Origin of the sequence: Bradyrhizobium sp. CW1, assembly GCF_023100665.1 — a bacterium.
GTDB classification, from domain to species: Bacteria; Pseudomonadota; Alphaproteobacteria; order Rhizobiales; family Xanthobacteraceae; genus Bradyrhizobium; species Bradyrhizobium canariense_D.
In genome coordinates, this window is the sequence record NZ_CP064684.1 from 7,340,853 (window position 1) to 7,398,523 (window position 57,671).

42 protein-coding genes (1 of these 42 only partly in view) are annotated in these 57,671 nt (G+C 63.3%); 23 read left to right on the forward strand and 19 right to left on the reverse strand.

Annotation, left to right across the window (positions count from 1 at the left end; all coding sequences use genetic code 11):
• The 7 genes from IVB54_RS35155 to IVB54_RS35185 form a co-directional block, all read left to right on the forward strand.
• Positions 1-1,226, forward strand: the 3' portion of a protein-coding gene (locus IVB54_RS35155) for a TRAP transporter permease (protein ID WP_018458468.1). Its footprint begins 94 nt before the window's first position; 1,226 of the gene's 1,320 nt are visible here — the last part of the coding sequence; its start codon lies beyond the left edge, outside the window; its stop codon occupies positions 1,224-1,226.
• A gap of 210 nt (positions 1,227-1,436) precedes the next feature.
• The gene (locus tag IVB54_RS35160) at positions 1,437-1,898 is read left to right on the forward strand and encodes a DUF3237 domain-containing protein (RefSeq protein WP_018458467.1); all 462 of its coding nucleotides are present in this window, start codon (positions 1,437-1,439) and stop codon (positions 1,896-1,898) included.
• A 254-nt stretch (positions 1,899-2,152) separates the two neighbouring features.
• Positions 2,153-2,962, forward strand: coding sequence for a crotonase/enoyl-CoA hydratase family protein (locus IVB54_RS35165; protein ID WP_018458466.1), 810 nt, complete (start codon positions 2,153-2,155; stop codon positions 2,960-2,962).
• Positions 2,959-4,842, forward strand: coding sequence for a feruloyl-CoA synthase (locus tag IVB54_RS35170; protein ID WP_026233587.1), 1,884 nt, complete (start codon positions 2,959-2,961; stop codon positions 4,840-4,842). The genes IVB54_RS35165 and IVB54_RS35170 overlap by 4 nt, the downstream gene beginning before the upstream one ends.
• 27 nt (positions 4,843-4,869) lie before the next feature.
• Complete coding sequence (locus IVB54_RS35175; protein WP_018458464.1) at positions 4,870-5,631, forward strand: SDR family NAD(P)-dependent oxidoreductase; 762 nt, start codon at positions 4,870-4,872, stop codon at positions 5,629-5,631.
• 10 nt (positions 5,632-5,641) lie between these two features.
• Positions 5,642-6,073: a thioesterase family protein gene (locus IVB54_RS35180; protein ID WP_018458463.1), complete on the forward strand. Its 432-nt coding sequence runs from the start codon at positions 5,642-5,644 to the stop codon at positions 6,071-6,073.
• A 78-nt stretch (positions 6,074-6,151) separates the two neighbouring features.
• Entirely contained in the window at positions 6,152-7,303 is a 1,152-nt protein-coding gene (locus tag IVB54_RS35185; protein WP_018458462.1) for an ABC transporter substrate-binding protein, read from the forward strand.
• A gap of 177 nt (positions 7,304-7,480) precedes the next feature.
• On the opposite strand, the gene IVB54_RS35190 is transcribed toward IVB54_RS35185, so the two are convergent.
• Positions 7,481-8,209 carry a glutathione S-transferase family protein gene (locus IVB54_RS35190; RefSeq protein WP_018458461.1) on the reverse strand — a complete coding sequence of 243 codons (729 nt, stop codon included), beginning with the start codon at positions 8,207-8,209 and terminating at the stop codon, positions 7,481-7,483.
• Between the two features lie 38 nt (positions 8,210-8,247).
• Positions 8,248-8,553 carry a hypothetical protein gene (locus IVB54_RS35195; RefSeq protein ID WP_247294194.1) on the reverse strand — a complete coding sequence of 102 codons (306 nt, stop codon included), beginning with the start codon at positions 8,551-8,553 and terminating at the stop codon, positions 8,248-8,250.
• Positions 8,554-8,665: 112 nt separating this feature from the next.
• Here IVB54_RS35195 and IVB54_RS35200 point away from each other — a divergent pair, with 112 nt between their 5' ends.
• Together IVB54_RS35200 and IVB54_RS35205 are read left to right on the forward strand one after the other, a co-directional pair.
• A complete protein-coding gene (locus IVB54_RS35200; RefSeq protein WP_007599649.1) occupies positions 8,666-9,364 on the forward strand; it encodes a YafY family protein in 699 nt (232 codons plus the stop codon).
• A 2-nt stretch (positions 9,365-9,366) separates the two neighbouring features.
• On the forward strand, positions 9,367-9,696 hold the full coding sequence (locus tag IVB54_RS35205; protein ID WP_018458459.1) for a YkgJ family cysteine cluster protein: 330 nt from the start codon (positions 9,367-9,369) through the stop codon (positions 9,694-9,696).
• A 73-nt stretch (positions 9,697-9,769) separates the two neighbouring features.
• On the opposite strand, the gene IVB54_RS35210 is transcribed toward IVB54_RS35205, so the two are convergent.
• Together IVB54_RS35210 and IVB54_RS35215 are read right to left on the reverse strand one after the other, a co-directional pair.
• Positions 9,770-10,168, reverse strand: coding sequence for a hypothetical protein (locus tag IVB54_RS35210; protein ID WP_018458458.1), 399 nt, complete (start codon positions 10,166-10,168; stop codon positions 9,770-9,772).
• Positions 10,169-10,475: 307 nt separating this feature from the next.
• On the reverse strand, positions 10,476-10,823 hold the full coding sequence (locus tag IVB54_RS35215) for a DUF3307 domain-containing protein (RefSeq protein ID WP_018458457.1): 348 nt from the start codon (positions 10,821-10,823) through the stop codon (positions 10,476-10,478).
• A 401-nt stretch (positions 10,824-11,224) separates the two neighbouring features.
• On the opposite strand from IVB54_RS35215, the gene IVB54_RS35220 reads away from it, so the two are divergent.
• The 4 genes from IVB54_RS35220 to IVB54_RS35235 all read left to right on the forward strand — a co-directional run bounded on the left by IVB54_RS35220 (position 11,225) and on the right by IVB54_RS35235 (position 15,046).
• On the forward strand, positions 11,225-12,670 hold the full coding sequence (locus IVB54_RS35220; protein ID WP_247776950.1) for a TAXI family TRAP transporter solute-binding subunit: 1,446 nt from the start codon (positions 11,225-11,227) through the stop codon (positions 12,668-12,670).
• A 122-nt stretch (positions 12,671-12,792) separates the two neighbouring features.
• Positions 12,793-13,011, forward strand: coding sequence for a hypothetical protein (locus IVB54_RS35225; RefSeq protein WP_018459453.1), 219 nt, complete (start codon positions 12,793-12,795; stop codon positions 13,009-13,011).
• A 108-nt stretch (positions 13,012-13,119) separates the two neighbouring features.
• A complete protein-coding gene (locus IVB54_RS35230; RefSeq protein WP_026233815.1) occupies positions 13,120-14,229 on the forward strand; it encodes a cyclic nucleotide-gated ion channel in 1,110 nt (369 codons plus the stop codon).
• 31 nt (positions 14,230-14,260) lie between these two features.
• Positions 14,261-15,046, forward strand: a complete 786-nt coding sequence (locus IVB54_RS35235) for an enoyl-CoA hydratase/isomerase family protein (protein WP_018459451.1) — start codon at positions 14,261-14,263, stop codon at positions 15,044-15,046.
• On the opposite strand, the gene IVB54_RS35240 is transcribed toward IVB54_RS35235, so the two are convergent.
• The gene (locus IVB54_RS35240) at positions 15,047-15,481 is read right to left on the reverse strand and encodes a DUF6157 family protein (protein WP_018459450.1); all 435 of its coding nucleotides are present in this window, start codon (positions 15,479-15,481) and stop codon (positions 15,047-15,049) included.
• A gap of 17 nt (positions 15,482-15,498) precedes the next feature.
• Positions 15,499-16,143, reverse strand: a complete 645-nt coding sequence (locus IVB54_RS35245) for a glutathione S-transferase family protein (protein ID WP_247777566.1) — start codon at positions 16,141-16,143, stop codon at positions 15,499-15,501.
• Positions 16,144-16,224: 81 nt separating this feature from the next.
• Between IVB54_RS35245 and IVB54_RS35250 the strand changes: the two genes are divergently transcribed.
• Both IVB54_RS35250 and IVB54_RS35255 read left to right on the forward strand, forming a co-directional pair.
• Positions 16,225-17,244 (forward strand): YafY family protein, encoded by a 1,020-nt coding sequence (locus IVB54_RS35250; protein ID WP_085361649.1) that lies wholly within the window; start codon positions 16,225-16,227, stop codon positions 17,242-17,244.
• Between the two features lie 99 nt (positions 17,245-17,343).
• A complete protein-coding gene (locus IVB54_RS35255) occupies positions 17,344-17,577 on the forward strand; it encodes a hypothetical protein (protein ID WP_018459448.1) in 234 nt (77 codons plus the stop codon).
• 68 nt (positions 17,578-17,645) lie between these two features.
• Here IVB54_RS35255 and IVB54_RS35260 read toward each other — a convergent pair whose 3' ends face one another.
• The 3 genes from IVB54_RS35260 to IVB54_RS35270 all read right to left on the reverse strand — a co-directional run bounded on the left by IVB54_RS35260 (position 17,646) and on the right by IVB54_RS35270 (position 20,583).
• The gene (locus IVB54_RS35260; protein ID WP_018459447.1) at positions 17,646-18,593 is read right to left on the reverse strand and encodes a fatty acid desaturase; all 948 of its coding nucleotides are present in this window, start codon (positions 18,591-18,593) and stop codon (positions 17,646-17,648) included.
• A gap of 15 nt (positions 18,594-18,608) precedes the next feature.
• Positions 18,609-19,625, reverse strand: a complete 1,017-nt coding sequence (locus IVB54_RS35265; RefSeq protein ID WP_018459446.1) for an alpha/beta fold hydrolase — start codon at positions 19,623-19,625, stop codon at positions 18,609-18,611.
• Positions 19,626-19,779: 154 nt separating this feature from the next.
• On the reverse strand, positions 19,780-20,583 hold the full coding sequence (locus IVB54_RS35270) for an MBL fold metallo-hydrolase (protein WP_247776951.1): 804 nt from the start codon (positions 20,581-20,583) through the stop codon (positions 19,780-19,782).
• A 190-nt stretch (positions 20,584-20,773) separates the two neighbouring features.
• Between IVB54_RS35270 and IVB54_RS35275 the strand changes: the two genes are divergently transcribed.
• Entirely contained in the window at positions 20,774-21,976 is a 1,203-nt protein-coding gene (locus IVB54_RS35275; protein WP_247776952.1) for an MFS transporter, read from the forward strand.
• A 10-nt stretch (positions 21,977-21,986) separates the two neighbouring features.
• On the opposite strand, the gene IVB54_RS35280 is transcribed toward IVB54_RS35275, so the two are convergent.
• Positions 21,987-23,600: an acyl-CoA synthetase gene (locus IVB54_RS35280; RefSeq protein ID WP_018459443.1), complete on the reverse strand. Its 1,614-nt coding sequence runs from the start codon at positions 23,598-23,600 to the stop codon at positions 21,987-21,989.
• 213 nt (positions 23,601-23,813) lie between these two features.
• Here IVB54_RS35280 and IVB54_RS35285 point away from each other — a divergent pair, with 213 nt between their 5' ends.
• Complete coding sequence (locus IVB54_RS35285; protein WP_026233812.1) at positions 23,814-25,016, forward strand: ABC transporter substrate-binding protein; 1,203 nt, start codon at positions 23,814-23,816, stop codon at positions 25,014-25,016.
• A 49-nt stretch (positions 25,017-25,065) separates the two neighbouring features.
• Here IVB54_RS35285 and IVB54_RS35290 read toward each other — a convergent pair whose 3' ends face one another.
• The 3 genes from IVB54_RS35290 to IVB54_RS35300 all read right to left on the reverse strand — a co-directional run bounded on the left by IVB54_RS35290 (position 25,066) and on the right by IVB54_RS35300 (position 30,187).
• Positions 25,066-25,554: a DUF2059 domain-containing protein gene (locus IVB54_RS35290; protein ID WP_026233811.1), complete on the reverse strand. Its 489-nt coding sequence runs from the start codon at positions 25,552-25,554 to the stop codon at positions 25,066-25,068.
• 46 nt (positions 25,555-25,600) lie between these two features.
• Positions 25,601-26,818, reverse strand: coding sequence for an OpgC domain-containing protein (locus IVB54_RS35295; RefSeq protein WP_026233810.1), 1,218 nt, complete (start codon positions 26,816-26,818; stop codon positions 25,601-25,603).
• A gap of 312 nt (positions 26,819-27,130) precedes the next feature.
• Complete coding sequence (locus tag IVB54_RS35300; RefSeq protein ID WP_247776953.1) at positions 27,131-30,187, reverse strand: adenylate/guanylate cyclase domain-containing protein; 3,057 nt, start codon at positions 30,185-30,187, stop codon at positions 27,131-27,133.
• Positions 30,188-30,450: 263 nt separating this feature from the next.
• On the opposite strand from IVB54_RS35300, the gene IVB54_RS35305 reads away from it, so the two are divergent.
• A complete protein-coding gene (locus tag IVB54_RS35305) occupies positions 30,451-30,942 on the forward strand; it encodes a hypothetical protein (protein ID WP_018459438.1) in 492 nt (163 codons plus the stop codon).
• Positions 30,943-31,091: 149 nt separating this feature from the next.
• Here the strand turns inward: IVB54_RS35305 and IVB54_RS35310 are convergent, their stop codons facing one another.
• Positions 31,092-31,991, reverse strand: a complete 900-nt coding sequence (locus IVB54_RS35310) for an alpha/beta hydrolase (RefSeq protein ID WP_018459437.1) — start codon at positions 31,989-31,991, stop codon at positions 31,092-31,094.
• 281 nt (positions 31,992-32,272) lie between these two features.
• Positions 32,273-33,025 (reverse strand): glucose 1-dehydrogenase, encoded by a 753-nt coding sequence (locus IVB54_RS35315; RefSeq protein WP_026233808.1) that lies wholly within the window; start codon positions 33,023-33,025, stop codon positions 32,273-32,275.
• Positions 33,026-33,118: 93 nt separating this feature from the next.
• Between IVB54_RS35315 and IVB54_RS35320 the strand changes: the two genes are divergently transcribed.
• From IVB54_RS35320 to IVB54_RS35340, 5 genes are all read left to right on the forward strand, one after another.
• Positions 33,119-33,430: a helix-turn-helix domain-containing protein gene (locus IVB54_RS35320; RefSeq protein ID WP_026233807.1), complete on the forward strand. Its 312-nt coding sequence runs from the start codon at positions 33,119-33,121 to the stop codon at positions 33,428-33,430.
• A 454-nt stretch (positions 33,431-33,884) separates the two neighbouring features.
• On the forward strand, positions 33,885-34,043 hold the full coding sequence (locus IVB54_RS35325; protein ID WP_157643104.1) for a hypothetical protein: 159 nt from the start codon (positions 33,885-33,887) through the stop codon (positions 34,041-34,043).
• Positions 34,044-34,082: 39 nt separating this feature from the next.
• Positions 34,083-34,505, forward strand: a complete 423-nt coding sequence (locus IVB54_RS35330; protein ID WP_247383198.1) for a transposase — start codon at positions 34,083-34,085, stop codon at positions 34,503-34,505.
• The gene (tnpB, locus tag IVB54_RS35335) at positions 34,502-34,855 is read left to right on the forward strand and encodes an IS66 family insertion sequence element accessory protein TnpB (protein ID WP_247383196.1); all 354 of its coding nucleotides are present in this window, start codon (positions 34,502-34,504) and stop codon (positions 34,853-34,855) included. The genes IVB54_RS35330 and tnpB overlap by 4 nt, the downstream gene beginning before the upstream one ends.
• 69 nt (positions 34,856-34,924) lie before the next feature.
• A complete protein-coding gene (locus tag IVB54_RS35340; protein ID WP_247776553.1) occupies positions 34,925-36,514 on the forward strand; it encodes an IS66 family transposase in 1,590 nt (529 codons plus the stop codon).
• Between the two features lie 377 nt (positions 36,515-36,891).
• On the opposite strand, the gene IVB54_RS35345 is transcribed toward IVB54_RS35340, so the two are convergent.
• The 4 genes from IVB54_RS35345 to IVB54_RS35360 all read right to left on the reverse strand — a co-directional run bounded on the left by IVB54_RS35345 (position 36,892) and on the right by IVB54_RS35360 (position 57,546).
• Complete coding sequence (locus IVB54_RS35345) at positions 36,892-54,093, reverse strand: non-ribosomal peptide synthetase (RefSeq protein ID WP_247776954.1); 17,202 nt, start codon at positions 54,091-54,093, stop codon at positions 36,892-36,894.
• A gap of 371 nt (positions 54,094-54,464) precedes the next feature.
• On the reverse strand, positions 54,465-55,559 hold the full coding sequence (locus tag IVB54_RS35350) for a PLP-dependent aminotransferase family protein (protein WP_157643152.1): 1,095 nt from the start codon (positions 55,557-55,559) through the stop codon (positions 54,465-54,467).
• Between the two features lie 282 nt (positions 55,560-55,841).
• Positions 55,842-56,390, reverse strand: a complete 549-nt coding sequence (locus tag IVB54_RS35355; protein ID WP_018460239.1) for a VOC family protein — start codon at positions 56,388-56,390, stop codon at positions 55,842-55,844.
• Positions 56,391-57,336: 946 nt separating this feature from the next.
• The gene (locus IVB54_RS35360; protein ID WP_247401223.1) at positions 57,337-57,546 is read right to left on the reverse strand and encodes a DDE-type integrase/transposase/recombinase; all 210 of its coding nucleotides are present in this window, start codon (positions 57,544-57,546) and stop codon (positions 57,337-57,339) included.
• Positions 57,547-57,671: the final 125 nt, after the last annotated feature.

The following is a 57,671-nucleotide window of genomic DNA, read 5'->3' on the forward strand; positions in this document are numbered from 1 at the left end:
GCGTCTCCGGCTTTTCCTATCTCGTCGGCGCCACGCCGGCGCTGAAGCTGGTCGGCCAGACCTCGATGCGCACGGTGACCGACTACACCTTCGGCGTCATTCCGATGTTTCTGCTGATGGGCTCGTTCGTCAGCAATTCCGGCATGAGTCGCGAGCTGTTCCGCGCCGCCAACGGCTTTGTCGGCCATTTGCGCGGCGGACTCGGCATCGCCACCGTCGGCGCCTGCGGCGGCTTTGCCGCGATCTGCGGCTCCTCGGTCGCGACCGCCGCGACCTTCTCCGCGGTCGCTTACCCCGAGATGCGCCGCTTCGGCTATCCGCAGTCGTTTGCCACCGGCGTGATCGCGGCCGGCGGCACGCTGGGTGCGATGCTGCCGCCCTCCACCGTGCTCGCCGTCTACGGCATCATCACCGAGCAGGACATCGGCAAGCTGTTCATCGCCGGCATCATCCCGGGCATCCTCGCGATGACCATGTACATGATCACGATCTTCCTGATCGGTTATTTCCGGCCCGACTTCCTGCCCAAGGGCAAGGAGCTGCCGTGGCGCGAGCGCTTCGCCGGCCTGAAGGACATCTGGGCGCCGGTGCTGCTGTTCGTGTTCGTCATCGGCGGCCTTTACGGCCTGCCCTATTTGCCGCGCTTCACGCCGACCGAAGCGGGCGGCGTCGGCGCCGCCGGCGCCTTCATCATCGGCGTGGCGACCGGCCGGCTCGACCGCGAGAAGATTCTGGCGTCGCTGCTCCAGGCGACGCGCACGGCCGCCGCCGTGTTCACCGTGCTGATCGGCGCCTTGATCTTCGGCTATTTCCTCACGGTGACGCAGACCCCGCAAAAGGTGACGGAATTCCTCACCGGCCTCGGTCTCGGCCCCTACGGCGTGCTGGCGTTGATCATGGTGATGTATCTCGTGCTCGGCTGCCTGATGGACGCCATGGCGATGATCATCCTCACCGTGCCGATCATCTTCCCCGTGATCATGCATCTCGGTTTCGACCCGATCTGGTTCGGCGTCATCATCGTCATGACGGTCGAGCTCGGCCTGATCCATCCGCCGGTGGGCATGAACGTCTTTGTCATCAAGAGCGTGGTGAAGGACGTTTCCTTCTCCACCATCTTCAAGGGCGTGATTCCGTTCGTGGCGACAGACCTGGTGCGCCTGGTGATCCTGATCGCCTTCCCGCTGCTGGCGACATGGCTGCCGACGCGGATGATGGCGCATTGAGGAGGTGGTAAAGCGGCGAGCTGTCTTTTCCCTCTCCCCTTGTGGGAGAGGGTGGCTCGCCGCAAAGCGGCGAGACGGGTGAGGGGTATATTTCCTCAAGCGCTGATCTGAGTTTGGAGAGGCATACCCCTCATCCGGCGCTTCGCGCCACCTTCTCCCACAAGGGAGAAGGAAGGACAGCGGCGCTAGTTCAATACAGAAAGGTGACCGATGACGGCCCCTACCCTCGAGACCAAATACGTCTTTACCGTCACCGCACGCATCGGCGACGTCGTCACCGCCGGCGAGACCGGTATCGGCATTCGCCGCATCATCCCGATCGTCGGCGGCGAGGTGACGGGTGCGATCACCGGCAAGGTGCTGCCGTTCGGCGCGGACTTCCAGACCATCCGCCCGAATGAGCTGATTGATCTCGAAGCGAAGTACGCGTTCGAAACCGACGACGGTGCCACCGTCTATGTCGAGAACAAGGGCATGCGCTTCGGCCCGGTCGAGCTGTTGCAAAAGCTCAAGCGCGGCGAACCGGTGGATCCCAAACTGATCTATTTCCGCACCGTGCCGAGGTTCGAGACCGGGCACGAGAAGTACCGCTGGCTGATGGAGCACATTTTTGTCGGGTCAGCAGCGCGTCATGCGGATCGAGTCGTGATCGACGTGCATCAGGTGATGTGAAGGCTTCAGTGCCCTTCGCCGTCGTCCCGGCGAAGGCTGGGACCCATACCGCGTGATCTGTCGATCGCGAATAGTCGGAGTACCGAACGACTTGGCCAAACTTCTCCCTGTGGTTATGGCTCCCGGCCTCCGCCGGGACGACACCGCATTTGGAGGGCGCCTTTTGCCCGCCTGACTGACCCAAGAGGCACCTAGCCCCTTGTTGACTCCTCCTGAATTCGTTATACAACATAACTATTCTGACAAGGACGCAAATGACACAGGGAAACGCCGAGACCGCTGACGCGGGCGCCGCCGGGCTTTTGAAGATCGAGCGGGCGGACCGGGTTTTGACCGTCGGCCTCAATCGGCCGGCCAAGCGCAATGCGCTCAACGACGGCATCATCCTGGAGATCGGCGAGTGTTTTGCGGCCCTGCCCGAGGATATCGGCGCCGTCGTCATCCACGGCATCGGCGACCATTTTTCCAGCGGTCTCGACCTCTCCGAACTGACCGACCATGATGCCAGTGGCGGCCTTCTCCATTCCCAGATGTGGCACCGGGTGTTCGACCGCATCCAGTACAGCCGCGTGCCTGTGATCGCCGCGCTCAGGGGCGCCGTGATCGGAGGCGGGCTGGAGCTCGCCTGCGCGGCGCATATCCGTGTCGCCGAACCCTCGACCTATTTCGCGCTGCCGGAGGGGCAGCGCGGCATCTTCGTCGGTGGCGGCGGTTCGGTGCGCCTGCCGCGCCTGATCGGCGTCGCCAGGATGATGGACATGATGCTGACCGGCCGCGTCTATTCCGCGACCGAAGGCACCTCCTACGGCTTTGCGCAATATGTCACGGAAGCCGGCAACGGGCTCGGCAAGGCGATGGAGCTTGCGACCAAGGTCGCCTCCAACGCGCCGCTGACCAACTTCGCCGTGCTCCAGGCGCTGCCGATGATCGCGGAGGCCAATCCGCAGACCGGCCTGTTGATGGAATCGCTGATGGCGACGGTGGCGCAGAGCGACAAAGAGGCAAAACGCAGGATCCGCGAGTTCCTCGAACACAAGACCGCAAAGGTGAAGCCGAAATCATGAGCGCGCAGCCGTCCTCTTCCAGCATGGAGCGCGGCGCGAGCACTTCCCCGCTGCGGCCCATTTCGTTCGGCGATCCCGTCGTCAATATCGAGCGGCGCGACGACGGCACGATTTATCTGCGGCCCAAACAGCCGCTCGGCGATTATCCGGCCCGCATCACCGACCGCCTGCATCACTGGGCGAGCGCGACGCCCGATCGCGTCTTCATGGCCGAGCGCGAAGGTGGCCGCGGCTGGCGCAAGATCAGCTACGCCGAGCTGCTCGCCGCGAGCCGGCACATCGCCTCAGGGCTCATTGCGCGCGGGCTGTCGGCGGAGCGGCCGGTCGTCATCCTCTCCGGCAATTCGATCGACCACGCATTGCTCGCGTTCGGCGCGTTCTATGCCGGCATTCCGTTCTGCCCGGTGTCGCCGGCCTATTCGCTGGTATCGAAGGATTACGGCAAGCTCTCCTACCTGATGAAGCTGCTGACGCCCGGCCTTGTCTTCGCCGAGGACGCCGACAAGTTCGCCGACGCGCTCGCGGCCAACGTCTCGCTCGGCACCGAGATCGCCGCGTCCTACGGCCACGTGCCGGGCCGCGACGTCACCTTGCTCGCCGACCTCATGGCAACCCCGATCCGCGGCGATCTGGACGAGGTCCACGGCAAGATCGGCCCCGACACCATCGCGAAATTCCTGCTGACCTCGGGCTCGACCGGCAACCCCAAGGCGGTCATCAACACCCAGCGCATGATCTGCGCCAACCAGGTGATGCTGCGCGAGACACTCGCCTTCCTCAGGGACGAGCCGCCCGTCATCATCGACTGGCTGCCCTGGAATCACACTTTTGGCGGCAACCACAATATCGGGCTGACGCTCTACAATGGCGGCTCGATGTATCTCGATGCCGGCAAGCCGGTGCCTGGAGGCATCGAGGAAACCGTGCGCAATCTCCAGGAGATTTCGCCGACGGTCTATTTCAACGTCCCCAAGGGCTACGAGTCGCTGCTGCCTTATCTGCGCGACGACCAGCGCCTCCGCGCAAAATTCTTCGACCGGCTGCACGCGATGTTCTTCTCGGGCGCGGCGCTGTCGCCGTTCGTCTGGAACAGCCTCGACGAGCTGGCGGTGAAGGAAAAAGGCTACCGCGTACCGATGCTGACCGGCCTCGGTGCAACCGAGACCGCGCCGTTCTTCATGTCGGTCAACCCGCGCACCAGCCGCTCCGGCCATGTCGGGCTTCCCGTATCCGGCAATGACGCCAAGCTGGTGCCGAACAACGGCAAGATGGAAGTTCGTTGCAAGGGGCCGAACGTGATGCCCGGCTACTGGCGCCAGCCCGACATCACCGCAAATTCGTTCGACGAAGAAGGCTTCTACAAGCTCGGCGATGCCCTCAAGCCCGTCGATCCCGATGATCTCAATGCCGGCTTCGATTTCGACGGCCGCATCGGTGAGGATTTCAAGCTCGGCAGCGGCACCTGGGTCAGCGTCGGCCCATTGCGCGCGCGCTTCGTCGCGGCTTGCGCGCCGCTGGTGCGCGACGTCGTCATCGCCGGCATCAACCGAGACGAGATCTCCGCGCTCGTCGTGCTCGATCTCGACGGCTGCCGGCTGATCAACCCGACGCTGCCGACCGACGATCTCGTCGTCGCGACCCGCGACCGGCTGGTGCGCGAGGCATTTCGCGAACGGCTGACCCGCTTTCTCAGCGCGGCCACGGGATCCTCGACGCGGATCACGCGCGCGATCCTCATGGACACGCCACTCTCGATCGACAAGGGCGAAGTCACCGACAAGGGCTCGATCAACCAGCGCGCGGTGCTCGAGCATCGCAGCCTGCTGATCGAGGAGCTCTACGCTGCCAATCCATCGGACCGTGTGATATCGGTCGGGTAAGAGGACGTCGCACCTAGGGAGAACGCCATGTTGTTGAAGGATCAGGCTGTCATCGTCACGGGCGGCGCGTCGGGACTGGGCGCGGCGACCGCGCGTAAGCTGGCGGCGCAGGGCGCCAGGGTCGCGGTGTGCGACCTCAATGCCAAGCTCGCCGAAACTGTCGCCGCCGAGATCAAGGGCGTGGCTGTGGCTTGCGACGTCTCCGATGCGGCTTCCGCTGAGGCTGCGATCGCCCAAGCGACCAAGTCCCATGGACCCGCGCGCGTGCTGGTCAATTGCGCCGGCATCGGCGTTGCCAAGCGCGTCGTCGGCCGCGACGGCCCGATGGCGCTCGCCGATTTCGACAAGGTGATCAAGGTCAATTTGATCGGCACCTTCAACATGCTCCGCCTTGCCGCGAACGAGATGTCCAAGCTCGAGCCGCAGGCAACCGGCGAGCGCGGCGTCATCATCAACACGGCATCCGTTGCCGCTTATGACGGCCAGATCGGGCAATCGGCCTATTCGGCCTCCAAGGGCGGCATCGTCGGCATGACGCTGCCGATCGCGCGCGAGCTGGCGCAGTTCGGCGTCCGCGTGCTGACGATCGCGCCCGGCCTGTTCCTCACGCCGCTGCTCGCCAACCTGCCGCAGGAAGCCCAGGACTCGCTCGCCGCCGCGATCCCGTTCCCGCGCCGGCTCGGCCACGCCGACGAGTTCGCGGCGCTCGCCCTGCACATGGTCGAGAATTCCTACCTCAACGGCGAAGTGGTGCGCCTCGACGGCTCGCTGCGCATGGCGCCGAAATAGGGCGCGGCATATGTTCGTGAACCGGCGCGACGTCCAGATCCAGTGGGGTGACTGCGACCCCGCCAACATCGTCTATTACCCGCGTTATTTCGCGATGTTCGACGATTCGACGTCGACCCTGTTCGAAGTCGCCGGCTTCTCCAAGCAGGACCTGGTCAAGAAATACGGCCTGGTGGGCATTCCCATGGTCGATACACGCGCCAAGTTCTACATCCCCTCGACTTATGGCGACTGGATCACCATCGAAACCAAGATCGAGAGCATCAAGCGCTCGAGTTTCGAGGTGAAGCACAGCGTCTTCAAGGGCGAGGCGCTGGCTATCGAGGGTTTCGAGACCCGTGTCCTGGTCGGGCGCGACCCCGTTAACCCCGACAAACTGAAATCGGCACCGTTTCCTGCGGAAATGGTAGCCAAATTCACGGGGAGCGAGGCCCGGAGCTAAATCGCCACATCACCAAAAGAGGGGGCTGAATTACCCCCCGATTTCTGCTTTCAAAGAAACACATAAAGGGAGGAATAGATGAAACGCTTTTACCTGACCGCCGCCGTCACCGCGGCTGCGCTTGCGCTGCCGGCCGTGCCCGCGCGGGCTCAGACCGCCGAGGTCACCATCGGCATCACCACCACCACGACCGGCCCGGGCGCAGCGCTGGGCATTCCCGAGCGCAATGCGCTGGAGTTCGTGCCGAAGGAGATCGGCGGCGTGCCGCTTAAGGTGATCGTACTCGACGACGGCGGCGATCCGACCACCGCGACCACCAACGCCCGCCGCTTCGTGACCGAATCCAAGGCCGACATCATCATGGGCTCGGCGCTGACGCCGCCGACCATCGCGGTGTCCAACGTCGCCAACGAAGCCGGCATTCCGCATTTCGGCCTGGCGCCGTTCCCGATTACGCCGGAGCGCATGAAGTGGTCGGTGGCGATGCCGCAGCCGATCCCGATCGTGGGCAAGGTGCTGTACGACCACATGAAGTCGAAGGGTGTGAAGACCGTCGGTTATATCGGCTATTCCGACTCCTATGGCGACCTCTGGTTCAACGATTTGAAGGCGCAGGCCGTGCCGATGGGCATAACCATCGCCGACGAGGAGCGCTTCGCTCGCCCCGACACGTCGGTGACCGGACAGGTGCTGAAGCTCGTGGCGGCGAATCCCGATGCCATTCTGGTCGGCGCTTCCGGCACCGCGGCCGCGCTGCCGCAGACCGAGCTACGCGAGCGTGGCTATCAGGGCCTGATCTACCAGACCCATGGCGCCGCCAGTATGGACTTCATCCGTATCGCCGGCAAAGCTGCGGAAGGCGTGCTGATGGCCTCTGGTCCCGTCATGGATCCCGAGGACCAGCCGGACGAAGCCGCCACCAAGAAGCCGGGCCTCGCGCTCAACTCGGCCTATGAAGCCAAGTACGGCCCGAACAGCCGCAGCCAGTTCGCCGGTCACTCTTACGACGCCTTCGAGATTCTCAAGCGCATCATCCCGGCGGCACTCAAGACGGCGAAGCCAGGCACGCCGGAATTCCGCGAGGCGATTCGCCAGGCGCTGCTGTCGGAGAAGGAGCTTGCGGCGAGCCAAGGCGTCTACAATTTCACCGAAAAGGATCGCTACGGCCTCGACGAGCGCTCGCGCATCCTGCTCACGGTGAAGAACGGCAAGTACACGCTGGTGAAATAGACGCAGCGGCAGGATTGAGACGACGAGAGCCGGCCCGATGGGCCGGCTCTTTTTGTTTGCAGCGAGCGTAATGCCGGATCGCGTTTGAACAACAGCACCGCTCTCTGAGTTCCCTCCTCCCTTGTGGGGGAGGGGACACACCTTTCTCGGGGCGCTAGATGAGTCTCATTCCAGGCCTCAAGCCGCCTGCCGCAGCGGGGTCCAGGCGAACTCCGGATAGTAACTGTCCATCATCCGGTCGACATAAGCGGTGAGGTTCGGAAATCCTTCGGCGCGACGGCGCAGTGCGGATTCGAAGAACGGCGTCAGGATCCCGGCGAGTGCACCGAAGGCGGTGGCATCGACGCCGCAGGGCTTGTTGCCCATCAGATAGGACTTGTCGCCGAGCTGCACCGAGAGCGCAAACAGCGAGCGCACGGCGAGATCGACGTCGTCATCGGGCGCGTGGCGGCCGAGTCCGGAGAGCAGGTAGTTCTCGGCGACACGGAATTGCGCGTCCTCGCGCAACTTCTCGCGATTGTGCTCCGGCGCGCCGTCGAAGAAATGCGCAGGCCCCTTGGCGAAGTTGACCGGATCGACCCAGCGCGCCCCGACCAGCGCAAAATAAACGTGATGCTCGATCATGCGTTCGAATGCCCAGGCCTGCGCGCGCTCGACGAGCGACAGACCGGCGTCGAAATCGAAGCCGTAGCGGCGCTCGATATGGGCGCGGATGAAAGTGGAATCGGCCACCGCCTCGCCGCCATCGTCGATGAAGGGCAGCTGCCCCTTGGGTGATGCGGGTGGCATCGCCCGCTCCTTCCGGTAGGGCAATCCCGCCATCTTGAGCTGCACCTCCGTCTTGGTGACGAAGGGGCTGATTTCCGGCAGGCCGAAGCCGGCGCCAAAGCCGTAAAGCGTGATCATGAAGGCTCTCCTGAAACGACCGAAAGAGTTGAGGGAACTTAACCGCGGGCTGCTGCCACCATGGTGGCAGCAGCCGTGATATCTTCTGCGAAACGGGCCCCCCGCCAGGCGCGGGCCATGACATGACGGACCAGCGCGTCCGCGGCCTGCACCAGGAAGCGAGCCACCATGGTCGCGAGCGCAAGGCGGAGGTCGAGGACCATGAGATCAAGGGATACGAGGCGGCCGAACGCCCATGCGTACCAAGCTCGGGCTTGCAAACGCGGGACTTGCAAAGGCTGGACCTGTAAAGGCGGGGTCCGCCATAGCGCAGCGGCCGGGCCGAAATGAGTTGGAATGATCATGGACAAATCCTCTTCAGTCGACGTGTTGTCCCGGTATAGAACTCCCCTGCTGCCAACATCCTGTCAGCAGCCGCGCGCCGCCTTCTGAAAAACCACCGACAAGAGATCCGTCATGAGACGCGCCGACCGGCTGTTTCAAATCATCCAGGTGCTGAGGCGCACGCGTAAGCCGCTGACGGCGGACGCCATCGCGGCCGAGCTCGAGACCTCGAAGCGCACGATCTATCGCGACATCGCCACGCTGATCGGCCAGCGCGTGCCGATCCGTGGTGAAGCCGGCATGGGCTACATCCTGGAAAAGGGTTTTGACCTGCCGCCTTTGATGCTGACACCCGACGAAATCGAGGCGGCGGTGCTGGGCGCGCAATGGGTCGCCGGCCATGCCGATCCCGCGCTGGCGCGTGCGGCTGAAGATCTGATGGCCAAGATCGCCGACACTGTCCCTGAGCGCCTGCGTCCGTTCGTGCTGGAGCCGGCAAGCCGGGCCCGACCGAGCTGGAACAGGGAGCCGGACCGCTTGGACATGGCTCGCACGCGCACCCAGATCCACGAAGGCAAGAAGATCATGCTGCGCTATCGCGACGAGCAGGGCCGCGCCAGCGAGCGCATGATCTGGCCGATTTCGATCGGCTATCTCGAAGCCGTGCGCCTGCTCGCGGCCTGGTGCGAGCTGCGCGGCGACTTCCGCAGCTTCCGCACCGACCGCGTGGTCGACGCGAGCTATCCCGACGAGAGATATCCTGAAAGGCGCGACGTGCTGCGCGCGAAATGGCGCCAGAGCCTGGTCTGGGGCCCGCCAAAGGACACGTGACGATGGATGAGAACGCCCCGATCGACCTGTCGAGCTGTTGCCAGAGTTGCGGCGCCTGCTGCGGCTATTCGGCGAACTGGCCGCGCTTCTCGATCGAGAGCGACGAGGAGCTTGCCGCGATTCCCGAAGCGCTCGTCAACGACCGTCAATCCGGCATGCGCTGCGAAGGCGATCGCTGTTCGGCGTTGCAGGGGAACATTGGAAAAGCGACCGCGTGCGGCATCTATGCAGTGCGGCCGGACGTGTGCCGCACCTGCATGCCGGGCGATGCCGAATGCGCGATGGCGCGACGGAAATTCGGGCTGCCGGTGATAGAGGCCGCCGGCGCATGATCCGGAAAAGTGTGCAGCGGTTTTCCGCCGAGATCATACGCCAATAGAGAGCTAGAGCGCGATCGATCGTGCTTTAGGCCGGGACGGCTTCGCCGATCTCGTCGTCGATCTCGTCGTCCAGCGGCGCGAGCACCGAGAGCGGCTTGGTCGACAGCGTGATCGGCTTGCGGCCACCCGACAGCGACGGCGAGGATTTCGCCGCGCCTTCGCGCGCAAGCGCGTAGAGCGTCGAACCGACACGGCCGCCGTTCTCGATCAGGTCGCGCTCGTTACAGCTGCCAGCGATCGCGACCGCCAGCGAGTGCAGATGGCTGCGCCGATAGCAGAACAGCGCCAGCCTGGCGCGCGCGTCAGGGGAAACACTTTCAACCAGCCTCGGCAGGCCACTCTCGCTGGCGCGGTACATCTCGCCAAGGAGTTCGTCGCGGACCGGGCAGGAATCGCCTTCAAAGGTATCGCGGCTTGAAAACATTGCAGTTCTCCCTCGTCTGGGAAGATGCAGTGCAATTCTCTAATGAAAGGTTAACCACGCTGCCCGGTAGTCACCCGGGGGTCCTTGCGCGTGGGCCGCGAATCAATGGGCTGGGCGGGGATCCAGCCGCGCTATCTGAGCCGATGAGTCAGGCGCGAACGCCTCCACGCGTCATGGCCGGGCTTGTCCCGGCCATCCACGGAAAGCCGAGAGGCGCGAAGAACGTGGATGCCCGGGACAAGCCCGGGCATGACGACCTCTTGTGGATGCCGATGGACGACCACCTACGCGCCGAGGCCGCCAGCGGTCAGTTCGCCGCCATGAAGATGGAGAGGCCGAAGCCAGTCAGATGGTGCAGGGCCTGGTCGACACCGATCAGGGTCCAGAACCAGGGATGCGCAAGATCGACACCGAAATTGGCTGAGACGAGGCCCTTGGCGCGGTCGATCGTGATGTGGATGACGAAGTCGATCAGCGCCACAAACCAGAATTTCGGCGCCACGATCAGGATCAGCGGCAGCGCAACCGCAAGGTGAACCAGGCAGTGCACCAGGAGCGGCAGGGCCCAGCCGTGCTTCTGGTCCTTGCCGTGCGCCATCCAGGCGGTCTGGAGGACGAAATCGGCGATGATGTGCTTGAACGTCAGCAGCAACATCCAACCAATGAGGGCTTCGACCGGAACCGCCGATGACAGAGGTGGAAACGACAAGGCGCCCTCGTTGACGTGACAAGAAGAATTGGAGCGTTCAGCGCAATCTCTTCCTGGACCGGTCAAATCGCCGGGACTTGCGATTTATGACACCTCCCGCGGCGGAATGCAGCCGGGGGGAACCGGAAAATCGCCAACTGTGGCTAACTGGTGATAGGATGACCAATCGCCGGAGCCGAGTTGAGTAAGGTTACCTTCGGCTCGGAATTTGCATTCCGCGGCCTGCGCGCTACCATCGTCAGTAGAGAATATCGTTCTTTTTTCAGACGTTTACGAATTACAGGGCGACCGCAGCGATCACATCCGCAAGCCGCCCGCCACCGGAAGCATAAGGCCAGAGTGCTGCCATGAGTACTGAGGGCCCGACCTCATCGCCGATCGAGCCACCGCCCCGGCGACCCAAGGTGATCAAGACCAATCAGCAGCAGGTCTTCCTCTACGTCGTGCTGACCCTGCTGTTGTCGCTTGCCACCGTCTGGGGCGGCCGCATGCTGGTGCACAATTCGGAGACGCTGACCTTTGCGGTCGGCGCCCCCAACAGCGACGAGGCGCTGTTCGCAGCCAAGCTCGCCGCCGTCCTGAAGAACAACGCCTCGCGCTTCCGGATCAAGATCGTCAACAACGCCGACAACGCCAAGGCGATCGCCCAGTTCGATCGCAAGCAGGCCGACCTCGCGGTGCTGCGCACCGACGCCAAGGTGCCGCTGCGGGCACGCACGCTCGCGATCCTCGAGCACGATATCGTGCTGCTGCTCGGGCCCGGAAACAAGAAGATCAAGTCGCTCGCCGAGCTGAAGAAGAAGAAGGTCGCCGTCGTCGCCGACAACGACTCCGCGCTCGTCTTCGTCCGCGGTATCCTCGACGTTCCGGAGGGTGCGGACGCGGGGAGGATCCGGATGGCGCCACAGGGCGCTACACTCGACAAGCTGTTCGCGCCGGCGAGCGGCTTTGGCGCAGTCGTCGCCATCGTCCACGCCTCGCGGGCGGTGCGGGACAAGGCGTATGAGCAGGTCGCCAGGCGCGGCGGCTTCACGCTGAACGCGATCGACGAGGCGAAAGCGCTGGCGCGCAAGATCCCCGGCATTTCCAGCGAGACGCTGACGGCGGGCACGCTGTCTGCATCGCCGGAAATTCCCGGCGACGATCTCGACACGATCGGGCTCGAATGGTTGCTGGTCGCCCAATCCAGGATGTCGCCGACGGCGGCCGGGGAGCTCGCGCGCACCGTCTACGAGAACAAGTCCGCGCTCGGGCTCGACAGCGGCTTTGCCACTAGGATCAAGCCCGCCTCCGTCGAGAAGGACGCCTTCGTGATGGCGCATCAAGGGGCGGCCGACTACATCAACGACGACACCAAGTCGTTCATGGATAAGTACAGCGACCTGATGTATCTCGGCGCTGCCGCGCTCAGCGTCATCGGCTCGATCTTCGCCGCGATCTACGCCAAGATCACCCGGATCGCGCCGGAGAAGGCCAGCGAGCTGGCCACCGCCATCCTCGACATCGGCGAGCGGATCGAACATGCGCATTCGCTCGACCAGCTCGAATGTCTCCAGGACGAGCTGGAAGGCATTTTACGCGGCGCCGTCATCGGCCTCAGAGACGGCACGATCAGTACCGACGGGCTCGACACCTTCAAGCTCGGCTACGAATTCGTCCGCGACGAGATCGGCATGCGCCGCGACTATCTCAAGCGCCATGCGGGCGCGGGCGAGAAGGCCGCTCAGGATGTGGCCCCTTCCCAGCACGACGAGAGCAATGTCGTGGTGGTGAAGACAGCTCAGAGTGCCTGACCCATCAATTTGAGGACCTACGGCGACGCCTTGCCGGCACGTCTTCGAGCGACCGGGGGCCCTAGGCCGGGAACCGTCCCTGTCCACAACCGTTTGTTCTCGGATCAACCGGAGACCGCGCCATGCGTGCACTCCTCATCATCTTCCTGCTGGGAATGTTGGCCGCGGTTGGCTATTTCGTTTATTCCGCGATGGCGGTCGAGGGCGAGCCGATCCCGACGGAAGGCTACGTGGCGCTGGCGTTGGGGGCCGGTTTTTCCGTTCTTGTCGGCATCGGCTTGATGGTGCTGCTGTTCTTCAGCAGCCGTCGCGGCTACGACGAACCGCCGCATTTCAAGTAGCGGCGCGTGGTCCGGCGGACCGTCGTTGACGGCCTCGAGCCGGGCAGGCACTTTGGCAGCGAGGTTCCAGCCGGGGACCGCAAAGACGAAACTGAGCCGCCTGCTCGCATGTCCAAGCCGCTGATCTCCGCTCTGGCCCAGTTCGCGGCCGCCACGGCCGGCCGCAACATGACCAGGGCGGCCTATGTGGCCGTCGCCGTCGGCGTGCTTGCCATGGTGCTCCTGACGGTCAACCCGGCCTATGAGACGGCACATCGCTGGGTCGACGCCCTGCTTTGGACCTGTCTCGTGTACTTCGTATACGAATGGGTGGTCCGGCTGCGCCATATGACGCGACAGGGGCGCCTTGCACTCTACATGTCCTCCTCCGCCGGGCTGGTCGACGCGGTCGGTGCGTTGGCCGTGCCGGCCGCGCTGATTCTCGGGATCGAGCCCAGGACGGCGTGGCTGCTCAGCGTGCTCTGGGTGCTGAAGGTGGTGCCGGGCATTCCCGGCCTGCGGCAGCTCCGCCGCGTGCTGGTGCTGGAATCGGGGCCGCTGGTCAGCGTGCTCGTGATCTTCCTGATGGTGGTCTTCCTGGCCTCGGTTGCCGAATATTTCCTGGAGCGGGACGTGCAGCCGCAGACGTTCGGCAGCGTGCCGGCCGCGCTGTGGTGGGCCGTCGCAACCCTGACGACGACGGGCTATGGCGACGTGGTGCCGGTGACGCCGCTGGGCCGCATGGTGGCGGCGCTGGTGATGATCTCCGGCCTCGGTGTGTTCGGCCTCTGGACCGGCATTTTGGCGACCGGCTTTGCCGCGGAGACCCGGCGCGACAATTTCCTCAAGACCTGGGAATCCGTCAGCAAGGTGCCGTTCTTTGCAGCGCTTGGACCGGCCGCCATCGCCGACGTCACCCACATGCTGCGCACCATGGAGCTGCCGGCGCGCACCATGATCATCCGCAAGGGTGCGCAGGGCGACTGCATGTATTTCATCGCCGCCGGCGAGGTCGAGGTCGACCTGCCCGGCAAGAAGGTGCGGCTCGGCGATGGCGCCTTCTTCGGCGAGATGGCCTTGCTCGGCAACAATTTGCGCGGCGCCAACGTCTCGACCACCAAGGTGTCGCGGCTTCTTGTGCTCGACCTCGTCGACTTCCGCGTGCTGATGGCGCGGCATCCCGATCTCGCCGAGACCATCGATGCCGAGGCGAAGCGGCGCACGCTCGAAAACAAATAAATGGCGACAAGCAAAATAAATGGAGACAAGAATGTCGGACACAGCCGACGCAGCCACTGGCCCGGTGCTCGAACTCGTTGGCGCACGCGCCACCATCCGCCTCAACCGGCCCAAACATCTCAACCGGCTCCAGGCCGAGGATCTCGGCGAACTGGTCAAACTGTTCGACCGGGTCGAGGCCGATCCTGCTATCCGCGTGCTGGTGCTGACCGGCACGGGGCGCGCCTTCTCCGCCGGCTATGACCTCAATTCCGTTGCCGAGCGCGCGGTCAGTGCGAACGAGCAGCAGAGCGCGGGATCGGCGTTCGAGGTGGTCGTCAACCGGCTGGAGGATCTCGGCGTCCCCACGATCTGCCGGCTCAACGGCGGCGTCTATGGCGGCGCGACCGACCTCGCGCTTGCCTGCGACTTCCGCATCGGCGTCGATACCGCCGAGATGTTCATGCCCGCGGCACGGCTCGGGCTGCATTACTACAGCAGCGGCATCAAGCGTTACGTGACGCGGCTCGGCGTCGACAATGCAAAAAAACTGTTCCTGACCGCGCAAAAGATCAGCGCGCCGGAGATGCTGCGGATCGGCTATCTCACCGACATGGTGGCGTTGGAGTTTCTGGACGAGGAGGTCGACAGGCTCGCTGCGATCCTCGCCGGCAACGCGCCGCAGGCGATGCGCGGCATGAAGCGCGCCATCAACGAATTCGCCCGCGGCGAATTGGACGCGCAAGCCGCCGATCAGCGTCACCGCGACAGCATGCGCGGCGACGAGATCAAGGAAGGCATCAAGGCGTTCGCGGAGAAGCGACCGCCGAAATTCTGATCAAGCCCGCTTCGACCGCATCGCGCGCACCTGCGTGAGCCTGGGATCGCGGGCAAGCGCCTTGTAGTGTTTGCTCTCGATGGGATAGATCGCGATCCGGCCCTTGCTATCGGCATGAACGCCCCAGCCGAAGCGCTTGCCCAGGCTCGACGCCCTCATGCACGCCTGCCCTCGGGAGAAGAACGCTTCGCGGGCCGCCTGCTTCTCCGTTTTCGTCGCCTTCACGGCGAGTTCGCGTCCCGACGCAGAGGTCGCGAAGATCACGTCGTCGGACGTGTATTTGTAAGGCGCCTTGGCGATCATCCCGTATTGCAGGCACGCCACCGTCGGCTTTCCCGCGCGCAGCGGCGGCTCTTCGCCGGTACGCGCAGGACAATCTTCAGCAACCTGGATGAAGGTGTTGAAGCAGTTGGTCGTGTGCACCGGCTTCGTCATCTGCAACCCCGGTTCATTCAACCGCCAGCCGCCGCAGCATGCTGCGCCGCCATCTCAGCGTCCGCTGCGTTGATGCGCTGGAACGCGGGCCGCGAGGTCATGCGTTCGGCATAGCGGACGAACACGTCCTTTTTCGGCACAATGCCGAACATCATGGTCCAGCTGAACGCGACGCCCCACAGCACGTCGGCGCCCGTCATGCGCTCGCCGAGCAGATACGGGCCCTTCGACAGCTGCGCCTCGAGCGCGCCGAGCATGATGTCATAGTCGGCATACGGCGATTGCGTGATCGGTGCCGGCTCGCGCTGCATGAACTTGTCGATCGGGGCCGGCTCGAACGAGGCGCCGTAATAGGCGATCCAGCGCAGATACGGGCCGCGCAGCGGATCGTTCAGCGCGGGTGTCAGCCCCGCCTGCGGAAACAAATCGGCTAGATAGATGGTGATCGCGACCTGCTCGGTCACCAGCGCGTTGCGGTGGTGGATCGCCGGCACCTTGCCGAGCGGGTTGATGGCGAGATAGGCCGGCTGGCGCTGCTCGCCGGCCTTCATGTTGAGGACACGAAGATCATAAGGCGCTCCCAGTTCCTCCAGCAGCACCCGCGTGCCGGTGGCCCGGGTTTGCGGCGAATAATACAGCGTGATGCGGTTCGGATCAGTCATGGCGGTCTCCATCTGCCGGCTGGCGATGGCGTTGTAGCGGACCATACCTGACATCCTGTGTCAGGTATGGTTTAAGGAATCATGCGCGCGAGCCGGATGCTGTCGATCCTCACCACCCTCCAGGCCAAGGGGCAGGTCACCGCGCCCGAGCTCGCGCAGGCCTGCGAAGTCTCGGTGCGCACGATCTACCGCGACATCGACGCGCTCGCGGCGTCCGGCGTCCCCGTCTATGCCGACCGCGGGGCGGAGGGCGGCTATCGCCTGCTCGACGGCTATCGCGTGCGGCTGAACGGTCTGTCGCAGAGCGAGGCGGAAGCGCTGTTTCTGGGGGGATTGCCGGGCCCAGCGGCGGCGTTCGGGCTGGATGCGGCGATGATCGCCGCACAGAACAAGCTGATGGCCGCGCTGCCCGCCAATTTGCGCGAAGACGCCGGACGGATGCAGGAGCGCTTTCACCTCGACGCGCCGGGCTGGTTCGGCGAGGCGGAAGAACCGAAGCATCTGCGCACGATCGCCGCCGCGACCCTGCGCGGGACACTGATCAAGATCCGCTACCAGAGCTGGCGCGCCGAGAAGCAGCGTCGCGTCGCGCCGCTCGGTCTCGTGCTGAAAGGGGGCAGCTGGTATCTCGCAGGTCTGGTCGACGGCAGCGTGCGGACCTATCGCGTCGCGCGCGTGCTCGACTGCACCGCGCTCGACGATCGGTGTGAGCGGCCCGCCGGTTTCGATCTCGCCGGCTATTGGCGGGATGCAACGCTGCGTCTTGAGGCCGAGATGCATCCCAATGTCGCGATCGTTCGGCTGTCGCCCTTCGGCGTGAAACTGCTCGATGCCCTGAGCCAGCCTTACGTCAGGGCGCGTACGCAGCTCGAAGAGACCGCGGATGCGGACGGCTGGCGCATTGCCAGAGTGCCGACCGGCAAGACGTCATGGCATGCCGCCGCCGAATTGTTGCGGCTCGGGCCCGAGGCCGAAGTGCTGGAGCCGGCCGACCTGCGCGAGAAGATGGCCGAGCTGACAGAGGCGATGGCTGTGCGCTATCGCGCGGCGCGGAAAACAGGACGGCGGCGCGACGCGCCGCGACCGACGAAACACTCCTGAAACACGATTCTCCCCGCGCTGCATGAACGCATTCGCGTTTCGGCTCGACCGAGATGCAGGGACACAACAACGGCCCTTACGCCAAACTGGAGAATGAAAATGTTTCGTAAGCTTGCACTTGGTCTGATCGCCGCCGGCTCGCTCGGCGTTGCCGCTCTCGCCCCCACCGCCGCGTCGGCCCACGGCTTCCACCATCACTGGGGTCACGGCTGGGGCTTTGGCGGGGTCTACGTCAACAGCGGCGTCAACAATTGCTATCAGGAGCGCGTCGTCCAGACCCGCCACGGCCTGCGCGTCCGCGTCGTGAACGTCTGCGCATACGGGATCTACTGATATCCCGCATTCACGACAAAGCCCCGATCGCACCGCGATCGGGGCTTTGCGCGTCGATTTTTCTTCCGCTAGCCGGCCTGTCTATGTCGCCGAAACCAGGCCCAGGTCTCGCGCGTCGTCCGGATGTAGCCGCGGCCACGATGGACGATTTCGCCGTCGACGATCCCGTTCAGCTTCGGCAGTGCGTGGAACGGGATCGAGGGATAGGCGTGATGCTCGACATGGTAGGGCATGTTCCACGCGATCCATTTGACGATCGCGCCGGTGTAGGTGGTGCGGGTGTTCTGGAATGCGCTGCGGGTACGCTCGCAGCCGGTGTGCTCGGCGTAGAGATAGGGACGCAGGAAGAACTGCCCAATGATCAACGGCACGATCCAGACCCAGAGCAGCAGCGCCGACGAGAACCACAACGACAGCACGAGCAGCAGCGCATAGAGCGCGACATAGGCGCGCGCCTCGGTGACGATGATGGCGCGCCTGTTCTCGGGGATCCATGGCACGACGACCTTGCCGGTGACGGCATGGCCGAGCATCAGCCACAGGCGGCCGGCGACCTGAAGCACGCCGCTATAGGCGAGCGCGAGCTGCGTGTCGGATTTCGGCTTCACGCCGACGACGAGCTCCGGGTCCCTCTCGGGGTCTTGGGTGTAGCGGTGATGGTCCCAGTGAAACAGGCAATAATATTCGTAGGGCAAGCCGATGATGAAGCCCGAGAGATAGCCGACCACGAGGTTGAGACCGCGACTTTTGAACGCGGTCTTGTGCGCGGTCTCGTGCACGGCCATGAACAGGAAGGCGACGAGATAGCCCTGCACCGCCATCAGCGGCAACGCCCAAAGGATACCCCAGGTCGTCGAGACCCGCCAGATCAGCGCGCCGACCAGTACGACCATGCCGTAATGGCCGAGGCTCTGCACGGCGCCCCTGAGGTTGGACCGCACCGACAGTTCACGCAGCATCGCCGGCGCCAACGGCTTCAGCCGATGGCCGGAGTCTGAAACGGTTGCGTCGCTCATGATCGGATGCCTGCCCTACTTGCCGAGAAGCTCCGCGATCTCGGCCTTGATGAAGGCCCGATCGCGCGGATTGTTGATGGGGTTGCCGGCGCGATGGCCGTGCAGCGACGGGATCGGATGCAGCACCGCAGAGCGCGCATTGACCAGCCGGCCGAGTTCGTCCTCGTTGTCGCGGACGTCGAAATAGCGGTCGGTCGCACCGGGCATCAGCAGCATGTGGGCCGTGATCGCACCGAGCGCGCGATCGAAATCGCCGTTGAATGTGGCGCAGCGACTGATATCTCCGTTCTGCCAGATCCCGATCTGAGCCAGGAGATCGTTGGCATCGCGCCGGGCAAACGCCGCGTCCCATGTGCGGACGAGATAGTCGTCCAACGAGGTGAAGCCTGCTTCGCGCCAGATCTCGTCGCGATAGAAACCGTGCGACATCGCCCAACCCGCGTAGACTCGCCCCATGGCGCGATAGCCTGCGACGGGCTTCTCGGCGAAGCGGCCGTCACGGAAGGCGGGATCGGCGGTCAGCGCGGCCTTCACACTTTCCAGGAAGACGTAATTATAGGGCGCACAACGGGCACTGCCGCAGACGACGGCCGCCCGTTCGACCATATCGGGATGCAGCGCCGCCCAGTGATAGGCCTGCATGCCGCCCATCGACCAGCCATAGACCAAGGCTAGCTTCGAGATGCCGAACCGCTCGGTGAGCAGCCGATGCTGGACCGCGATGGCATCGTGATAGCTCACGATCGGGAACGGCGCGGCGGTATTCGACGGCGAGGACGACAGGCCGTTGCCGAACAGGTTCGGAATCACGATGAAGTAGCGCGTGGGGTCGAGCACGCCGTCGGGGCCGATCAGCCACTCGGTGTCGGTGTGCTGCGCGCTGAACGAGGTCGGATAGAGAATGACATTGTCCTTGTCCGGACCGAGCGTGCCGTAGGTCTTGTAGGCGAGCTTGAGCGAAGGGACGACGGCCCCGGACCGGAGCGTGACGTCGCCGGCCTCGAAGATCTCGTAGTCGCGCCCTGCCGTCATGGACCGAACTCCCGCTCACGCGGCGAGCGCGCCGCGGAAACAGCGATGCATCGATCATGCCGGTCCCGCAGACGCATCGTCGCGTAACGCTTAATAACTGTACTTATAGTCCATTTATTGTGGATCAGCAAGATAAATCCCGTCGCGAGCCGGCTCAGGCGATGGCGGCCAGGTAGCGCGCGACAGAGGCCGCGAAGGCGGCCTTGGCGCCTGCGGCGATGTTGCGGTCCCACCAGGCGCCGTAGATGCGATCGAAGGCCAGCGGCTCGACGGCAGCCGCAATCCGTCGCACTGCGGCGGCATTGAGTGGCATGTAGTTCGGATATGAGTACATGAAGCTGACGAAGCGGCGATCCATCGTGACCTGCGCGATATCGCCGGTGAGCAGCGCGCCCCTGCCGTCCGCACCCCTCGCATGGTGCAGCATGGTGGCGCCGGCGAAGTGACCACCGGTGCGCAGGAGCAGCACATCGTCGGAGATGCGAAGGTTTTCGCCGGTCCAGTGCACGATCGACGCATGCGGACGCGTCACCCATTGGCGATCATCGGCGTGCAAATAGACCGGCACCCCGCCGAACGCCTCGCTCCAGTCGGCGAGCGCGCCATAGTAATGCGGATGCGAGATCGCGATCGCCTTCAACCCGCCGAGCGACCGCATATGCGCGATCGCCTCCGGCGTCGCCAGCGGTACGCAGTCCCACATCAGCCAGCCGTCCGCGAGCGGCACCAGCAGCGCCCGCTGGCCGATCGCAAAACTTGGCTCGAGCGCGATGCCGGTCAAGCCGAGATCGTCGCGCCAGGCCAGGCAGTGACGTTCCGAGAGCGCCTCGCGCGTGAGGAAAGTCTGGCCCTTCCAACCGACGTATTGCCGCTCGTCCTCGCAAATCTGACAGGCCGCGGGCGGATTTTCGCCATCCGGGAATTGCGCGCCGCAGGTTTCGCAGGTCCAGAGAGGCATGCCGTACTCCCAACAGAGACAATCCAACGTCAATAAGGAATTGCTGGCCGTAACTGCAAGGCCCGCCTCCGGGCAAGGGCTGGAACCAACCCGATCAGCACTCGTTAATGCCTCGTCCGCGCCAGAACGATTGGCTGAAAGGATTATGTCCCACCCGCCGTATTCCGGCTGAGACGACGTTTTGGTATCGATGACATCGCGGTCCCCCTCCTCGTCTCGTATCTGGCCCCTGTTCGCTCTCAACTTCTTCATGGCCGACATGCAGTCGGGCATCGGCCCTTTCGTCGGCGTCTTCCTCCAGGAGCGCGGCTGGGCGAGCGGGTTGATCGGTACCGCGATGACGATCGGCAATGTCGCGGGCATGCTGATCACCACGCCGATCGGCGGCTTCATCGACGCCAGCCGCAACAAGCGCATGTGGGTCGTGATTCCCGGCATCTGCGTGGTGCTCGCCTCCGCGATCATCCTGATCTCGCAAAATTTCTGGGCGGTGACGTTCTCGCAGATCGCACAATCGCTGGCGAGCGCCGCGATCGTGCCCGCGGTCACCGGCATCACGCTCGGCATCGCCAAGCAGAAGGGCTTCAACGCGCTCAACGGCCGCAACCAGGCCTTCAACCACGCCGGCAACATGGTCGGCGCCGCGCTGTCGGGCTATCTCGGTTACAAGTTCGGCTATGTCTCGGTGTTCGTGCTGGCGGCGGTGTTCGGCGCCATCGCGATCGCCTGTGTGATGATGATTCCGGCCAAGACGATCGATGATCGCGCCGCGCGCGGCAGCAAGGAGGACGATCCCGACAGCGCGCCGGACGCGTTCACGATGCTGCTCAAGCACCGCGCGCTGCTGGTGCTGGCACTGGCGCTCGCGCTGTTTCATCTCGGCAATGCCGCCATCGTTCCGCTCTATGGCCTGGCGGCGGTCGCCGAGGGCCAGGCCAACGGCCCGAGCTTCGTCGCGACCATCGTGGTGATCGCACAAGGCGTCATGGTCATCACGTCGCTGATCGCAATGAAGGCGGCGAGCAAGCGCAACTACTGGCCCATCATTCTTGTCTCCTTCATGTTCCTGCCCATCCGCGGCGTGCTCGCCTTCTTCGTCACGGGATGGTGGGGCGTCGTACCGATGCAGGTGCTCGACGGCCTGGGCACCGGACTCCAGACGGTTGCCGTCCCCGGCATGGTCGCGCGCTCGCTCAACGGCACCGGCCGCATCAATCTCGGCCAGGGTGCCGTGATCACCGTGCAGGGTGTCGGCGCGAGCCTCAGCCCCGCGCTTGGCGGCTGGATCGCGCAATGGATCGGCTACGGCCCGACATTCCTGCTGCTCGGCGGTTTCGGCCTCGCGTCCATGGCGCTGTGGTTCGCGTTCGGCGCCCACGTGAAGAAGTATTGAGGCGCGAGCTTCACGTGCCAAAATTCTTCTGGATCGCCTTGTCGAGCGTCTCGCCGCCGACGAAGCGCTGGCGTAGCTCGCGCTTGAGCAGCTTGCCGCTCGGGTTCTTGGGCAGGGCATCGACGAAGATGACGCGCTTGGGCACCTTGAAATGCGCCATCTGGCCGGCGCAATGCTTGATGACGGACTCCTCGTCGAGCTTCTCCCCGCTCTTGACCACGACGATCGCAGTCACTGCCTCGATCCAGCGCGGATCGGGCAGGCCTACCACAGCAACCTCCGACACGGCAGGGATGCGGTAGACCATCTCCTCGACCTCGCGGCTCGCGACGTTCTCGCCACCGGTCTTGATCATGTCCTTGACGCGATCGACCACGGTGATGTGGCCCTCGTCATCGACGGTGGCGAGATCGCCGGAGTGAAACCAGCCGCCGGAGAACGCCGCCGCCGTCTTGACCGGATCGTTGTAATAGCCGGAGAGCAGATGCGGCGAGCGGTGCACGATCTCGCCGACTTCGCCGACCTTCACATCCTCCATCGAAGTGTTGACCACGCGGGTCTCGACATTGAGCACGGGCTTGCCCGCCGAGCCGGCCTTGCGCAGTTGGTCCGCAGGACCCAGCACGGTCGCGAGCGGCGCGATCTCGGTCTGGCCGTAGAAATTCCAGAACTTCACGCTGGGCAGGCGGCGCTGGAGCTCGAGCAGCACCTCCACCGGCATGATCGAGGCGCCGTAATAGCCCTTCTGCAAGGTCGACAAATCCGTCTTGTCGAAATTGGGCGAGCGCAGCATCGCGATCCAGATCGTCGGCGGCGCAAAGAACGATGTGATCCTGTGCGCCTGGATCAATGTCAGAATATTGTCGGCCGCAGGCTTGCCCGTGATCACACCGGAGGCGCCGAGATAGATTTGCGGCCCCAGGAACACGTCGAGCTGCGCGCAGTGATAGAGCGGAAGCGCGTGCAGGAATTTGTCGTCCACGCTCATGCCGCCGTCGATGATGCAGCTGACATACTGCCACATCACCGCGTCATGGGTCAGCATCGCGCCTTTGGGCAGCGACTCCGTGCCGCTGGTATAGACGATCTGCGCGAGATCGCGGCTGTCGACGGACGCATCGAGATACGAGCCGTCGGAGCTGAGGAGATCGTCGAAGGTGGTGAGGCTAGCGGGCGCGGTGGCGGGATCCTCACCCGGCAGCCAGATCATCTTCTCGACCGCGCAATCCCTGGCGCTGGCCGCGCGCGCGGGCTCGACGAAATCAGGGCCGGCCGCGAGCAGCTTTGCGCCGGAGCTCTTCAGGATGAAATTGATCTCGTCCGGATTGAGCATGAAGTTGATCGGCACCAGCACCGCACCGATCCGGGCCACCGCGAACCGGAGCGCCGCAAAGGCATGCGAATTGCGCGAGAGCACGGCGAGGCGGTCCCCCTTTTTCACGCCGAGGCCAACCAGGCCACGGCCGAGCCGATTGCAGATCGCGTCCATCTCGGCAAAAGTCCAGCTCACATTGCCGCAGCTCACCCCGAGCTTGCCCGGATCGCGACCCGCCGCACGGCGCAGGAGGTCGCCGATGGAATGCTCGCGGGCCTTCGAGATGGTCGCTGCGGTGTCGCCGGTCATTTCCGTTCCCCTGAATTTTCTCATTGCGTGAGTGCCGCCCTGAGCACAGGTCAGGCCATTGCATTCACGCGCGTCTTGTTCTTTGCAAAAGCGTAGTCGGGGCAACCGGCCGCGTCAAATCAGCCAGCGAGCGCGGCGCCGTTACGCAAGAGTTGACGCTTGAGGGAGGCAAATCTAGCCTCGTGCGCCAACGATAGAGTTTGGGGAAATGCCATGTGCCGGATTATGCGTGCCGCCCTAGCGGCCGGATTGACTGCGTTTGTGATCAGCCCGTCTCTCGCCCAGCAGGCGCCGCTCAAGATCGGCGTGCTCTCCGACTTCTCCTCGGTCTATTCCGACATCGGAGGCCAGGGGAATGTCGAGGCCACCAAAATGGCGATCGAGGATTTCGGCGGGCAGATGTTCGGCAAGCCGATCGACATGGTCAGCGCCGACGTGCTGAACAAGCCCGATGTCGCCTCCACCATCGCGCGAAAGTGGTGGGAGACCGAGGGCGTCGACATGATCATCGACCTGCCGACCTCGGCCACTGCGCTTGCAGTGATGGAGCTGTCGAAGCAGTATGAGAAGATCATGATCGTGACGGATGCGGCAAGCTCCGACATTACCGGAAAGTCCTGCTCGCCCTACACCGCGCACTGGACCTACGACACCTACGCCAACGCGCACACGGTCGGCAGCGCCATCGTCAAGAACGGCGGCGATAGCTGGTTCTTCCTCACGGCGGACTACGTGTTCGGTCATTCAGTCGAGCGCGACACCTCCGACGTGGTGAAGGCGGCCGGCGGAAAGGTGCTCGGCAGCGTCAAGCATCCGCTCAACACCGCGGACTTCTCCTCATTCCTGCTGCAGGCCCAGGCCTCGAAGTCCAAGATCATCGGGCTGGCGAACGGCGGTGGCGACACCATCAATGCGATCAAGCAGGCCGGTGAGTTCGGCATCGTCGCCGGCGGCCAGAACCTGGCTGCGATCGTGATGTTCATCTCCGACGTGCACAGCTTAGGGCTGAAGCTCGCGCAGGGACTGATCATCACCGAGGCCTATTACTGGGACCTCAACGAGAAGACCCGCGCTTTCGGCAAGCGTTTCATGGAGCGCGTCAAGCGCATGCCGACGATGAACCAGGCGGCGACCTACAGCGCGACGCTGCACTACCTGAAGGCGGTGCAGGCCGCTGGCACAAAGGACACCAAGACCGTGATGGCCAAGATGCGCGAGCTGCCGGTGAAGGATGCCTTCACCGACAACGGCAGCTTACGCGAAGACGGCCGCATGGTGCACAGCATGTATCTGTTCCAGGTGAAGAAGCCCGAGGAGTCCAAAGGCCCGTGGGACTATTACAAGCTGCTCGCCGAAGTCCCTGCCGACCAGGCCTTCCGGCCCCTGAAGGACGGCGGCTGCCCTCTTGTGAAGTGAGCCAACAGGACGGACAAGGCGCAGGTTCGCTAGCGCTGTCGGTACAGGCTCAGAGCTTGTGCCCCTTCTGTCGCAGCGCCTCGATGAGGCGCTGCTTCAACTCGTCGGCCGTCTTCTGACCGACGTCCTGACCGATCTGCGCGCTGGCCTGCGCCAGCGCATCCGACTTCTCCAGAAGCTTCTTCCCGGCTGGCTGGACATAGAAAGCCTCGATCTGGCGCAGCTCGTCAATGCTGAAGCTCTGCGCATAGAGAGCGGCGACCTGGTCGATCATTGAGGTGAGGGCCGGGGTGTAGATCTCGGAGCCGGGTGCCGTCACCGCGTCATAATCGCGCTCGATCTCCGGCCTGTCCTGCGCGACCCAGGGCCTCAGCTTGAGCAGGAGCTGCGGCAACAGCGCGCGATACTGATCCGCGATCTTCAAGGTGACCACGAGCTTGCGCGCCGCGCTCATCGCCTCCGGCGAGGGCGCTTGCGCCGATGCACCCGAGATCAGGAGCAGGAGTGTGCCGGCGATCGTCAACACAAGTCTGGACATAAACCCCTCCGTTGGATCTCTCCGCGAAAATGCAGGCCGGCGATACTCAACGACCCGCGGGCGCCACGGCAGACCTGTCCGCAGGCGCGCTTTCCAGGACGGTGTCGGCCTCCTCGATCTCCGTCACCTTCACGAACAGGTTCGGCACCCGTTCGGTCCGGTCGAGCAGCCAGGCGGCTGCGATCATGATGACGATGCCGACGACGGAGACCGCGAGCTGCTCCCAGACGCCCTTGGTGTATTGCGTCAGGATCCAGTGCGCCGAGAACGACAGGAAGACGCCAAGGCAGAAGATCGGCAGCGAATGCTGGCCGCAGAGGATCACAGGGCGCAGCCAGGCCCCGTGCAGGGTCCGCCATTTGCGCGAGATGAGGTGAGTCACCCAGATCGCCAGCGCCAGGAAATGCGTGAAGCGCAGCATGTCGAGGTCGGTCTTGTCGATCGGGTAGATCGCCTTGATCATCCATTTCGGGGTCAGGGCATCGAGCGCGGGGACGTGCCAGGTCATCACGATCAGCAGCGCGAAGGCGAGCCAGGCCGCGGCCAGCGCCATCGCCGCCCTGGACCACACCCATCTCGCGATCTTGTCGATCTGGCCGATGCCGCACCAGGCTGCGAACACGAACATCAGCTGCCAGCAGAACGGGTTGAAGTACCAGTGCGTGCCGGGCGGATAGGAGGCGACGTTCCAGTCGAACCAGCGCGCCAGCACGTAGAGCACCACGGATGCGGCGAGCGTCAGGTTCGGCCGGCGCACCAGGCACCACACGATGAAAGGCGAGGCGAAAACGAGCGTGATGTAGAGCGGCAGCACGTCGAGATTGACCGGCTTGTACTTCAGGAGGATCGCCTGCCCGATCAGCTCGTCCGGATGCGACAGGAAATTGAACACGTTGAACTCGTGCTCGTACATCGGATTGTCGAAGCGGCGCGCGGTGCGGGCGATCTGCGCCGTGAACAGCAGGAACAGCATGATGTGGGCGACGTACATCTCGACCGCGCGCCGCCACAGCCGCTTCAGCGCGGCGAGAAACCAGCCGCCAGCGACGATCGGCCCGTAGATCCAGCCGACTAGATAACCGGAGATGAAGACGAAGAATTCGGCGGCGTCGCTGAAGCCGTAATTGCGCAAGGTCAGCCAAGCCACGACGTCGTGCGGAATGTGGTCGAGGAAGATCATCCACAGACCGATGCCGCGGAAGAGATCGAGTCGCAAATCCCGCTCGACCGGCGCGAGCAGCGCTGACTGGTCCCGTGTGATCATGGCCCCGCCTCGTTCGGTGGGCGTCGCGCCGTCGCGGCGCCGCAAAATCGGATGCTAAAAAATTGAAATCAAAAGTCGCCTGGCCGTGTGGCCAGGGCCGACGGTAGCCGACCTTGCTGCGCGCGCAAGGGCATAGTCATCGGAGCGGGCGGCACAAGCGTGCCGTCCTCCGCGCTGCACCATGAAGGGCCCTTCAAGATAAAGGGCGAAAACAACCCCATGCACAGTAGCTAACTCCTTGCGGCGCCTGCTTAATTTATTTGACGCGTCGGGCAGATTTCGGCCCCGATAGCGGCCCGGCCGCCGCTGCCGTCAGCTGAGCTCGTCACCCGTCGCCTGCATCTCGTTGAGCATCGCCTCGGCCTTGTGGCGCAGCGGCAGCGCGCCGCTCTCGGCGGCGATCGCGATGGTCGCGCGCAGGGCGCTCAGGATCGCCGCCCTGGCCTCCGGATCCGACGGCGGCGTCACCACGGCCTCGCCGAACAGCGCCTCCGCCTCCAGGCCGGAGAACCCCTGTTGCCGCGCGGTGTTGCGCGCTTCGCGCAGCATGTTCTGCGCGGCCTGGACGTCGCCGAGACGGTGGGTGGCGAGCGCCAGGTAGATCGAGCTGCGAAGCACCGCCGAGGTATAGCCGACCGCCTTCGCTTCCTCACGCGCTTCCGTCAGCATGCCGCGCGCCCGGTCAAACAGCCCCTGCTCCAGATAGGCCATGCCGAGATGGCAGGCGAGCACCGGCACGAACAGCCGGATGCCGTGCTTCTGCGCCAGGACAAAACCATTCTCGAGAATGGCCGCGGCCGCCGCCGGCTCGCCGCGGCCGAGCATCAGCCAGCCGCCGCTATAGGCCGCGGCGACGCGGTCGTAGGGGCGGCCGGTCTCCTCCGCGATCGCTGCGGCTTGCTGCTGGAGCTGCTCGGCGGCATCGATCTGGCCCATCACCGTGTGAGTGACGCTGTTCATCATGCAGCAAAGCAGGAGCAAAGATCGTGGGGTCGTGCCGATCGGAGCACTCGCGGTCAGACCCGCAAGGTGGACGCGGGCGGTGGCCAGCATCTTCTCGGCGCGATCGTAGCGGCCGGAAAGAAAATAGGCCTGCCCGAGACTGTATTGCGCGAGATTACGCCAAGCGGGATTTCCCGAGCTTTCCGCCAGATGCACCACATCTTCCCCGATCGTGACAGCTTCAACCGGCGTTCCATAGAAATTCTGGGCACCCGCTCTCATGGTCATGGCCGCGACCTTGCGTTCAATATCGCCAATCGCATCGGCTCGCCGTTCGGCCTCGCTCCCCAAATCCAGGGCTTCGGCGACACGCCCCGACCCGGCAAAGGCCAATCGCGCCTCCATCCGCAGGTCGATGGCGTCCGTTTCGCGCGCGTGCGTCACCGGGATCTTGTCGAGAGAACCCATCGCGATCTCGAAATAATCGACCGCTTCGGCAAAGGCCGAGCGCACCAGACATTTTCGAGCCGCGCTCCTGCCATGCTGAAAAGCCTTCCGCCAATCCTTCGCTCGGGTCGCGTGATAGCAGAGCGTATCCGGACCGTCGGTCCACGCCTCGTCGGTCTCGAGAGCCGCCAGAATGCTGGCATGGATGCTTTCCCGCACCTTCTCGACCATCGAATCGTAGGTCACCTGCTTGACCATCTCGTGCCGGAACTCGAGCGAATCCTCCAACTCACTGTCGATCCTGACGAGCAACTCGGCCCGGTCGAGCGCGGTGAGGCAATCCTGCAGGACGTCTTCCGGCACGGCCGCTACTCTTCGCAGTGTGGCCTGGTCGGCCCGGGGTCCAAGCGCCGCGGCGATCTGGAGAAGCGATCGTTCCTGTCGTGACACACGATCCAGCCGCGCCGCGATCACACCCTGAATGCTGCTGGGGATGCCGAGTTCGTCCACAGGACGCGCAAGGGAAAGGTCGCCCCACTGGCCAAGAAGCATGCCGCTGTCCTTCAAACTGCGGCAGACCTCCTCAATGAACAGCGGAACGTTGGCCGTATGAGAGATGATCCGATTCTTCAGGTCTTCGTTGGTCGTGGCGGGACCAAGCATGTCCGCGAGCATGGCCAGCCCCGAATTGTCATCGAGAGGCCGCATCGCCACGATTTCCGCGCGGCAGCTCGCGATCCACACCGGCATTCCATTGGGCCGCGTCGTCAGCAGCACAAGCAAATCAGGGCATTGCAGCCCCGAAAGGGTCGCGACGACCGCATCGCTGGCCCGATCCATCCAGTGCAGGTCCTCAATCAAAAGGATCGTACGCTGACGACGGGCGACGCTCTCGATGATCGCACAGCTTGCGTCTGAAATCGCACGACCGCGCGCGTGAGGCTCCAATTCATCCCATTGCGGATCGGAAACCGGCAAATCCAGGATCGCGTCGAGAGCCCGCTGTTGCACCACCGGCAATTCGTCTCTGGGATCATCCGTCTTGGTCTGATCTCTTGCTGACGTATCGAGGATCGAGAGCAACAGGCGCTTGAGCGCGCTGTACGGCGCACCCTGGAGATTTGGGCTGCACTCGACATCGATCAGCCGCCAGCCGCCAGCCCGGAGGTCCTGCGCGAATTCATGCGCAAGCCGAGACTTGCCAATGCCGGCGTCACCCATCAGCAGAACCGTCTGCCGGCCGGCAGCAACCCTATCCGCAGCGCGCCACAACAACGCCCGCTCCGTCGTGCGGTCGACGAATCTGGAAACGCTCCGCGCACGTCGGACCCGCCAGCTCGACAGATCACTCGCACCCATCACCCGGTAGACAGGCAGGGGCTCGCCGAAACCACGGAGCGCCTTGCGGCCAAGGAATTCAAAGCGGACGTGTCCGTCCGCCAGCTCCTGGCAGGCTTCGGAGACATAGATCTGGTTCGCCTCGGCTGCCGTCTCCAGCCGAGCCGCGAGGTGCTGGGCTGCGCCGCCGATCTCGTAGACCTTGGAAAATTCGCTCGCGACCATGTAGGCCACCACATGACCCGAGTGCAGGCCGACCCGGACTTGAAGTCCTGGATCGCCCAGACTGCCAACACGCCGGACCAGCTCGATGGCCGCGTGGCAGGCTAAGGGCGCGTGGTTGTCGTCGGCGATCGGGGCGCCGAAGACGGCGGCCAACCCGTCACCCAACTCCTTGCTGACGATGCCGCCGAACTGGCGCACCGCGCCTCTCATCGCCGCAAGAGCAGGCTCGAGGCGCGACACCGCCGCCTCCGGCTCCAGTTCGGCAACAAGACCTGTGGAATCGACGACGTCGGCACGCAGAATCGTCACAAAGCGTCGTTCGCTGTCGGGGTCGACGGGCTGGCGCACCGCCGCTCCGCATTTGGAGCACCAGCGGTCGCCCGGACCAATCGCCGACTGACAAGCGAAGCAATGCATTCCAGCGCCTTCAACCACTGCCTCGGCAGCCTCACCCCAATCCCCGCGAGGCGTTCGACCCAACAATACCTATAGGAAAGTGCATGGCAATTGGGCTTGCGACATAGGCGACGTTACGGGATGGAGGCTCTCTGGACGAAATACATTCCTGAGTGGTAGCGTTGAGGGCGCACAACAAACAGCGTGATCGGCCGTAGCGTGACGCGTATTTTCGGCCACCGCACCAGAGATTTTGACAAACAGACATATGAAGGAAAGAGGCGATGGCCGGACTGGTATATAGCGGCAAGGCATTTCGAGACTTGATGAATAGCAATTACTATCCTTTGGCGAACATGAAGAAGAGCGTCGCGAAGCTCAAGGAGTCCGAGGACATCGACCTGCCGACCTTGGAATACGGCCAGTACCATTTGATTCTGAACCCGGCATCGAACTGGCCGCAGGGCAGCGCCAAGTACTGGCACAAGGAAAAGGGCCGGGCCCGCGTCGACCTCAGCACCCAGCCGAACACAGTCCCCCTGTCCAGGGATGAGCCGGGCGTCATTCCGCTGACGCGATGCGATCTGCTCGATGCCTGCGTCCGGAAATGCTTCAACTCCGAGCCGCCAATCCCGATGAAGACGAAGATCATCACCCACGAAGCCAGCGACGCTTTCGCGCACCGGCACGAGATCCGGCTGGAGTGGGACTACAAGAAGGGCTCGGACAAGCCGACGCTGCTCAATCTGACGATGGTCTGTCCGCACAGATCCTGACGCATTCTGTAGTACGCAAGACGCATCACGCCCGCGCGACTGGCGCGGGCGTAATGTTTGCTTCCGATCGCCGTTCGCCCCAAGGGGGCAGCCCTCGCGCTTGCCAAGACCGTGCTGTCGAAGGAAGCAGCACTGCCAAGACGCTGGTCCTATCCACCGCCTCCAAAAAACCGGTTCAGCTCGTACGCAGTCTGCTGCGGAAGCTCCTCCGGGAAGAAGTGCCCGCCATCAAGCGGCTTTCCGTCGATGTCATCTGCCCACGCCCGCCAGAGCCCCAAGGGGCCGCCCTCGCTCGCATACCACGCGTTGAGGGGGCCGCGACCGCTCCAGAGCACGAGCACAGGGCAGTCAATTCGGCGGCCGGAACGACGGTCCGCCACATCGTGCGCGTGATCGAGTGTCGCGGCCGCACGATATTCCTCGCAGATCGCGTGAACATGCGCCTCATCGCTCAACGCGTCGATATAGGCTGCTCGCACCGCCGGACTGAAGCTGCCGGCCGAAGACCCCCAGCCATGCAGCGCATTGTCGATGATGGCGTCGGGGGCTGCCGACAATAACCGCTCGGGAAGAGGTTCAGGCTGCGCAAGCAACGACCACGGCCAATAGCCGACCGTCAGGTTCTTGTCGGCGCGCTCCCAGGCGTCGGCAATAGGAACGACATCCAGGACGGCAAGCCGCTGCACGCGTTCGCGGTGATCAAGCGCGAGCCGAAAGGCGACACGGCCGCCACGATCATGGCCCGCGACCGAGAAACGGTCGAAGCCGAGTTTCGTCATGACGGACACCATGTCGTTTGCCATTGCTCGTTTTGCATATGGCGCATGGTCCGGACTGGAGGGAGGACAATCGCTCCGGCCATATCCGCGAAGATCGGCGCAGACCACGGTGAAGTTTTGCGCGAGCAACGGCGCAACGTCTCGCCACATCAGATGCGTCTGCGGAAATCCGTGCAACAGGAGAACGGCCGGCCCCGAACCGGCCCGACGGATGAAGATCCGGGCCTCGTCCGCCTGAACATCGGCGGCGTCGAAATCCTCGAACTGCATTGGCCCTCTCCTTCCGAACGACGGCAAGCCAACAAGCGAGCACCGGACGGGCCCGGTGTCCTCGTGTTGACGCCCGGCGCCATCCTGGGTTCCTTACCGGATGGCATGCTCTGGGCTGATCGCGCTTACGCTTGGCAGCTCCACCGACGGCGACGGGACGCGCTTCGGCATGGTCCGAACGAACCCAAGCTCAGCCAAGCAGGACATGCATGATCGAGGACGCCCCAAAACAAAAAATGGCGCGCGCAAGGCGTGCCATTTCCTTCTGTAAACCAACAAATTCAGCGAAGGCCGCCGGCGACGTGAAGCGTCTCGCCCGTGACGTAGGATGCGTCGTCCGAAGCGAAGAAGGCCACCGCGGCAGCGATCTCCTCGACCTTGCCGACTCGGCCAAGCGGAGTGGTGGATTCGATCCAGTTTCGCATGTCGCCCTCGTGCAGGCCGGCGGACACGACCCCCTCGGTGACGATCATGCCGGGATTGACGGCGTTGACGCGGATCTTGCGCGGCGCCAGTTCCTTGGCCAGCACGGCGGAGATCGCATCCACCGATGCTTTGGTGGCGGAGTAGACGGCGCCGTTCGGCGGCGCGAGAGTCGACGCCGCGGAGCTGATGTTGATGATGCTTCCGCCATTGGCGTTGAAGTGCCGCGCCGCCTCTCCTGAGACCAGGAGGAGGCCCAGCACATTGAGATCGAACTGCTTGTGGAAATGCTCCGGCGTGATGGCCTCGAGCGGCGCGAACTCGTAAACGCCCGCGTTGTTGACGAGGATGTCGATCGCACCGAGCGCCTTCACGGTTTCCGCGACTACACTTTTCACGTCCTTGGCATCGGCCAGATTGCCGTGGACCGCGACGGCTTTGCCACCCTTGGCGACAATGGCGGCGACGACGCGGTCGGCGGCCTGCTTGCTGGAGCTGTAGTTGACGGCGACCGCCGCGCCCTCGGCCGCGAGCCGCGCGGCGATTTCGGCACCGATGCCTTTGGATGCGCCGGTCACGAGCGCAACTTTTCCTTCGAGTCTCTTGGTCATCACATTCTCCATCATCCGGCGCGACGCCGATATTCAATAGTTCAATATTAGTGAACTATTGAATGAGTTCAAGGGAGGTGCTATATTTTGTGCATGGTGCAGTTCGTTCACCCATCGCGGAGCGAGATTTCACTGGCTGGGGTGCTGGGAGCGCTCGCGGACCCTATGCGGCTGCGGATCGTCAAAAGCCTGGCCGCACAGAGTGATTGCATGTCGTGCACCGAGGCGGCGCCCTGCCCTGACATGGCGAAGTCGACTCTGTCGAACCATTTTCGCATCCTGCGCGAGGCCGGCCTGATCCGGACCTCAAAGCAAGGCGTCCAGCACCGCAATGTCCTACGCGAGGAGGACATCAATGCGCGGTTTCCGAAGCTGCTGAAAATGATCCTTAGCTATCCGGAGTGAGCCGTTCCCCACTCTTGCGCAAGGTGCGACCGACGTTTCCACCGGAGCGCGGCCAAAACAAAAATGGCCCGCGTGAAGCGGGCCATTTTCGGATCGGGACCGGTAAGGTCCGAACTTGGTTGCGGGGAGGCGCAACACCCGATCGCTGCGAAATGGGGCCCAAAATGCGAACGGCGCCCCTTCGGGAGCGCCGTCGCTGGTAGCTCAAGAATCGATGGTTGTAGGGGCTCGCCGTACTCATTTCTTGCGATTGATCGAGCACGAAATCCCGAAGCTTGTCGCATGAATTCCGAGGACCCGCTGATTAAGAGACAGCGCCGGGTTGAGAAAAAATCAATGACTTAGCGGTCGCACCCCTGGACTTATCCGACCGAAAATGGGCATTCGTCGCACGATTATAGCGCTTCGTTCGCGCCGCGTATTAGTCTCGCTATCCAAACGGGAGTGCGGCTTCATGGACCGTGACCAAGGCGCCTCGCGTCGCGAGGACAGCCGTGTTGAAAGTCGGGGTTCGAGTCAGGGGGCCGTTTTGATGATCCCCCCGGAAAAGGCGGTGCGATTCGAGATCATTCGTAAGCGCGAAGCCGATACCCTTGCTTCAGAATTCGAATGAACGTGCGAAAGAAGCCTCCGGCTTGGACGGAGGTTTGGGATGGGATTGGACAGCAAAAAGGACGTCCATTTGGACGGCTCAACGAGGGGGTCGGTGAGCCGGCTGGAGGTTCTTGAAGGACCATCGGGGCGCCGCGTACGTTCGGAAGCCGAGAGAGCTCGGATCGTCGCCGAGAGTCTGTTACCCGGTGCCCAGGTGTCCGAGGTGGCGCGCAAGCACGGAGCGACGCGCTGGCAGATCTACGATTGGCGGCGGCGGTTTCGACAGCGAGGCATGTTGCCGCCGCGCGAGGCATCGCAGCCGACATTCGCGCCGCTGGTCGTGGAAGGTGCGTTGGAGGAGCGTCAGGTTCCGGCGATCAAGCTCGAGATCGCGATCGGCGATGTCGTGCTGCGGACGGACACAGCCATAGATGGCGAGCAGCTGTCCCGTGTGATCCGCGCGATGCGAGCGTCACGATGATCGCGGCCGGTGCCGATCTGAAGATTTACATCGCGACGCGGCCGATCGACTTCCGCTGTGGCCACGATGGGCTTGCGGCGAAGGTGCAGGAGATGCTTCGTCTCGACCCGTTCAGCGGCGCAGCCTTCGTGTTCCGATCGAAACGAGCGGACCGGATCAAGATTTTGGTCTGGGATCGAACGGGTCTGGTGTTGGTGCACAAGCGTCTTGAAGGTTGCAAGTTCGTTTGGCCAACGATCGCAGACGGCGTGATGCGAATGTCGCCCGCGATGTTCGCTGCCTTGTTCGAAGGGCTGGATTGGAGGTTGGTCCGCCCGGAAGAAGCGCGGCGTCCCCAGGCGGCTGGATAACTGCGGCAGAATGACTCGGAAGCTATTTTGAATGTGGCACGCGCGGCGGCGATGTGCTCGAAATAGCGCATGAGCATCGCGGCGCTGCGCGACGAAAATGAACAATTGAAAGCGCTTTTGGCGCAAACGCAGGCGGCCTTGAGCGAACATCAGGCGGCGCTGGCGACGTCGGAAGAGGCGCGGCGTCGGTTGGAGGTCATTCTCGGCGAATTGCGACGCGAGAAGTTCGGCGCGACGTCCGAGAAGCTGCGGCCAGATCAGTATCACTTGCCGCTGGAAGACGTGGAGATCGCGCAAGGCATCCTGGACGCGGCGCAGGAGAGAGCCGAGGCTGTGATCAAGGGCCGATCGCGGAGCGCGCCGGATCAAGGTTCTCATCGCAATCGCGGCTGCCTGCCTGCCCATTTGCCGCGGGTGGAACGGATCATCGAGCCTGCGAGTACGCTTTGCCCGTGCGGTTGCGGCGCCATGACGAAGATCGGCGAGGACGTCAGCCAGCGCCTCGACGTGATCCCGGCGCAATGGCGCGTGCTGATCACACGCCGCCCAAAATACATCTGTCGCCGCTGCTCCGGCCCCGTCGTGCAGGCGCACGCACCGGAGCACGTCGTGCCCGGCGGGCTGCCGACCGAAGCGGCCATCGCGCATGTGATCGTCTCCAAATTTGGCGACCATACGCCATTTTACCGTCAGGCCGAGATCTATGCGCGCCAGGGCATCCGACTTGATCGGGCGACACTGGGCAACTGGTCCGGCCGCGCCTGCTTCCATCTTCAGCCCATCGCCGACCACATGCGCCACCACCTGGCCATGGCGGATCGGCTGTTCATGGACGAGACCAAGGCGCCGGTACTCGATCCCGGGCGCGGCCAAACGAAGAAAGGCTACTTCTGGGCGATTGCCTCAGACGACCGCGGCCACAGCGGCCCAAGTCCGCCGATCGTGCTGTTCCGATATGCCCCCAGTCGCAGCGGTGCCTTCGCTGAGCAGTTCCTGGATGGCTTTGGCGGACGCTTCCTGCAATGCGATGCCTATGACGGTTATGATCGACTGACCGAAGTCGCTCGACTGCAAGGGCCTTGGACGCTCGTGCATTGCTGGAGCCACTTGCGCCGACGCTTCGTCAAATTGGCCCGCAATAGCAAATCGCCGATCGCCGAGGCCGCCATTCGGCACATCGCACAGCTTTACGCCATTGAAGCCATGGTGCGCGGTGCATCGCCGGACATCCGGCTCGCCGCACGAAAGGAGCATTCGTTGGCTCTCGTCGCCGCTTTGAAAATGTGGTTCGAGAAGCAGCTGTCGATGATCTCCAGCGGTTCGACGCTCGCCGAGGACATCCGCTACGCGCTCAATCACTGGCAAGGTCTGACCCGCTTCCTCGAAGACGGGCGCCTCGAGCTCGACACGAACCCTGTCGAGAACGCCATCCGGCCAGTCTGCCTGACCAGAAAAAATGCGCTCTTCGCCGGTCATGAGGTCGGAGCCGAAAACTGGGCCTTGCTCGCCTCGATCGTCGCCACCTGCAAGCTCAACGACGTCAACCCGGCCGCCTACATCGCCGAAACACTCGAGACGATCATCGACGGCCATCCCCATAGCCGCATCGAAGACCTCATGCCGTGGCGATTCCGCAAAACGTCAAGCCAGCCTCAATAGGGTTGCGGCTAAGCGCTTACGATCGTTCGGATGGCCGCCTAAGTCCACTTAAATCCCGTCGCGCGTCATCTTTGGCCGTCCGCCGCTAGCTTGCGCAGGCTTCCTCCATCGGACGCTCAGACCTGTCCCGGCCGGCCCTACCCGGCCGCTCCCCCCGTCAAAGTACGGGCGCGGATCGAGTTAGACGTGGAAAACGGCGCCGGGAGCATGCCCGGTCGGCGGCGGCGCGTGCAACATCGAGCGGAATCAGCAGCTCAGGTCGGTTACAGGCGAAATTCGTGCGAAGAGTGATCTTGCCCGCGACCTCGAAAGCCTGATCTCCTCCGGCACAGGGGCCCAGGACCCGATCCGGCTCGTGACTGAGTCCGCCACGGCTTTTATTCAATGGCGGACGAATGGAGAACAGCGTCGGCGAACAGGCGATTTGAGAGGTCGTCCGCGAGGACAACTACGTTTGGATGCTTCAGAAGCGAGCGATGGTCGCCAGGAAGAGGCGGCGCTTCAATGACGCTATCGAAGACAGCGCGCCATGAAGTTGCTGTGTTGGCGGAGTTCTGATTGTAAGAGACGCCGAGCGCCGAAACCTTCTTGGGTACGTAGAGTCTGCCCGCGCGAATATGGCGAACGAACACTTGGAAGATTTCCTCAAGCGCGGGTGCACCAATTTTCCATGCACCCGAGAGGGCGAGAGCAAGCGCTGCGAAGTCAGCTGGCCGAATTTCGGTCGTTGCACCGTGTTGAGGCGACAATCCACCCTCCTCCGCAAGGAATATAAGGAATTCAGACCATTCCTGGTCCATGGAGAGACTGAGAGGCGCTTCTAGGACCGACGGATAGGCACTATCGATCATAGCCACAAAATCGACCCTCACGTGTGCGGAAATAAGTACCCCAGCGACGGCGTGGGCGAGCACACCACCAAAAGACCATCCGGCGAGCGTACAAGCCATGTCCGGTAGCACTGGAAGAATGGCCCGAGCATAGACTTCAGCTATCTCGTCAATCGAACGCACCCTCGCGAGTTCGTGACCGAAGTTTAGGGCATGAATACCATAGATGTTTTGCGTAGGTGGCAACGCCCGCACGAGGTCATCATAGATGCTCAGGCCTCCGCCACGCGCGTGACAGAGGATAAGCGGCCGACTCTTGGCGACTCGAAGAGAAATGAGTTGGCCCGCAGATTTTCGACCGTCCTTTGATCGCGAGCGCACTTTCTCGGCGCACTGGTCGAGGCGGGGACTCGCGATATGCGCGGAAAGTTCGAGGGTAAGACCCCGCCGCCGGAGTTGCTCAAGCACTTGCAGTGCCAGCAGTGAGTGCCCGCCCAGCTCGAAGAAGTTGTCGTGCCGGCCGACACGTTCCAGGCCCAGAAGCTCGGCCCAGATCTGCGCCAGCGCGATCTCGATCTCGCCCCGCGGCGCCTCATAGGCTGCCCGCGCATACGCATCATCCTCTGGCGGGGGCAGCGCCTTGCGGTCCAGCTTGCCGTTCGGCGTCAACGGCAGCGCCGCAAGCCGCACAAACGCGCTCGGCACCATGTACTCGGGCAGCCGCGCACCAAGATGGGTGCGCAACGTGCCGGCAAGTTCAGTCCCCTCGGCTTCGCCGGCATGCTCCGCAGCCGTAACCACATAGGCGACCAGACGCTTCTCGCCGCTGCGATCCTCGCACGCAACCACCGCCGCGTCGCGCACCGACGCGTGCTCAACCAGCCGCGCCGCGATCTCGCCAGGCTCGATCCGGAAGCCGCGGATCTTCATCTGGTCGTCGATGCGGCCCAGAAACTCCAGATTGCCGTCCGGCAGGTACCGCGCGAGATCCCCGGTCCGGTACATCCGTGCGCCGACCTCACCACTGAACGGATCGGCCAAGAACCTCTCCGCCGTCAGTTCGGGCCGGTTCAGATAGCCACGCGCGACCCCCGCCCCGCCAATGTAGAGCTCTCCCACCGCTCCCAACGGAACGGGCGCGCCATGACCATCGAGCAGATACACACGCGTGTTCGCAATCGGACGGCCGATGGGGAGCCGCTGCAATGTCTCATCAATCGCGGTAATCTCGCAGACTGTCGCAAAAGTCGTCGTCTCGGTCGGACCGTAGCAATGCAGGAGATGTTGCGGTCGGCTCTGGCTCAAAATCCGTGCGACTGCCGCCACATCAACCGCATCACCGCCAACCAATAGCAACCGCAAACTCGCCGGCACCGGGCCCAAATCAGCAGCGCTCTGGTTGAACAACCCGGCCGTCAAATGCAGGACGCTAATGCGGTGCTGCTGAACCAGGCCGCGCAGCACCCCTGGTTGCAGCGCATCAGTGTATGGAATCACGATCAGGCTAGAGCCGTGTAGCAGCGGTGCCCAGACTTCCAGTGTACTGATATCAAACGCGGGGTTGCCCACCCACGCCACACGATCACTCGCATTGAACTGCGCATATCCGTTGTTGATGACCAGTCGGTTTACGGCACGATGAGGAACAACAACCCCCTTCGGAAGGCCGGTCGAGCCGGAGGTGTACATGACGTAGGCGGCAGCCTCGGCGGTCAATGCCAAGCCAGGATCGGTGCTAAGGCCTGCTCCAGTCATGAGCGGCTCAATAGGCAGAACAGGAATCGTCACCTCGACCAGATCATCATCACTGTTGGTGAGCACCAGGCGCGCAGCACAGTCGGCCATCATCCAGCTCTGTCGCGCTGGTGGAAGACTGCGATCGATCGGCACATAAACTCCGCCCGCCTTCAGGATCGCCAGCTGTGCCACCACCAGGACGACGGAGCGATCCAGCATTGTCGCAAGGCGATCCCCGGGCGTGACCCCGAGTGCGATCAGATGATGCGCCAGGCGGTTGGCCCGCGCATTGAGCTCGCCATAGCTCAAGCGTTCGTCCGCACAGACCACCGCCACCGCATCCGGCGTCTTGGCGACCTGCGCCTCGAACAGCTCATGGATGCACCGCTCTGACGGATACGCCGCCGCCGTGCGGTTCAGTTCCTCCAGCAGGTACGCCCGCTCGTCAGCCGGGAGGATGTCCAGCTCTCGCACCGGCTTGTTGGGGGCATGCTCCAGCGCCTCAGCCAGTTGCTCAAGCGCCCGCTGCATGTAGCCGCAGACCCGGTCCGCAGATATGGGCGCCGCCACCTGCGCCGTCAGGCCGAGCGCCTCGCCAAAATCCTCCACCGACAAGGTCAGCGGATAGTTGGTGCGTTCTTCCGCACCCAACCATTCCACGCCGGATAGCACATCGTCCGGTCCGGAGCTTGGCGCTGGCGTGTTATGACGGTAGTTCAACAGTGCGCTGAACAGCGGCGCCGGCGCCGCAACGCTGCTGCAGCGTTGCGCCAAGGCCAGCGAGGCATGCTCGTGCGCCAGCAGCTCGGCCAGCCGGCGATGCGTGATCCGGACACTCGCCTCGACCCCGGTGCCATCCAGATCAAGCCGCAGCGGCAGGGTATTGATGAACAGGCCCATGGCGCGGTCGGCGCCGGCGCCTCCATGCATGCGGCCGAACAGCACCGTGCCGAACACCACCTGCTCACGCCCGCTGCTGCGCGCCACCACCTGCCCCCAGGCCAGATGGCACAGGCTCGCCAGGCTCACCCCGAGCCGCCGCGCCTGCACTCGCAGCCGCTCGTTGAGCTCGCGCGGCAGCATCCGCCGCGCCTCGCCGGCTCCACTGCCGTCGCCGCGCACCTCGCTCAGCCCAAACGGCAGCGTCGGCTCATCGATGTCTGCCAGCAGTCTCCGGAAGAACTGCTCATGCTCTTGCGCTCCAACTCCCAGTCGTGCCTGCGCCACCAGATTGCGGAACGGCTGTGGTGCTGCCAGCGCGTGATCGCGACCGCCGAGCACGGCCCGAACCTCGGCATGCATCACTTCCAGCGTGGAATGATCCCCGATCAGATGGTGCAGCAGCTCCAGGAGCAGCCAGCGCGCACTGCCGGGCTCGCGCGCAATCACAAACCGCAACAAGGGCGCCCGGCCAAGATCGATCCGGTGCTGACGCGGATCAAACTGTTGCCTGAGCTGCTCAGCACCATCAGATCCATCCAGCGCGACCTCGGTGACCTCGAGTGGTGTTCGCCGCCAAACCACCTGGGCCGGGCTCGACAGGCCCTCCCAGACAAACGACGTTCTTAAGATATCGTGCCGGTCCACCACCCGCTGGACCGCGGCAAGGTAGCGCTCCAACAGAGCCCGGTCGGCAAATGCCATCTGCGAGACCAGCAGGTATGGATCGCCTCGCCTCGCCAACAGATGATGGAACAGGATGCCGTCCTGCAGCGGCGACAGGGCATAAATGTCCTGGATGTTGCCGAGACCGCCAGGCACCGTGGCGACAATCCGGTCGATCTCCGGCTGCGCCAGCTCGATGAGCGGCAGCAGCTCTGGTGTAATCGCTGCACTCTGCTCCGTGATCAGGTTGGCGGGGATCGCCACCTCATGATGGCTGCCCAGGCTTGCGGCAAGATCGGCCAGCACCGGCTTGGCGAACAGGGTGCGCACCTCGACCCCAAGCGACAGCCGCCGCAAACGCTCCATCAGTTGAACCGCCAGCAGTGAGTGCCCGCCCAGCTCGAAGAAGTTGTCGTGCCGGCCGACACGTTCCAGGCCCAGAAGCTCGGCCCAGATCTGCGCCAGCGCGATCTCGATCTCGCCCCGCGGCGCCTCATAGGCTGCCCGCGCATACGCATCATCCTCTGGCGGGGGCAGCGCCTTGCGGTCCAGCTTGCCGTTCGGCGTCAACGGCAGCGCCGCAAGCCGCACAAACGCGCTCGGCACCATGTACTCGGGCAGCCGCGCACCAAGATGGGTGCGCAACGTGCCGGCAAGTTCAGTCCCCTCGGCTTCGCCGGCATGCTCCGCAGCCGTAACCACATAGGCGACCAGACGCTTCTCGCCGCTGCGATCCTCGCACGCAACCACCGCCGCGTCGCGCACCGACGCGTGCTCAACCAGCCGCGCCGCGATCTCGCCAGGCTCGATCCGGAAGCCGCGGATCTTCATCTGGTCGTCGATGCGGCCCAGAAACTCCAGATTGCCGTCCGGCAGGTACCGCGCGAGATCCCCGGTCCGGTACATCCGTGCGCCGACCTCACCACTGAACGGATCGGCCAAGAACCTCTCCGCCGTCAGTTCGGGCCGGTTCAGATAGCCACGCGCGACCCCCGCCCCGCCAATGTAGAGCTCTCCCACCGCTCCCAACGGAACGGGCGCGCCATGACCATCGAGCAGATACACACGCGTGTTCGCAATCGGACGGCCGATGGGGAGCCGCTGCAATGTCTCATCAATCGCGGTAATCTCGCAGACTGTCGCAAAAGTCGTCGTCTCGGTCGGACCGTAGCAATGCAGGAGATGTTGCGGTCGGCTCTGGCTCAAAATCCGTGCGACTGCCGCCACATCAACCGCATCACCGCCAACCAATAGCAACCGCAAACTCGCCGGCACCGGGCCCAAATCAGCAGCGCTCTGGTTGAACAACCCGGCCGTCAAATGCAGGACGCTAATGCGGTGCTGCTGAACCAGGCCGCGCAGCACCCCTGGTTGCAGCGCATCAGTGTATGGAATCACGATCAGGCTAGAGCCGTGTAGCAGCGGTGCCCAGACTTCCAGTGTACTGATATCAAACGCGGGGTTGCCCACCCACGCCACACGATCACTCGCATTGAACTGCGCATATCCGTTGTTGATGACCAGTCGGTTTACGGCACGATGAGGAACAACAACCCCCTTCGGAAGGCCGGTCGAGCCGGAGGTGTACATGACGTAGGCGGCAGCCTCGGCGGTCAATGCCAAGCCAGGATCGGTGCTAAGGCCTGCTCCAGTCATGAGCGGCTCAATAGGCAGAACAGGAATCGTCACCTCGACCAGATCATCATCACTGTTGGTGAGCACCAGGCGCGCAGCACAGTCGGCCATCATCCAGCTCTGTCGCGCTGGTGGAAGACTGCGATCGATCGGCACATAAACTCCGCCCGCCTTCAGGATCGCCAGCTGTGCCACCACCAGGACGACGGAGCGATCCAGCATTGTCGCAAGGCGATCCCCGGGCGTGACCCCGAGTGCGATCAGATGATGCGCCAGGCGGTTGGCCCGCGCATTGAGCTCGCCATAGCTCAAGCGTTCGTCCGCACAGACCACCGCCACCGCATCCGGCGTCTTGGCGACCTGCGCCTCGAACAGCTCATGGATGCACCGCTCTGACGGATACGCCGCCGCCGTGCGGTTCAGTTCCTCCAGCAGGTACGCCCGCTCGTCAGCCGGGAGGATGTCCAGCTCTCGCACCGGCTTGTTGGGGGCATGCTCCAGCGCCTCAGCCAGTTGCTCAAGCGCCCGCTGCATGTAGCCGCAGACCCGGTCCGCAGATATGGGCGCCGCCACCTGCGCCGTCAGGCCGAGCGCCTCGCCAAAATCCTCCACCGACAAGGTCAGCGGATAGTTGGTGCGTTCTTCCGCACCCAACCATTCCACGCCGGATAGCACATCGTCCGGTCCGGAGCTTGGCGCTGGCGTGTTATGACGGTAGTTCAACAGTGCGCTGAACAGCGGCGCCGGCGCCGCAACGCTGCTGCAGCGTTGCGCCAAGGCCAGCGAGGCATGCTCGTGCGCCAGCAGCTCGGCCAGCCGGCGATGCGTGATCCGGACACTCGCCTCGACCCCGGTGCCATCCAGATCAAGCCGCAGCGGCAGGGTATTGATGAACAGGCCCATGGCGCGGTCGGCGCCGGCGCCTCCATGCATGCGGCCGAACAGCACCGTGCCGAACACCACCTGCTCACGCCCGCTGCTGCGCGCCACCACCTGCCCCCAGGCCAGATGGCACAGGCTCGCCAGGCTCACCCCGAGCCGCCGCGCCTGCACTCGCAGCCGCTCGTTGAGCTCGCGCGGCAGCATCCGCCGCGCCTCGCCGGCTCCACTGCCGTCGCCGCGCACCTCGCTCAGCCCAAACGGCAGCGTCGGCTCATCGATGTCTGCCAGCAGTCTCCGGAAGAACTGCTCATGCTCTTGCGCTCCAACTCCCAGTCGTGCCTGCGCCACCAGATTGCGGAACGGCTGTGGTGCTGCCAGCGCGTGATCGCGACCGCCGAGCACGGCCCGAACCTCGGCATGCATCACTTCCAGCGTGGAATGATCCCCGATCAGATGGTGCAGCAGCTCCAGGAGCAGCCAGCGCGCACTGCCGGGCTCGCGCGCAATCACAAACCGCAACAAGGGCGCCCGGCCAAGATCGATCCGGTGCTGACGCGGATCAAACTGTTGCCTGAGCTGCTCAGCACCATCAGATCCATCCAGCGCGACCTCGGTGACCTCGAGTGGTGTTCGCCGCCAAACCACCTGGGCCGGGCTCGACAGGCCCTCCCAGACAAACGACGTTCTTAAGATATCGTGCCGGTCCACCACCCGCTGGACCGCGGCAAGGTAGCGCTCCAACAGAGCCCGGTCGGCAAATGCCATCTGCGAGACCAGCAGGTATGGATCGCCTCGCCTCGCCAACAGATGATGGAACAGGATGCCGTCCTGCAGCGGCGACAGGGCATAAATGTCCTGGATGTTGCCGAGACCGCCAGGCACCGTGGCGACAATCCGGTCGATCTCCGGCTGCGCCAGCTCGATGAGCGGCAGCAGCTCTGGTGTAATCGCTGCACTCTGCTCCGTGATCAGGTTGGCGGGGATCGCCACCTCATGATGGCTGCCCAGGCTTGCGGCAAGATCGGCCAGCACCGGCTTGGCGAACAGGGTGCGCACCTCGACCCCAAGCGACAGCCGCCGCAAACGCTCCATCAGTTGAACCGCCAGCAGTGAGTGCCCGCCCAGCTCGAAGAAGTTGTCGTGCCGGCCGACACGTTCCAGGCCCAGAAGCTCGGCCCAGATCTGCGCCAGCGCGATCTCGATCTCGCCCCGCGGCGCCTCATAGGCTGCCCGCGCATACGCATCATCCTCTGGCGGGGGCAGCGCCTTGCGGTCCAGCTTGCCGTTCGGCGTCAACGGCAGCGCCGCAAGCCGCACAAACGCGCTCGGCACCATGTACTCGGGCAGCCGCGCACCAAGATGGGTGCGCAACGTGCCGGCAAGTTCAGTCCCCTCGGCTTCGCCGGCATGCTCCGCAGCCGTAACCACATAGGCGACCAGACGCTTCTCGCCGCTGCGATCCTCGCACGCAACCACCGCCGCGTCGCGCACCGACGCGTGCTCAACCAGCCGCGCCGCGATCTCGCCAGGCTCGATCCGGAAGCCGCGGATCTTCATCTGGTCGTCGATGCGGCCCAGAAACTCCAGATTGCCGTCCGGCAGGTACCGCGCGAGATCCCCGGTCCGGTACATCCGTGCGCCGACCTCACCACTGAACGGATCGGCCAAGAACCTCTCCGCCGTCAGTTCGGGCCGGTTCAGATAGCCACGCGCGACCCCCGCCCCGCCAATGTAGAGCTCTCCCACCGCTCCCAACGGAACGGGCGCGCCATGACCATCGAGCAGATACACACGCGTGTTCGCAATCGGACGGCCGATATGCGGCACTGCGTTTTCGATGGAGAGCCGTCCCGAGGTCGCCACGACCGTAGCTTCAGTAGGGCCATAGTTGTTTATCAGCTTTAAAGGCGGTGTTAGAGACGCGGGCATACGGTGGAGACGATCACCGCCAACAAGCAAGTACTCCAATGTGGGATTTACCAGCTTGTCTTCCAACGCGATTGTGGCCAGCGGCGTGATCAGAAAGGCGACTTCGAGCGATTGATCACGCCACCATTCTAGCAGGCGGAGCGAATCTCCCGCTGCCGCTCTGGGAGGTAGAAGCAATGTGCTGCCGTTGTATAACGCAGTCCATAGCTCCCAAGTGCTGGCATCGAATGCTAGTCCGGCAGTGAGTGCGCAACAGGTTTCTGGTTGAAGACAAAACGTTTGCACATGCCAAGCTATCAGATTGACTAATCCGCGATGCTCGATCATGACTCCCTTTGGGGTGCCGGTAGATCCCGAGGTGTAGATCACATAGGCGAGATGGCGCGAGGTCAGGCCAAGCGCGCGCGGGTCGGGATCCGAGGCCGGCAGCTTCGCCCAGGCCGATGTCGCCGTCTCGAGATCGACCACCGTCAGATCGGCCAGCGCATCGGCGCCCAGCGCGGATCGTCCCGCAGCATCGGCCAGCAACAGTTGCGGCTGCGCATCCTCAAGAACCTGCTTGAGCCGTGCGCACGGATAGGCCGGATCCAACGGCAGATAGGCGCCACCCGCCTTGAGGATTGCAAGCAGCCCCACCACCATCGCCACGCCGCGCTCAAGGCAGATCGCCACAGGCTGGTCCGGCTTCACCCCGAGCCCGATCAGATGATGCGCCAGCCGGTTCGCCCGTGCATTGAGCTCGCCATAGCTCAAGCGCTCGTCCTCATGGACCACCGCCACCGCGTCCGGCGCCTTGGCGACCTGTGCCTCGAACAGCTCATGGATGCACTGCTGCTCGGGATACGGCACCGCCGTCCGGTTCAGCTCCTCCAATAGATATGCGCGCTCGTCGGCCGCCAGCAGCTCAATCCGCCCGACCGCTTGCCGCGCATCGGCCACCATCGCCCGCAGCAGCGCCAACAGATAGCCACGCTGCCGTTCGATCGTCGTGTGATCGAACAGCGCCGCCGCATACCCCAGCGTGCCGGCGATGACCTCGCCATGCTCGCCCAAGCTCAGCTCCAGATCGAACTTGACCTGATCGTACCCATCCCCCACAGCCTCCACACTCAACCCGGGAAGATCGAAGGATTGAGCGGCGTTGTTCTGCCAGGCCAACATCACCTGGAACAACGGCGTGTGATCAAGACGCCGCGGCGGTTGCACGATCTCCACCACCTGCTCAAACGGCAGGTCCTGATGCTCCTGCGCCGCCAAGGCCGTGCGCCGCGTCCGTTTGAGCAGCTCCGCCACGCTCGGCGCGCCCGACAGGTCGAGCCGCAGCGCCAGGGTGTTGACGAAGCAGCCGATCAGCTCCTCGACCTCGCGCCGACCGCGATTGGCGCTCGGCACCCCGATCACAAGGTCGTCCTGCCCCGACAGACGCGACAGCACCGCAGCCCACGCCGCCAGCACCGTCATGAACAAGGTCGTGCCATGCTGCTGGCTCAGCCGCCGCAAGCCCCGCGTCAGATCCGCATCGATCACGACCGCCACACCGGCCCCGGCAAACGACTGCTGTGCCGGCCGCGGCCGGTCGGTCCGCAAGGCCAGACGGGCCGGCGCGCCAGACAGGGCGTTGCGCCAATACTGCGCCTGGTTCGAGAGCCGTTCCCCTGTTAGCCACCGCCGTTGCCAGGCGGCATAGTCCGGATACTGGATCACAAGCGGCGGCAGCGGATCGTCGTCTCCGGCCACGAACGCCCGGTACAGCTGACTGAGCTCACGCGCCAATACGCCGATCGACCAACCGTCGGAGACAATGTGATGCTGGGTCAGCAGGAAGACGTGCTCATCATCCGAGATCCGGATCAAGCGGCCGCGGATCAGCGGGCCGCGCGCCAGATCGAACGGCGTGCGCGCCTCTTCCCTGCACAGGTCCAATAGCGCCTCGTCCGCATCCGGCCTGTCCCGCAGATCGTGCTCCACAACCGGCAGCCCCGCATCCTGCGGCAGCAGCTCCACCCAGGGCTTGCCCTCCGGCGCGACAAAGACGCTGCGCAGCGCCTCCTGGCGCGCCAACACACGGTCCAGGCTGCGCTGCCAGGCGCTGCGGTCGAGCCCACCCTTGAGCCGCCACGCCAGTGGAATGTGATAGTTCGTGCCGCTCTGATCCAGCTGCGCCAAAAACCACAGCCGCTGCTGCGCAAACGACAGCACAAGCGCCGCATCACGCGGCACGGCCACAATGGCCGGCAGGTCTTGCGCGCCGGAGCGGCTCAACTCATCCACGAGGCTCGCGGCCAGATCGGCCAGCACCGGTTTCGCAAACAGCGTGCTCAGCGGCAGTGCGACGCCAACAACCTGCGAGACCCGGCTCAACAGCCGCACCGCGAGCAGCGAGTGGCCGCCGAGCGCAAAGAAGTGGTCGTGGCGTCCGACCCGCTCAGCACCCAGAAGCTCGGCCCAGATCGTTGCCAGCGCGGTCTCGATCTCGCCTTGCGGTGCCTCATAGACGGCGCGTGCATACGCCTCATCTTGCGGCGCCGGCAGCGCCTTGCGGTCGAGCTTGCCGTTCGGCGTCAGCGGCAGCGCCGCCAGCTGCACAAACGCCGATGGCACCATGTACTCGGGCAACCGCTCACTTAAGTGCGCGCGCAAGGTGCCGGCAAGATCGCCCCCCTCAGCGTCGGCCGCATGCTCGGCCGCCGCGACGAGATACGCAACGAGTCGCGGCTCGCCCGTCCCATCCTGGTGCGCCACCACCACCGCCTCGCGCACCCAGGCGTGCTCGGCAAGCCGCGCCGCGATCTCACCGGGCTCGATCCGGAACCCGCGGATCTTCACCTGGTCGTCATTGCGCCCCAAAAATTCCAGATTGCCGTCCGGCAGATAGCGCGCCAGATCGCCAGTGCGGTACAGCCGGTCGGCTTCGACAAAGGGACTGGCGATGAACCGCTCCGCCGTCAGCTCGGGACGGTTCAGATAGCCGCGCGCCACTCCCGCCCCGCCGATGTAAAGCTCGCCCAGCGCCCCAGACGGAACAGGCGCACCATCACCGTCAAGCAGATACACCCGCGTGTTCGCAATCGGACGGCCAATCGTCTCAACGACAGCCTCTCCCCTTCGCAAGCAGATCCAGGTTGAGTACGTGGTGGTTTCAGACGGCGCGTAAAGGTTATAAATCTTCTCTACGCGACTGCTCTCGAAGGCCTTCTCTATGAGGCCTACCTTCAGCCGCTCGCCGCACGAATTGATCACGCTTGCGGAAACCGGCACGGCTTTCTTGTCGACCAGAGCGGCGATCGCCGAGGGCACTGTGTTGATCAAGGAGATATCCAAAGACCTCTCGGCCAACGCCAGCGCATTCTCAACAACGTAAAGCGTGCTTCCTTGCGAAAGCGGAACGAAGCACTCGTAGACGGACAGATCAAAACTGATCGAGGTGGAAAACAGGGTGCGGCTGATCTCTGATTCCGCAAACACCTCGCTGCTCCAATGCAGCAGGTTCACCGTGCTCGCATGCTCGATCATGACGCCCTTGGGCGTGCCTGTGGATCCGGAGGTGTAGATCACGTAGGCGAGATGGCGCGAGGTCAGGCCGAGCGCGCGCGGGTCGAGATTACAAGCGGGCAGCTCGGCCCAGGCGGGTGTGGCTGCCATAAGATCGACAACGCTCACATCGGCCAGCGCCTCAGGGCCAAGCGCGGCACGGCCGGCTTCGTCGGCCAGCAGCAGACGCGGCGCCGCATCCTTGAGCACCTGGTGCAGCCGCGCACTCGGATAGGCCGCATCCAGCGGCAGATAGGCGCCACCCGCCTTCAGGATCGCCAAAAGCCCCACCACCATCGCAACGCTGCGCGCAAGGCAGATCGCCACCGGCTGGTCCGGCTTCACCCCGAGTGCGATCAGATGATGCGCCAGGCGGTTGGCCCGCGCATTGAGCTCGCCATAGCTCAAGCGTTCGTCCGCACAGACCACCGCCACCGCATCCGGCGTCTTGGCGACCTGCGCCTCGAACAGCTCATGGATGCACCGCTCTGACGGATACGCCGCCGCCGTGCGGTTCAGTTCCTCCAGCAGGTACGCCCGCTCGTCAGCCGGGAGGATGTCCAGCTCTCGCACCGGCTTGTTGGGGGCATGCTCCAGCGCCTTAGCCAGTTGCTCAAGCGCCCGCTGCATGTAGCCGCAGACCCGGTCCGCAGATATGGGCGTCGCCACCTGCGCCGTCAGGCCGAGCGCCTCGCCAAAATCCTCCACCGACAATGCAAGGGGATAATTGGTGCGCTCCTCCGCGCCCAGCCATTCCACTCCGGACCAAATATTATCCATTCCAGAAGTAACCACCGACATGGTGTGATGATAGTTCAACAGCGCGCTGAACAGTGGCGCCGGGGCCGCAACGCCGCTGCAGCGTTGCGCCAAGGCCAGCGAGGCATGCTCGTGCGCCAGCAGCTCGGCCAGCCGGCGATGCGTGATCCGGACACTCGCCTCGACCCCGGTGCCATCCAGATCAAGCCGCAGCGGCAGGGTGTTCATGAACAGGCCCATGCCGCGGTCGGCGCCGGCGCCTCCATGCATGCGGCCGAACAGCACCGTGCCGAACACCACCTGCTCACGCCCGCTGCTGCGCGCCACCACCTGCCCCCAGGCCAGATGGCACAGGCTCGCCAGGCTCACCCCGAGCCGCCGCGCCTGCACTCGCAGCCGCTCGTTGAGCTCGCGCGGCAGCATCCGCCGCGCCTCGCCGGCTCCACTGCCGTCGCCGCGCACCTCGCTCAGCCCAAACGGCAGCGTCGGCTCATCGATGTCTGCCAGCAGTCTCCGGAAGAACTGCTCATGCTCTTGCGCTCCAACTCCCAGTCGTGCCTGCGCCACCAGATTGCGGAACGGCTGTGGTGCTGCCAGCGCGTGATCGCGACCGCCGAGCACGGCCCGAACCTCGGCATGCATCACTTCCAGCGTGGAATGATCCCCGATCAGATGGTGCAGCAGCTCCAGGAGCAGCCAGCGCGCACTGCCGGGCTCGCGCGCAATCACAAACCGCAACAAGGGCGCCCGGCCAAGATCGATCCGGTGCTGACGCGGATCAAACTGTTGCCTGAGCTGCTCAGCACCATCAGATCCATCCAGCGCGACCTCGGTGACCTCGAGTGGTGTTCGCCGCCAAACCACCTGGGCCGGGCTCGACAGGCCCTCCCAGACAAACGACGTTCTTAAGATATCGTGCCGGTCCACCACCCGCTGGACCGCGGCAAGGTAGCGCTCCAACAGAGCCCGGTCGGCAAATGCCATCTGCGAGACCAGCAGGTATGGATCGCCTCGCCTCGCCAACAGATGATGGAACAGGATGCCGTCCTGCAGCGGCGACAGGGCATAAATGTCCTGGATGTTGCCGAGACCGCCAGGCACCGTGGCGACAATCCGGTCGATCTCCGGCTGCGCCAGCTCGATGAGCGGCAGCAGCTCTGGTGTAATCGCTGCACTCTGCTCCGTGATCAGGTTGGCGGGGATCGCCACCTCATGATGGCTGCCCAGGCTTGCGGCAAGATCGGCCAGCACCGGCTTGGCGAACAGGGTGCGCACCTCGACCCCAAGCGACAGCCGCCGCAAACGCTCCATCAGTTGAACCGCCAGCAGTGAGTGCCCGCCCAGCTCGAAGAAGTTGTCGTGCCGGCCGACACGTTCCAGGCCCAGAAGCTCGGCCCAGATCTGCGCCAGCGCGATCTCGATCTCGCCCCGCGGCGCCTCATAGGCTGCCCGCGCATACGCATCATCCTCTGGCGGGGGCAGCGCCTTGCGGTCCAGCTTGCCGTTCGGCGTCAACGGCAGCGCCGCAAGCCGCACAAACGCGCTCGGCACCATGTACTCGGGCAGCCGCGCACCAAGATGGGTGCGCAACGTGCCGGCAAGTTCAGTCCCCTCGGCTTCGCCGGCATGCTCCGCAGCCGTAACCACATAGGCGACCAGACGCTTCTCGCCGCTGCGATCCTCGCACGCAACCACCGCCGCGTCGCGCACCGACGCGTGCTCAACCAGCCGCGCCGCGATCTCGCCAGGCTCGATCCGGAAGCCGCGGATCTTCATCTGGTCGTCGATGCGGCCCAGAAACTCCAGATTGCCGTCCGGCAGGTACCGCGCGAGATCCCCGGTCCGGTACATCCGTGCGCCGACCTCACCACTGAACGGATCGGCCAAGAACCGCTCCGCCGTCAGTTCGGGCCGGTTCAGATAGCCACGCGCGACCCCCGCCCCGCCAATGTAAAGCTCTCCGATCGCCCCAAACGGAACAAGTTCGCCATGACCGTCCAGCAGATAAATCCGCGTGTTCGCAATCGGTCGGCCGATCGGGACAACTGACCTATTAAATCCAGCGGAATAATGCCAAGCAGCCGCGTCAATCGTCGCCTCAGTTGGTCCATAGAGATTGACAAGCGGCTGAGATGTCAATTGCAACCATCTGCTCGCTAATTCTTTTCTAAGAAGCTCTCCACCACAGAATGTGAAACGCAAAGAACCGATATACTTTTGCTCAACGTCGGTAAGCGCAAGCAATGCTGCAAGAAGCGACGGGACCAATTGCAGAACAGTGACACCATACTTATCCAGTAGCTCTAAAAGTTTTCGAACATCTAATTGCAGGTCGCGAGGAAGAAGAATTGAACGCGCCCCAATCGACAAGGCTGTCCATAGCTCCCATACGGCGGCATCAAACGCGGGGGAGGTTCGCTGCAAGAAAACGTCGTGGGTAGTGAAATGGAATTTATCCGCCTGCCAAATCGTGTGGTTGACCAAGCTTCGATGCTCGACCATGACGCCCTTTGGAGTGCCGGTAGATCCCGAGGTGTAGATCACATAGGCGAGATGGCGCGAGGTCAGGCCAAGCGCACGCGGGTCGGGATCCGAGGCCGGCAGCTTCGCCCAGGCCGATGTCGCCGTCTCGAGATCGACCACCGTCAGATCGGCCAGCGCATCGGCGCCCAGCGCGGATCGTCCCGCAGCATCGGCCAGCAACAGTTGCGGCTGCGCATCCTCAAGAACCTGCTTGAGCCGTGCGCACGGATAGGCCGGATCCAACGGCAGATAGGCGCCACCCGCCTTGAGGATTGCAAGCAGCCCCACCACCATCGCCACGCCGCGCTCAAGGCAGATCGCCACAGGCTGGTCCGGCTTCACCCCGAGCCCGATCAGATGATGCGCCAGCCGGTTCGCCCGCGCATTGAGCTCGCCATAGCTCAAGCGCTCGTCCTCATGGACCACCGCCACCGCGTCCGCCGCCTTGGCTACCTGTGCCTCGAACAGCTCGTGGATGCACCGATCCGACGGATAGGCCGTCGCCGTCCGGTTCAGCTCCTCTAGCAAGTACACCCGTTCGTCGAACGGCAACAGTCCAATCCGTTGCACCGGCCGATGCGCATCGGCAGCCACCTCAAACAAAAGGCTTTGCAGATGCTGCGTGATGCGGTCGATCTGGTCGGCCACCAAGCGACTTGCATCAAAGTGCAATCGAAAGCGCCCGTCTAGAGCACAAACCTCAAACGTCAATAAATCACCGGATAGGATTGCCTCTGAACTCAGGCTAACACCGGTAGCAGAACAGCTATTTGCCACAACCGTGATGCCAATCGGCCATGGTCTGCGCGATCGTAGCAGCTCAATACCCCCCAACGACGGACAACGTGCGATAAGATCCCGCGCAAAGCTATCGTACTCCCTCAGCTGAGCGCACTCGGCCGCCACCACTTTGCGCACCGCAGCAAAACCATGACCGAGGTCAATGGTAATTTCCATTGGCACGACAGAAGCGACAAGCGCGTCTATGATCTTCAACCCGGCTCGCGAACTTTTCGGTGCGGGAGTCCATCCCAACTGAAGCTCTGATTGGCCGGTGACGCGGGCGAGATAGATGAGCCACGCGCTTATCAGGTATTCCGCACGATCGGTCGGCGACAGCTCGGCCAAACCACTTGGAACGAACCACGAGCTCGACTGCCATTTGTAGCGAGCTCCAGCTTCTCGAGACGACAAAAAAGGAAACTGCAATGTCTTGAACCGCTCAAACCGCTGTCGCCAAAAACGCTCTTGAGGCGCCAACATTTCGTGGGCGACAGTTATGCTCCGCGCCTGATCATCGCCTAAAACTGGCAGACAATCCCCCACATCCAGATCGAAATCCCTCGCAAGCACACGCGCGTCCAACGCGTTACCATCCGCGCTGCCAAACGAGACATCAACATCCTCCGTATCTGTTGCCACACGCCAGTGGCTGGGGTGGATTTCGACTAACGTACCTGCCGGACAACCCGTGCGTCGAGCCGACACCTCCAAGCTCCTAACTACGACAACGTCGTCGCCTACCAGAGCCTTGGACAGACATAGCGGATTTGAATGATACGGCCCAAAGTCTAAGGCTCGCATCATCGCTGACAAATTTTCCGCAGCACGATTCCACCGCATGCAGCCTGCGGCATCTGGTGGTCGAGACCTCGGAAAATCGCTTCTCTCCACTACCGCCTGAGGACGAACACTGAGCTCTCCGTTCGCCAAGCCAGTTAAGAGCTCGCGGAAGCCCACGATGGCGGCTTGATCACATTTACGGTTGAGAGTTAGCGCAGTATCGTTGGGCGCGATCGATACCTGACGTTCAATCACCAGGTCATCGGTATTCACACCATGATCGATCCGATGCCAGCTAATTGCGTATTCGACCTCTTGCGCCAGCAGCGCCCAGGACGTGGCATGAGTTCCTGCATATCGTGGCAGCGGGCCGTCGTGGTAGTTGAAGGCGCCTTTGTGGACACGACGAAACACATCCGCTGGCAATTTGAATGGATTGCCGACAAGAAAAATCAACTCGACCGATTCGGCATTCAGTAAGGCGGAGAGCTCTTCAACACTCGCTGCGCGCAAGATATTGGCGCGTGCAGCCCAATCGCCGAATATGACATCGGCACACAGCACCCCTCGGATGACATGGCCCATCTCCATTGCTAGCTGAGCGCACCTGATAGCTAGCGTCCCACTGCCAACAAAGACGCTAGACGAGGTTGATGGGGCTGCAGATTGCTGTCTATCACAATCGCCTATTTCGCAACTCGATGAGACTGGCACAGATCCCTCCTAACGTGCCCCGTGCCCATAACAAGCAATCCGCGAGCCGCGAACGAGGCAAACTTGTCTTCAACGGTCACGCGGTCGATCACTTCAGAACAATCCCCCCGGGACTCAGGATCTCGCGCCAATTGACTATTTACGTACTGTGGCGCGTAACCCAATCGAGCGTCTGGTGCTGCGTCTGAATACCGCCATAGGTGCGCGGCTGGCGTCCACCAAAGGAAAGCGATCGACTATCTTCACCCCCGGGCCCCTCCGTCGCGCAGCCTCAGCAATTTCTGCTCCAGGCGCCGCGCTACATAGTGACCCAAACCTGTCACACTGGTTCGGATTTGCTCGGGAGTAACCGCGCTAAAAGCTAATCGTATCCTGCAGTCTTGAGAGTTATCCAACGCGAAGAAGCTCAACGGCGTAACGATGACATGGTCACGCCTTGCACACTCGTCTGCGCAGTCCGCGCCAAATCTGAAAGGAAGATCAAGAGTTAGAAAGAAGCCACCGGAGGGACGGCTCCATCGAATTTGATCAGAGAAAGGCGAAAATACACTGTCCAGCTCACACAACATAATGTCGCGATTTTCACGGTACCAATCCAGAGCCGGTCGTATCCAATCGCCTAAACGTCCTCCGTTTTGAATCAAGAGCCCCGCGACGATCGCTTGGGCAATTTGGCTCGTATTGACGGTAACGAAGCTCTTGCGCTGGACCAGATCTTCCCAAAGCGACCGACGAGCAGCAACGTCTCCAAACATCGTGTCGGGCAGGCTTGCAGCTCCGACGCGAAGAGCTGGGCTTATTGTCTTCGAGAATGTGGAAAGGTAAATAACACTTCCGACCTCATCCAAAGCGGCCATCGGGGGTACCGGATCGCCGTCATACCGAAACAGCCCATATGCGTTGTCCTCTAAAACGACGAGCCGGTGTCTGGCGCACACTTGGAGGATGTTGCGTCGCTCGTCTGCATCGAGAACACGTCCGGTCGGATTGTCAAAATCGGGGATAAGATATATTGCCCGGGCCTGTTGACTTTTCTGGCGCAATTGCAGCACGGCGAGCTCGATCGCGTCAGCAAGGCAAGGTTCTGAATTGGACAACGCCGCGACAGCGACTCCTGTAGCCTTGGCTGCACCGATCGCACCGATATAGGTGGGATTGCAGACCAGCAGCACATCCGACGGCTCCGGACAGAGCGCCGGCAGGCAGAGGGCGACTGCTTCCTGGCATCCTGAGGTGATCAGTACGCGGTCCGCGCTCGCCGGAACCCCCTCATCGCATTGCACCTGTTGCGCAACGAGCTCGTTGATGATGCCGGCCGTTCGTCCATACTGCAGCAAGTGAGCCCATCCGTGGGCGCCCCCGTGACCACCAACTGAATCGTTTTGATACACGTTCACCGCGTTCAACAAAACCTGGGGATTGAGCCTATCGAAGAACCGGTCACTCGGTCTGCCTGACGCTAGCGAGACAGCTGACGGAAACAGACTGGAGACTTCGTTCAGGAAGTTCATTACTGATTTTTGCGACCTGACATTCATCCTGGAGTCTTGGAAAAGCGTGGAAGGATAAAATCACACCGGTGTCCGACATGACTCATCGAGGTGTACACGTCCTATTGCTCAATATTTTCCAGACTGCTCAAGTTGGTCGAAAAGCTGCTGGACATTCGATTCGAGAAAGCCAGTCTCTCCGCCTCGATGAATGATTTCGAAGCTAAGCCCCGTTTCAATGGACCGACTTGAGAAGGCCTGCGTCAATCCAGGACCTCGAATCACCCTCGTATCGAATCCCAAGCCACGAGATTTTAGAGCCTCTACAGCAGCATCGACGTCATCGACCTCAAGAGCGATATGAGCAACTCCAACGCCGTGATGGCGCACGAGCTCTGAGACCTGAGACGTCGGTTCAGTGCCCTGGCACAGAACAAACCTGATTCCTCGGGTCTCAAGCTCGGCAGATAGCATGCCGGTCGCTCGACCCTTGATGTGAAACCGGCATTTCAATTCAAAGCCCAGCACGTCCCGAAAGAACTCAATAGAGGCTTCAAGGTCGAGCACAGCAATCGCAATATGATCGATCCCGCGAAATTGTGACAGCGAACTCGCGCTTGTTCGGTTGCCATCTATAACGGCACCCTGTTTGGCCTTACCACCGGTGGTCTTGGGCATAACATCCTCGCTCTCACTCGCAGAATTTGAACAGCGAAGCGACCCATCGCGAACGACGCTGCTACCAACAGATCAGTTCCGTTCTAAGATCAAGATCCCTCACCATCCTTTGCTCGAGTTCCGACAGCTCAGCCTTATACCTGGCCACATCCAATTGAGCGCGAAGGAGCTTCGCTTTGAGCTCTTCTCGTAGCCTTAGGGCTTCTCGGAATTCCGGCGACTCCAGCATAAGTAAAGAGCACATGTACTAACCAGTGAAATGAAGGCAGCCGACCAGCGCGGTCTTTCGAGACCGCGCGGGGCAGAAGGTCGACTGTCGGACCGCCTCATCCGGCTCATCGCAAAACCTACATTATATCCGGACTTGGCGGGCGTCGCTGCCGCCCTCCAAAATCCGCAGCAACCAACGGCTCTGCCCCGCGTCCCTAGCAATCAGTGTGCCGCAAAAGGGGTGGTGCGAGTGTTGCTTAAAGAATGGCAAAAACCTCGTGCTTCGCACTGAGGCGGCGGGCTACGCGCCAGCCTTACTGTCGGACGTCCTACATGCACGTCTTCAACCGGACACGGCTCATCACAACGACACGGACCGTCAGTGAAGAGATCACCTCTGGTGCCGTTGGAACGTGTTCCCGCAACCATGATTGAAATGGACCCCGATTTTAGGACCAGAGGCTTAGTTGGAAAAGGGCCGCTCCGTTTGATAGACGGAGGGCATGATGACGAAAAGACACGACGGAAGATCGACGCGGCGTTGAAGGCAAAGATCGCGCTGGAAGCCGTGCGGGAGCAGGCGACGGTGGCCGATCTGGCCAGCGCCATGAGGTTCACGCGAACCAGATCTATGCCTGGAAGAAGCAACTGCTGGACCAGGCGGCCCGAGCTTTTGACGCGGGTGTCCGGCGGGAGAGCGAGGACGTGCGCGAACGCGAGGCCACAAGATCTATCCCTATCTGCTGCGCAACATGACGATGGTGTTGAAAATCTCCGGCGTGCCGTACGTCGCCAGCGCCTCTTCCAGAGCCGCCACGCAGAACGAGACGTCCATCGTGTTCGACAACCGCCACGCCAGAACCGCACGGCTCGCCCAGTCGATGACGGCGACGAGATAGAGAAAGCCACGGCCGATGGGCAAATACGTGATGTCGGCCGCCCACACCTGGTTTGGCCGGTCCCGGCGCCGGCTTCGTCGTGTTCGGCTTCGGTCCCAGCGCCGCGATGCCCATCTTGCGCATCAGGCGCTGCACGCGTTTGCGATTGACCTGAAGCCCCTCAGCCTTCAGC

What these genes read in the sequence shown, in the direction of transcription:
- IVB54_RS35160 (WP_018458467.1), top strand. Translation starts at nt 1,437, where the DNA reads ATGACGGCCCCTACCCTCGAGACCAAATACGTCTTTACCGTCACCGCA.
- IVB54_RS35165 (WP_018458466.1), top strand. Translation starts at nt 2,153, where the DNA reads ATGACACAGGGAAACGCCGAGACCGCTGACGCGGGCGCCGCCGGGCTT.
- IVB54_RS35170 (WP_026233587.1), top strand. Translation starts at nt 2,959, where the DNA reads ATGAGCGCGCAGCCGTCCTCTTCCAGCATGGAGCGCGGCGCGAGCACT.
- IVB54_RS35175 (WP_018458464.1), top strand. Translation starts at nt 4,870, where the DNA reads ATGTTGTTGAAGGATCAGGCTGTCATCGTCACGGGCGGCGCGTCGGGA.
- IVB54_RS35180 (WP_018458463.1), top strand. Translation starts at nt 5,642, where the DNA reads ATGTTCGTGAACCGGCGCGACGTCCAGATCCAGTGGGGTGACTGCGAC.
- IVB54_RS35185 (WP_018458462.1), top strand. Translation starts at nt 6,152, where the DNA reads ATGAAACGCTTTTACCTGACCGCCGCCGTCACCGCGGCTGCGCTTGCG.
- IVB54_RS35190 (WP_018458461.1), bottom strand. Translation starts at nt 8,209, where the DNA reads ATGATCACGCTTTACGGCTTTGGCGCCGGCTTCGGCCTGCCGGAAATC.
- IVB54_RS35195 (WP_247294194.1), bottom strand. Translation starts at nt 8,553, where the DNA reads ATGATCATTCCAACTCATTTCGGCCCGGCCGCTGCGCTATGGCGGACC.
- IVB54_RS35200 (WP_007599649.1), top strand. Translation starts at nt 8,666, where the DNA reads ATGAGACGCGCCGACCGGCTGTTTCAAATCATCCAGGTGCTGAGGCGC.
- IVB54_RS35205 (WP_018458459.1), top strand. Translation starts at nt 9,367, where the DNA reads ATGGATGAGAACGCCCCGATCGACCTGTCGAGCTGTTGCCAGAGTTGC.
- IVB54_RS35210 (WP_018458458.1), bottom strand. Translation starts at nt 10,168, where the DNA reads ATGTTTTCAAGCCGCGATACCTTTGAAGGCGATTCCTGCCCGGTCCGC.
- IVB54_RS35215 (WP_018458457.1), bottom strand. Translation starts at nt 10,823, where the DNA reads ATGTTGCTGCTGACGTTCAAGCACATCATCGCCGATTTCGTCCTCCAG.
- IVB54_RS35220 (WP_247776950.1), top strand. Translation starts at nt 11,225, where the DNA reads ATGAGTACTGAGGGCCCGACCTCATCGCCGATCGAGCCACCGCCCCGG.
- IVB54_RS35225 (WP_018459453.1), top strand. Translation starts at nt 12,793, where the DNA reads ATGCGTGCACTCCTCATCATCTTCCTGCTGGGAATGTTGGCCGCGGTT.
- IVB54_RS35230 (WP_026233815.1), top strand. Translation starts at nt 13,120, where the DNA reads ATGTCCAAGCCGCTGATCTCCGCTCTGGCCCAGTTCGCGGCCGCCACG.
- IVB54_RS35235 (WP_018459451.1), top strand. Translation starts at nt 14,261, where the DNA reads ATGTCGGACACAGCCGACGCAGCCACTGGCCCGGTGCTCGAACTCGTT.
- IVB54_RS35240 (WP_018459450.1), bottom strand. Translation starts at nt 15,481, where the DNA reads ATGACGAAGCCGGTGCACACGACCAACTGCTTCAACACCTTCATCCAG.
- IVB54_RS35245 (WP_247777566.1), bottom strand. Translation starts at nt 16,143, where the DNA reads ATGACTGATCCGAACCGCATCACGCTGTATTATTCGCCGCAAACCCGG.
- IVB54_RS35250 (WP_085361649.1), top strand. Translation starts at nt 16,225, where the DNA reads ATGCGCGCGAGCCGGATGCTGTCGATCCTCACCACCCTCCAGGCCAAG.
- IVB54_RS35255 (WP_018459448.1), top strand. Translation starts at nt 17,344, where the DNA reads ATGTTTCGTAAGCTTGCACTTGGTCTGATCGCCGCCGGCTCGCTCGGC.
- IVB54_RS35260 (WP_018459447.1), bottom strand. Translation starts at nt 18,593, where the DNA reads ATGAGCGACGCAACCGTTTCAGACTCCGGCCATCGGCTGAAGCCGTTG.
- IVB54_RS35265 (WP_018459446.1), bottom strand. Translation starts at nt 19,625, where the DNA reads ATGACGGCAGGGCGCGACTACGAGATCTTCGAGGCCGGCGACGTCACG.
- IVB54_RS35270 (WP_247776951.1), bottom strand. Translation starts at nt 20,583, where the DNA reads ATGCCTCTCTGGACCTGCGAAACCTGCGGCGCGCAATTCCCGGATGGC.
- IVB54_RS35275 (WP_247776952.1), top strand. Translation starts at nt 20,774, where the DNA reads ATGACATCGCGGTCCCCCTCCTCGTCTCGTATCTGGCCCCTGTTCGCT.
- IVB54_RS35280 (WP_018459443.1), bottom strand. Translation starts at nt 23,600, where the DNA reads ATGACCGGCGACACCGCAGCGACCATCTCGAAGGCCCGCGAGCATTCC.
- IVB54_RS35285 (WP_026233812.1), top strand. Translation starts at nt 23,814, where the DNA reads ATGTGCCGGATTATGCGTGCCGCCCTAGCGGCCGGATTGACTGCGTTT.
- IVB54_RS35290 (WP_026233811.1), bottom strand. Translation starts at nt 25,554, where the DNA reads ATGTCCAGACTTGTGTTGACGATCGCCGGCACACTCCTGCTCCTGATC.
- IVB54_RS35295 (WP_026233810.1), bottom strand. Translation starts at nt 26,818, where the DNA reads ATGATCACACGGGACCAGTCAGCGCTGCTCGCGCCGGTCGAGCGGGAT.
- IVB54_RS35300 (WP_247776953.1), bottom strand. Translation starts at nt 30,187, where the DNA reads ATGCATTGCTTCGCTTGTCAGTCGGCGATTGGTCCGGGCGACCGCTGG.
- IVB54_RS35305 (WP_018459438.1), top strand. Translation starts at nt 30,451, where the DNA reads ATGGCCGGACTGGTATATAGCGGCAAGGCATTTCGAGACTTGATGAAT.
- IVB54_RS35310 (WP_018459437.1), bottom strand. Translation starts at nt 31,991, where the DNA reads ATGCAGTTCGAGGATTTCGACGCCGCCGATGTTCAGGCGGACGAGGCC.
- IVB54_RS35315 (WP_026233808.1), bottom strand. Translation starts at nt 33,025, where the DNA reads ATGACCAAGAGACTCGAAGGAAAAGTTGCGCTCGTGACCGGCGCATCC.
- IVB54_RS35320 (WP_026233807.1), top strand. Translation starts at nt 33,119, where the DNA reads ATGGTGCAGTTCGTTCACCCATCGCGGAGCGAGATTTCACTGGCTGGG.
- IVB54_RS35325 (WP_157643104.1), top strand. Translation starts at nt 33,885, where the DNA reads ATGGACCGTGACCAAGGCGCCTCGCGTCGCGAGGACAGCCGTGTTGAA.
- IVB54_RS35330 (WP_247383198.1), top strand. Translation starts at nt 34,083, where the DNA reads ATGGGATTGGACAGCAAAAAGGACGTCCATTTGGACGGCTCAACGAGG.
- tnpB (WP_247383196.1), top strand. Translation starts at nt 34,502, where the DNA reads ATGATCGCGGCCGGTGCCGATCTGAAGATTTACATCGCGACGCGGCCG.
- IVB54_RS35340 (WP_247776553.1), top strand. Translation starts at nt 34,925, where the DNA reads ATGAGCATCGCGGCGCTGCGCGACGAAAATGAACAATTGAAAGCGCTT.
- IVB54_RS35345 (WP_247776954.1), bottom strand. Translation starts at nt 54,093, where the DNA reads ATGGGCCATGTCATCCGAGGGGTGCTGTGTGCCGATGTCATATTCGGC.
- IVB54_RS35355 (WP_018460239.1), bottom strand. Translation starts at nt 56,390, where the DNA reads ATGCCCAAGACCACCGGTGGTAAGGCCAAACAGGGTGCCGTTATAGAT.